We start from the raw sequence: 53,985 nt of genomic DNA, 5'->3' as shown, positions 1-53,985 counted from the left end.
CCTTCGGGTCCCGCTTCACGCCGACGAAGTACAGTCCGAACCGGACGATCTCCAGCGCGCCGATCTTCCGCATCCCCGGCTGCGACAGCAGGTACCCGCGGTTGCGGTAGGTGTAGTAGCGCTTGACCTCGTTTTCCGGTTCCTGCGCGTGGAACTTGCCGCCCAGCATCGGCTTGAACTCGTCCGAGCCGTCCGGGTGCAGGTACTTCGTCTTCAGCGACGTGCCGAACGGCAGCCCCGAACGGGCCAGCCGGCGGTGCAGCTCGACCTCGTCGCCGCGGAAGAACAGGCGCAGGTCCGGCACGCCGACGACGTCCAAAGTGGACGCGCGGAACAGCGCGCCGTTCATCAGGGACGCGATGCCGGGCAGGAAGTCGACGCCCAGCTCGGCCTGCGACCGCTTCCACGTCAGGCCGCGGCGCAGCGGGAACGCGAGCTTGTCCGGGGCGTCGATGTTGGACACCACCGGCGAAATCTCCGCCAGGTCCCGCTTTTCCGCTTCCTCCAGCAGGATCGCGAGCACGTTCTCGTCGGCCGGGCGTCCGTCGTCGTCGGCCAGCCAGACCCAGTCCGCGCCCAGCGACAGCGCGTGCAGCATGCCCAGCGCGAACCCGCCGGCGCCGCCGAGGTTGCGGTGCGACGGCAGGTACGTGCTCGGCAGCGGGTAGTTCTCGACGACTTCGCGGGCCGAGTCGTCCGGCCCGTTGTCGACCACCACGAGGTGGTCGACCGGCCGCGTCTGGGCCGCGATGACCTTCAGCGAGTCCGCCAGCAGCTCGCGCCGGTGCCGCGTGACGACCACGCCGACGACCGCGCCGTCGGGCAGCTGCCGCGTCTCGCTGACCATCATTCGCCGCCGTTCGTCGTCGCCACCGGCTCGATGCCGAAGCGCTCCAAGGTTTCCTGGCTCATGTTCTCGAAGGGGTCGCGCCCCTTGTACGAAGTGAGGACGTCCCGCAGCGAACCCTGTTGCTTGAGGTGGCCTTCGTCCATCCAGATGGCTGAATCGCAGAGCTCGAACAGGAACTCGTCGGAGTGGCTGGCGAAGACCAGGATCCCGGACCGCTTCACGAGGTCCTTGAGGCGGTCGCGGGCCTTGTTCAGGAACGCCGCGTCGACCGCGCCGATGCCCTCGTCGAGGATCAGGATCTCGGGGTCGATCGACGTGACCACGCCCAGCGCCAGCCGCACGCGCATACCCGTCGAGTACGTCCGCAGCGGCATCTGGAGGTAGTCGCCGAGCTCGGTGAACTCCGCGATGTCGTCGACGCGCTTCTCCATCTCCTTGGCCGTCATCCCGAGGAAGAGGCCGCGGATGATGATGTTCTCCTCGCCGGAGATCTCGGGGTCCATGCCGACGCCGAGGTCGAAGACCGGGGCGATCTTGCCCTCGATCCGCGACGAGCCGCGCGTCGGCTCGTAGATCCCGGCGAGCAGCCGCAGCAGCGTGGACTTGCCCGCGCCGTTGTGGCCGACCAGGCCGACCCGGTCGCCCTCGCGCAGCGAAAGCGTCACGTCGTGCAGCGCTTCGATGATCGGCACCTTGGTGTCGGTGCCGATCTTGCCGCCGACCTTGCCGAGGACCTTCTTCTTCATCGAGCGGGTCTTGGCGTCGAAGATCGGGAAGTCGACGTAGGCGTTCTGAACGTCAATGGAGACCATGTGTCACACCCAGTAGGAGACGCGGGCACGGTAGTTGCGCATGGCGACGAGCGCGAGCGCCCAGCCGACGATGGTGATGCCGCCGACGACGATCCAGTTGCCGGGCGTGAAGGACTGCCCGATCAGCGGCGCCCGGACCACCTGCATGAAGTGGTACAGCGGGTTGAGCTGGATGATCGGCAGTGCCCAGGAGGCGTTCGCGCGGGCACCGCCCGCGAGCAGCTGGTCCACCGGCCAGACGATCGGCGTGGCGTAGAACAGCAGCTGGATCAGCGAGTTGATGACCTGCGGGATGTCGCGGAACCGGGTCGAGATGATGCCCAGCAGCAGCGTCACCCAGCCCGCGTTCAGCGCGAGCAGCAGGAAGCCCGGGATGGCCAGCAGCACGGTCCAGCTGAGGCCGGGGTGGCAGTACAGGCCGGCCGCGCAGAGGCCGTCCTTCGACCCCAGCGAGTACCGGTTGTCCAGCGACGTGAAGAAGATCGCCAGCACCGCGACGTACACGATCATGTTGTGCGCCAGCAGCAGCGACTGCCGCCACACCGTGCGCAGCATGTACACGCTCAGCGGCGCGGGGAGCTGCTTGATCAGCCCCTCGTTCGCGATGAACGTCTCCATGCCCTCGGCGAGGCAGCCGCTGATGAAGCCCCAGAGGATGAAGCCGGTGGACAGGTAGGGCAGGAACACCTGGATCGGGGTGTTGAACAGCTGCGAGTACAGCAGCCCGAGCCCGAGCGCGATGACGGCCTGGCTGATCGTGATCCAGAAGGGCCCGATCACCGAGCGGCGGTAGCGCTGCTTGATGTCCTGCCAGCCGAGGTGTCCCCACAGCTCGCGAGCCTTGAACCCGGCTTTGATGTCGGCGAAGGCGCGCGCGAACGTCTTGCTGTCCGACGTCGGCGGTGCCGGCGTCGCTACGGGGGAGTTCGCGGCCTGAACCGTGCTGGTGGCATGCACGTGGACGAGGGTACCGATGGGATGAGCGGCGGCCGGGCCACCCCGCCGCTGTGGTAGAGCCGAGTGGCCGATACGCGGTAGCGGGTGACCTTTGTGCTGGTACTTTCTCGGCTTATGACTGCTGCTCTCGGCGCGGCGAGCCTGATGGTCAACCTGCTCGCGGCGTACGCCGACCGGCCCGACCCGCGCTCGGTGGCCGTCGTCGGCAACCAGCCGCTCCCGCCCGACCCCCAGCGCGCGAAGGCGATCGACGCCTGTGACCTGGTCATCCGGGTCAACGGTTTCGTCGTCGACAAGCCGGGGGAGGAGATCGTCGGCTCCCGGACGCACGTCGTGGTGTTCAACCGGGCGATCCGGGCCACCCCGCACGTCTTCCAGGACTACCGCAAGCGGCTTTACCTGCTGGTCGAGCCGGGCCGGATGCACTGGGAGCCGGAGGACCTGCCGGGCTGGTGGCCCGCCGACCTGGGCGCGGTCCCGGTGTCGAACCGCGACGTCGTGCTGCCCCTGTCGGACGCGCTGGGCCTGCCGACCCGTGACGAGCCGACGTGGTCGACCACCGGCACGCTGGCGGCGTGGATCGCGCGGACGTCGTTCCCGACCGCGCAGCTCGTGCTCACCGGGTTCTCGTTCATCGACAACCCGGACCAGACCTCGTGGGAGCACGCCGCCGGCGACTCCTGCATCGTCGGCCCGGAGCACCAGATCGCCGCCGAAGGGCGGCTGCTGGACTCCTGGACGAAGACCGGCGACACCACCCTCCTGCGCTGAACGCGCGTCCCCACCTCCACGTAAGGACCCACCCATGGCTGTGCAGAAACTGGGCAGAGGCTTCGTCGACCGGATCGCCCGGCTGATCGACTTCCGCGTCGACGAACGCACCCGCGGGCTCGCCGACCGCGTCAACAACCTCGAGCACGCGACCGCCGACCACCGGCGCCGGCTCGACAACGCCGAGCGCAACCTCGAGGAGGCCCGCGGCGACCTGCGCTGGGCCCGTGCCGAGCTCGACCGCCTGATCCCGCACGTGGCCGCCCAGGAAGGCCGCCTGGAGACGCTGCGCGAGTCGATGTCGCTGGTGCCGAAGGCCGACGCCCCGCAGATCGCCGAGGCCCGCACGCTGATCGAGGAGATCCAGCGGCAGCACGCGCAGATCCGGGTCCGGCTGGCGGGCATCTCCCGCTACGAGGACCGGCTGCGCCGCCTCGAGGACCGGGTCGAAGAGCCCGTCGCCCAGTAGCTTGCGCGCCCGGGAAGCCACCGAAGCGGACGCCGAGCTGCTGCTGGGCTGGCGCAACGACCCGCGGACGCGCCGGTCGTCGCGCTCGACGGCCGTGGTGGCCCTCGACGAGCACCTCGCGTGGCTGCGCGGGGTGCTGGCCGACCCGCAGCGGCTGCTGCTCGTCGTCGAAGACGACGAGGCGCCGGTCGGCACCGTCCGGTTCGACCGGCGCGACGGCGACGGCTGGGAGGTGAGCATCACGCTGGCCCCCGAGAGCCGGGGCCGCGGCCGGTCCGGCGCGGTGCTCGCCGAGGGGGAGCGGGCCGCGCGCGAGCGCCTCGGCGTCCGGACCGTGTTCGCCGCCGTGCACCAGGACAACGCGGCTTCGGGGAAGCTGTTCGAGAAGGCGGGTTACGCCGAAGCCGCGCCTGCCGTCGAGGGCTTCCGGCAGCTGCGCAAGACTCTGAGCTGACCCGCAGTCCACCCCGGGGAGGCACCATGCACGACATCCGGTTCGGCGCGCACACGATCGGCCCCGGCCACGCGCCCTTCGTCATCGCCGAGATGTCCGGCAACCACAACGGCGACCTGGACCGCGCGCTGTCGATCGTCGACGCCATCGCGGAGACCGGCGCGCAGGCGGTCAAGCTGCAGACCTACCGCCCCGACACGATCACCATCGACGTCGACACCCCGGCGTTCCGGATCGGCGAGACCCACGAGCTGTGGGGCGGGGAAAACCTGTACAAACTGTACGAAAAGGCCCACACGCCCTGGGAGTGGCACGCGCCGTTGTTCGAGCGGGCCCGCGCGCGTGGCCTGGAGATCTTCTCCAGCCCCTTCGACCCCACCGCGGTCGAGCTGCTGGAGTCCCTGGACGCGCCGGCGTACAAGATCGCGTCGTCGGAGATCGTGGACCTGCCGCTGATCGAGCTGTGCGCGCGCACGGGCAAGCCGCTGGTCATCTCCACCGGCATGGCGAACGTCGCCGAGATCGACGCCGCGGTCCGCACCGCGCGCGAAGCGGGCAACGACCAGCTGATCGTGCTCGGCTGCACGGCGAGCTACCCCGCGTCGCCGACCGAGAGCAACCTGCGCGGCCTGCCGCTGCTCGCGGGCCTGACGCAGACGCTGGTGGGGCTGTCGGACCACACGCCCGGCATCGGGGCGCCGGTCGCGGCCGTCGCGCTGGGCGCGGTGGCGATCGAGAAGCACGTCACGCTCGCTCGTGCCGACGGCGGCGTCGACTCGGAGTTCTCGCTGGAGCCCGCCGAGCTGGCCGCGCTGGTGACCGAGACGCACCGGGCGTGGGAGGCGCTGGGGCAGCCGGTGCTGGGCCCGCGCGAGAGCGAGAAGGAGGGCCTGCGGCTGCGCCGGTCCCTCTACGTCGTCGAGGACGTCCGCGCCGGCGACGAGGTCACCGCGGCGAACGTCCGGTCGATCCGGCCCGCGGGCGGCCTGGCCCCGGCCGAGATCACCAAGGTCGTGGGGCGCACCTTCCGCGTCGACGCCGCGAAGGGCACGCCCCTGACCTGGGACCTGCTCTAGAAGAACGCGCGCACGGCGTCGACGACGCGGTCGACGTCGGCGTCCGTCAGCGCCGGGAAGAGCGGCAGCGACAGCTCCTGCTCGTAGTACGCCTCGGCGTTCGGGCAGAGGCCGCGCCGGTAGCCGAGGTCCTCGAAGACGGGGTGCCAGTACGCCGGGATGTAGTTGACCTGGACGCCGATGCCGGCGCCGCGCAGGTGCTCGAACAGCGCCTTGCGGCGGCCTTCGAGGACCCGCAGCGGGTAGAGGTGCCACACCGGGTCGGCGCCCGGGCGGCTCGGCGGCGTCGCCACGCCGTCGACGTCGCTCAGCGCGGCGGTGTACCGGGCGTGGATCTCGGCGCGGCGCTTCTTGAACTCCGTTAGCCGCTTGAGCTGGCTGGACCCGAGCGCGCAGAGGACGTCCGGCAGGCGGTAGTTCAGCCCGAACTCGTGGACTTCCTGGTGCCAGCCGCCTTCGTCCGGGTAGCGCTGCTCGGCGCGGTCGCGGACCAGGCCGTGGTTGCGGAACTTCCGCGCCCGGTCCAGCAACGCCGCGTCGGGCGTCACGACGGCGCCGCCCTCGGCCGTGGTGAGGTTCTTGGTCGGGAAGAACGAGAACGTCGTCAGGTCGGCGATCGAGCCCACCGGACGGCCCTGCCAGGACCCGCCGACCGAGTGCGCGGCGTCCTCCAGGAGCAGCGCGCCGGTGGTGTGGGCGATTTCGCCCAGCGCGTCCAGTTCGGCCGGGTGGCCGGCGTAGTCGACGGCGGCGACGACCTTCGTGCGTTCGGTCACCGCGGCCTTCGCGGCCTCGACGTCGAGGTTGCCGGTGTCCGGTTCGACGTCGGCGAAGACCACCTTCGCGCCGTGCAGGGCGGCGGTCGCGGCGGTGGCGACGAACGTCATCGGGCTCGTGACGACCTCGTCGCCCGGCTTGATCCCGGCGGCCGCGTAGGCGACGTGCAGGGCGGCGGTGCCCGACGTCACGGCCACCGCGGGCGTGCCGCCGGTGTGCGCCGCGAGGTCGTTCTCGAACTGCTGGACCGCGGGCCCGGTGGTCAGCCAGTCGCCGCGCAGGACGTCGACGACGGCCTGGATGTCCTCTTCGGAGATGGACTGGCGGCCGTACGGGAGGAACTCAGCCATGCTGCTCGACCAGCTCGCGCAGCTCCTCCGGGTTCAGCCAGAGGTCGTTGGTGTCCGAGCGGTAGGCGAAGCCCTCCGGCATCGGCGTCCCGCCGTCGGGCTCCTGGTAGCCCCAGCCCGCGAGGTGCGGCTGGACGACGTAGCGGTCCTCGAGCTTGACCGTCCGGCGCGCGTCGTCGGGGGCGATCATCTCCTCGTGCAGCTTCTCGCCGGGGCGGATGCCGACCTCGTGCATCTCGCTGCCCGGCGCGATGGCCTGGGCCAGGTCGACCAGCCGCATGCTCGGGATCCGCGGCACGTACAGCTCGCCGCCGTGCATCTGGTCGAACGAGTCGACGACGAACCGCACGGCCTGCGGGAGCGTGATCCAGAAGCGGGTCATCTCCTTGTGCGTGATCGGCAGCGATTCGCCCTTTTCGGCCAGCTTCCGGAAGAACGGGATGACGCTGCCCCGCGAGCCCATGACGTTGCCGTAGCGGACCACGGAGAAGCGCGTCACGTGCGCGGCCGCGTAGTGGTTGCCGCTGATGAACATCCGGTCGGCGCACAGCTTGGTGGCGCCGTAGAGGTTGATCGGGCTGGACGCCTTGTCCGTGGACAGCGCGACGACCTTCTTGACGCCGGTGTCGATCGCGGCCTCGATCACGTTCTGCGAGCCCATGACATTGGTCTGGACGAACTCGAACGGGTTGTACTCGCCGGTGTCGACCTGCTTGAGCGCGGCGGCGTGCACGACGTAGTCGACGCCGTGCATGGCGCGCTCGAGCCGGCGCCGGTCGCGGATGTCGCCGATGAACCAGCGCAGCCGCGGGTCGTCGCCGAACAGCTGACGCGTCTCGTACTGCTTCAGCTCGTCGCGGGAGAGCACGACCAGCCGGCTCGGGTTCAGTTCGGCGAGCGCGTGCGCGATGAACGCCTTGCCGAAGGAACCGGTCCCGCCGGTGAGCAGGATGCTGGAGCCATCCAGCTCGGACATCGTTGACCTCCGCGTTTGGGGTGGGTTGCCGTCGGCCATCATGTCACCCATGCGTGGAGCGCCCGGTGTCAACGCCGTCATCCAGGCCCGGTCGAGCTCGACCAGGCTGCCCGGCAAGGTGCTGCGCCCGCTGGCCGGCCGCAGCGTGCTGGGCTGGGTGGTCCGGGCCGCCGCGGCCGCTCCCGGCGTCGACCAGGTGGTGGTCGCGACCTCTTCGGACGCCTCCGACGACGACGTCGCCCGGGAAGCCGCTCGCTGCGGTGCTCTTGTCGTGCGCGGGCCGCTGGACGACGTGCTCGAACGGTTCGGGCTGGCGCTGCGCGAGCACCCCGCCGACGCCGTGATCAGGCTCACCGCGGACTGCCCGCTGCTGGACCCGGCGCTGATCGGCCAGCTCGCGGCGCTGTGGCGCGCCCAGCCGACGCTCGACTACGTGAGCACGACCCTCGTCCGGACGCTGCCGCGCGGCTTCGACGCCGAGCTGGTGCGGGCCGACGTGCTCCTCGAGCAGGTCGCTTCCGCGACCGGCGCCGATCGGGAGCACGTGACTTCGGGCATCTACGCGCGGCCCACGCGCTACGCGTGCAGCGGTGTCGTGGTGAGCCCGGCCGCCGACGACCTGCGCGTGACGCTCGACACCGCGGAGGACTGGGAGCTGCTGTCCGCGCTGGTGGCCGAGCTGGGCGACCGCGTCGGCGACTGGCGGGCCGTGGTCGCGCTGTTGCGCGCGCGGCCGGACCTGGTGGCGCTGAACGCGCACGTCGAGCAGAAGAAGGTCGGCCGGTGAGGCTGCTGCTGCGCGCGGACGCTTCGGCGTCGATCGGCGCCGGCCACATCGCGCGGATGGTCGCCTACGCCGAGCGGGCGGTGGCGCGGGGCTTTTCGGTTTCCTTCGCGGGCCGAGTCGACAACGCGGAATGGCTCGCTTCGCGCTTCGACGAGCTGGGCGTCACGCGGGTGCCGTTCGACGCGGCGGGCTTCGACGCGGTCGTCGTCGACCACTACGGCCTCGGCGACGTGCGGTCCGAGATCAACGCGGCCGGCGCGGTGCTGGTGTCGATCGAGGACGACGTCTTCGGCCGCCGTCCCGCGGACATCGTCGTGGACTCCGCCTTCGCGCCTTCGCCGCGGCCCGACGACGGCTCGGACGTGCTGCTGCGCGGGATCGAGTACGCGCCGCTGCGGGACGTCGTCCGGCAGACCCGGCGGGCGCCTGCCGGACCGCCGCTGCACGTCACGGTGGTCCTCGGCGGCGGAGCCGAATGGACGTCGACGGTCGGGTTGCTGCTTCGCGCGCTTCGCGACACCGAGCAGCCGTTCGTGGTGGACGCGTTGGTGCGCGGAGAGCCTGACGTGCCTTCGCTGCTTCCCGGGCAGGCGATCCGGGTGGCCCCGCCGAGCCCCGCGCTGCTGGACATCCTGGCGACGACGGACGTCGCCGTGAGCGCGTCCGGGGTGACGTTCGTGGAGCTGTGCTGCCTCGGTATCCCGACGGCGGCGGTCCGGCTGGTCGACAACCAGGAGCCGGGCTACCGGGCGGCGCTCGAGCTGGGCCTGGCGGCCGGGCTCGGCCCCGCGGAGACGTTGGCTTCGCGGCTCCCGTCCGTGACGGCGGTGCTCCGCTCGCTGCTGACCGACGCCGCGCTGCGCGGGTCGCTGTCGGCGACGGCGTCGTCCACAGTGGACGGCCTCGGCGTCGACCGGGTCCTGGATTCCCTGGCATCGAGGACCGGAACTGTCCGCGATGCTTCGTACCGTTGAGGTATGACGATCACCCCGTTCCGCATCGACGTCCCCCAGGCCGCCCTCGACGACCTCCGCACGCGCCTGGCGAACACGCGCTGGCCCGACCAGCCCTCCGGCGCGGGCTGGCGGCTCGGGGCGCCGGTGGACTACGTGCGCGAGCTGGCGGAGTACTGGCGGACGGGCTTCGACTGGCGGGCGCAGGAGGCGCGGCTCAACGCGTTCCCGCAGTTCACGACGACGATCGACGGCACGAACGTGCACTTCCTGCACGTGGTGTCCCCGGAGCCGGCGGCGACGCCGGTGCTGCTCACCCACGGGTGGCCGGGCTCGATCGTGGAGTTCCTCGACGTGATCGGCCCGCTGACGGACCCGCGCGCGTACGGCGGCGACCCGGCTTCGGCGTTGACCGTGGTGGTCCCGTCGATCCCGGGCTACGGCTTCTCGGGCCCGACCCCGACCCCGGACTGGGGCCCGGACCGGGTGGCGCGGGCGTTCGCCTCGCTGATGACGTCGTTGGGTTACGAGCGCTTCGGCGCCCACGGCGGCGACTGGGGCGCGATCATCTCGCGTGAGCTGGCGGTCCAGTTCCCCGAGCGGGTGCTCGGCATCCACGTGACGATGCTGGCGTCGGCAGTGGTCCGCACGCCCGCCGATCTCGACGGGCTTTCGGACCAGGCGCTGGGCAAGCGGTCGCTGGAGAAGGGGCAGGCGTTCTCGGCGTCGGGCACGGGCTACGCGATGATCCAGGCGACGAAGCCGCAGACCCTGGCGTACGGCCTGCACGACTCCCCGGCGGGTCAGCTGGCGTGGATCGCGGAGAAGTTCCGCTCGTTCTCGAACACGACGGTGGACCTGATCGACCGCGACGACCTGCTGGCGGACGTGTCGATCTACTGGTTCACGGAGACGGCGAACTCTTCGGCCCGGCTGTACGCGGCCCTGACGGGCGGCTGGGGAGCGCCGCCGCCGGTCAACACGGTCCCGACGGCGGTGGCGGTGTTCCCGGACGACATCGGGCTCCCGATCCGGGAACTGGCGGAGCGCACGGACAAGATCGTCCGCTGGACGGAGTTCCCCCGCGGCGGCCACTTCGCGGGCCTGGAGGAACCGGACGCGCTGATCGGCGACGTCCGGGCGTTCTTCAGCTCACTGCGCTGAGGGCGCGGCACTCAGGGCGAGTTGTCCACAGGGGTTGTCCACAGGCCTCTCGGTCTGTGGACAACCTCTCCGCACCCGTCAGAGGTACTGACCCGTCCCGGAAATCCCCGGCCCGTGCCCCTCGTGCCCCGGCCCGGCCCCGGGCCCGCCCGCCGACGGCCCGGCAGGCAGCCCCCGCCGCATCTGCTCCAGCTGGACCCGGGCCGCCATCTGCTGGGCGAACAGCGCCGTCTGGATCCCGCTGAACAGCCCCTCCAGCCAGCCCACCAGCTGAGCCTGCGCGATCCGCAGCTCCGCGTCCGACGGCGTCGAATCGTCGGTGAACGGCCGCACCAGGCGCTCCAGCTCGTCCTGCAGCTCCGGGGCCAGCGACGCCGCCAGTTCCTTGACCGACGTCTCGTGGATCTCGCGCACGCGGTTGCGGGACGCGTCGTCCAGCGGGGCCGCGCGGACCTCCTCGAGGAGCTGCTTGATCATCGTGCCGATCCGCATCACCTTCGCCGGCTCTTCGACGAGGTCGCCGACCGACTCGGGGTGCTCGTCCGCGCCCACCGCGGTGCCGTCCGGACCCACGACCACCACGTGGGGTGAAGATTCCTGGCCAGCGTCACCGGCTGTGAAGTTCGGCTCGGTCATGTGCTCCATCCTGGCTTGCCTTCGACACGCTCCGCGACACCCACGGGGTGTCCGTCTCCGAGCGTAGCCGCTCCAGGGGTTCCCGGTGGCTCTCCACCCAACCCCGGGCGCGCGGCGAAACCGCACGTCCGTACGGTGTCCACATGGCGTTCGACGTCGCTCGTATCCGTGGGCTCTTTCCCGCGCTGGGTGACGGCTGGATTCACTTCGACGGCGCCGCCGGAATGCTGGTACCGGAACAGGTCGCTTCGGCCGTTTCCACGGCGATGCGCGCCCCGGTGTCGGGGCCGGGCGGAGCGTTTCCGGCCTCACAACGCGCGGAGAGCATCGTGACCGCGGCCCGCCGGGCCGTGGCCGACCTGGTCGGGGCCGACCCGGCCGCCGTCGTGCTCGGGCCGAGCGCGCCGGTGATGCTGCGCCGGCTCTGCGACTCGCTCGCCGAGCGCTGGACGATCGGCGACGAGGTCGTCGTGTCGAGGCTCGACGAACAAGCCAACCTCGCGCCGTGGCAGCGGGCCGCGAAGCGCGTCGGCGCCGTCGTGCGCTGGGGCGAGATCGACATCGAAACGTGCGAACTCCCCGCGTGGCAGTACGAGCAGCTCGTCTCGGCGCGCACCAAGGCCGTCGCGGTCACGCTCGCGTCCGGGTCCGTCGGCACCCGGCCGGACGTGCCGACGATCATCGAGTTCGCCAAGCGGGTCGGCGCGCTGGTCGTCGTCGACGCCACCTACGCCGCGCCGTTCCTGCCGCTGGACATCAACGCGCTCGGCGCCGACGTCATGGTCGTGTCCGCGCAGGCGTGGGGCGGGCCGTCGGTCGGCGCGCTCGTCTTCCGCGACCCCGAGCTGATCGAGCGGATCCCGTCCGTCTCGCTCGACCCGATGGCGCGCGGCGCCGCCCGCCTCGAGCTCGGCCCGCACGCGTACCCGCTGCTGGCCGGGCTGATCGCGTCGATCGACTACCTCGCGGGCCTCGACGACGCCGCGTCCGGCTCGCGCCGCGAGCGCCTGGTCACCTCGCTCGGCTCGGCGAAGTCGTACCACGCCGGGCTGCTCGCCCAGCTGTCGACGGAACTGCTGTCGCTGCGGCACATCATGGTCATCGGCAACGCCATGCGCCGCATCCCCGCGCTCGCCTTCGCCGTCGCCGGCAAGAAGGCGCCCGAGGTCGCCGAGTACCTGGCTTCGCAGGGGTTGTGCGCCTTCGCCGACGACGGCACGGCCGGCGTCTTCGCGTCACTGGGCGTCGGGGAAGTGGGCGGCGCCGTGCGGATCGGGCTCGCCCACTACTCCAACGTCTTCGAAATCAACCAGCTCGTGCGCGTCCTCGAAGAACTCCGCTAGGACTTCGCCGCCAGCAAGACCTTCCCGAACACGCTGCCCTCTTCCAGGGCGCGGTGCGCGGACGCGGCTTCGGCCATCGGCACGACCTGGCCGACGATCGGCTTCACCAGGCCCTCCGCCACCAGCGGCCACAGGCGTTCCCGGACGTCGGCGACGATGGCCGCCTTCTGCTCCAGCGGCCGGAACCGCAGGCCCGCCGCGAACACCGACGCCCGCTTGCCGAGCAGCGCGCCGACGTTCAGCTCGCCCTTGACCCCGCCCTGCATGCCGATGATCACCAGGCGGCCGTCCTGCTGCAACGCGTCGACGTTGCGGCCGAGGTAGGACGCGCCCATGTTGTCGAGGATGACGTTCGCGCCGCCGGTCTCCTTCTTGAGGACCTCGACGAAGTCGGCTTCCTTGTAGTTGATCGTGATGTCGGCGCCGAGCTGGCGGCAGCTCTCGAGCCGCTCGGCCGACCCCGCGGTGACGGCGACGGTCGCGCCCAGCGCCTTGCCGACCTGGATGGCGTGCGTGCCGATGCCGCCGGCGCCGCCGTGCACCAGCAGCACCTCGCCTTCGGTGAGCTTCGCGTGCATCACGACGTTCGCCCACACCGTGCAGGCCACCTCGGGCAGCCCGGCCGCGGCGATCAGGTCGACCTCGCCCGGCACCGGCAGCAGCTGCCCGGCCGGGATGACGGCCTTCTCCGCGTAGCCGCCGCCCGCGAGCAGCGCGCAGACCTCGTCGCCGACGTTCCAGCCTTCGACGCCTTCGCCGAGTTCCGCGATGGTTCCCGAGCATTCGAGGCCGAGCGTTTCGCTCGCGCCCGGCGGCGGCGGGTAGTGGCCTTGGCGCTGCAGGAGGTCCGCCCGGTTCACCGCGCTCGCCGCGACGTCCACCAGCACTTCGCCGGGGCCGGGACGCGGGTCCGCGACCTCCGTCCACTCGAGAACGTCCGGGTCACCTGGTTCACGGATGGTGATCGCGTACATGTGTCGACTGTATCCCGGGGCCCGAAGTTCCCGCCGAATGACGCATTGACGTACTTCTCATTCGGAACAAAGGTGAGCAACCATGTCACTCTTCCGAAAGAGATTCGTCCCGCCGATGGCCCTGGCCGCCGGCGCGACGCTGGTGCTCGGCCTCACCCCGGCCGCCGCCACCACCACGGTCCCCGATGGTCCCGCGCTCGCGAAGCAGCTCGTCAAGAAGGTCGACGTCAACGGGGTCAACCGGCACCTGATCGCCCTGCAGCGCATCGCCGACACCAACGGCGGTACCCGCGCGGCGAGCACCCCGGGCCACCAGAAGTCCGCCGAGTACATCGCGACCAAGCTCGAGGCGGCCGGCTTCCAGGTGACCCGCCAGGAGTTCCCGTTCACCTACTCGGAAACCCTGGCCGAGAAGCTGACCGCGGGCGGCCAGGACGTCCCGGTCATCGCCATGGAGTACACCGTCTCGACGCCCGTCGGCGGCATCACCGCGCCGCTCGCCGTGGTCGCGGTCGACGACACCAGCGGCTGCGAGGCCACCGACTACACCGCGGACGTCGCGGGCAAGATCGCGCTGATCAAGCGCGGCGGCTGCTCGTTCGCGCAGAAGCAGCAGACCGCCGCCGCGGCGGGCGCGGTCGGCGCCATCGTCTACAACAACACCGACGGCGCGCTGAACGGGACGCTCGGGGGCCCGGAGAACGCGAAGATCCCGACCGGCGGCGTGACGGCCGCCGCGGGCGCGCAACTGGCGACGCTCGGCGGCCAGAACGTGACGCTGGAGCTGCGGGCCTTCCAGGAGGCGCGGACCAGCTACAACGTCATCGCCGAGACCAAGACCGGCCGCAAGGACAACGTCGTGATGCTGGGGTCGCACCTCGACAGCGTCCCGGCGGGCCCGGGCATCAACGACAACGGCACCGGCTCGGCCGCCCTGCTCGAGACGGCGCTGCAGCTGGGGAGCAGCCCGAAGGTCAACAACGCCGTCCGCTTCGGCTTCTGGAGCGCGGAGGAGTTCGGCCTGATCGGCTCGACCTACTACGTCGACCAGCTGAGCTTCGACGAGCAGCTGAACATCGCGCTGTACCTGAACTTCGACATGATCGGCTCGCCGAACGCCGGCTACTTCGCCTACGACGGCGACAACTCCGACGGCGTCGGCGCGGGCGCCGGCCCGTACGGCTCGGCGCAGATCGAGAAGACCTTCGTCGACTTCATGCAGGCCGCGCGGGGCGTGTCCGTCGAGGGCACCGACTTCACCGGCCGCTCGGACTACGGCGAGTTCATCGCCGTCGGCATCCCGGCGGGCGGCCTGGACACCGGCGCCGAGGTCCTGAAGACCCCGGCGCAGGCGGCGAAGTGGGGCGGCACGGCCGGCATCGCGTTCGACCCGTGCTACCACCAGGCCTGCGACAACCTCGGCAACGTCGACCGCGTCGCGCTGGACCGCAACGCGGACGGTGTCGCCTGGGCCCTCGGCGTCTACGCGACGAGCACCGAGAGCATCAACGGCGTCAAGCCGGGCGCGGCCGCGGCGAAGTCGCTGACGGCGCAGAAGCGTTCGACGCAGCGTTCCCTCACGGCGCACGCCGCGGGCGACCCGCACGCGCTGACCGCGTAACGCACGAAGAAGGGGCCGTCCCGAGCCGGGGCGGCCCCTTCTTCGTGTCCTCAGCCCAGGTTGTTCGTGCCGAAGGTGTCGCAGCGGGCCGGTTCGCCGGTCTGGAAGCCGGTGGTGAACCACTTCTTGCGCTGCGCGGACGTGCCGTGGGTGAACTTCGAGCGGTCGACCTGGCCGCCGCCGAGCTTCTCCTGGATGTAGTCGTCGCCGATGCGGGACGCGGTGTCCAGCGCGGACGCGATGTCGTCCTGGGTGACGTCGGTGATCAGCGGCTTGCCGCTCTCGGTCGGTGTCGTCGAGGCGTGGTTGGCCCAGACGCCGGCGTAGCAGTCGGCCTGCAGTTCGAGCCGCACCGAACCGGACGTCGGGCCGGTGCCGGTGCCCTTCTTCGACGTCCCGAGCAGGTTCTGCACGTGGTGGCCGTACTCGTGGGCCAGCACGTACGCCTCGGTGAACAGGCCGCCCTGCGCGCCGAAGCGCGTCTTCAGCTCGTCGAAGAACGACAGGTCGATGTAGACGTCGGAGTCCGCCGGGCAGTAGAACGGGCCGGTGTCGGAGGTGGCGCTGCCGCAGCCGGTGCGCACGCCGCCGTTGAAGAACTTGGTCGGCGCCTTCTGGTAGGTCGAGCCGGACCGCGCGAACTGCTGCGTCCAGTAGTCTTGGACGGAATTCACGATCGCCACGATGGCGCAGTCGTGGTTCTTGTTGGCGTCCGCGCCGGTCTTGCACTCGCTGGACAGCTTCGTGTTGTCGACCTGCTGGCCGGACCCGACGCTGCCGAGCCCGCCGCTCAAGCCGCTCCCGCTGCCGCCGCCGAGGCTGACCCCGCCGAGCTGGGAGAGCACGAAGTAGATGATCAGGCCCACCACGCCGAGCCCGCCACCGCCCAGTGCCACGCGGCCGCCGATCCCGCCGCCGCCACCACCGCCGCTACCGCGCAGGTCCTGGACCTCAGAGGCGTCCAGGCCGGCGTCGTCGTCGAACCTCACCCGCAGATATTAACGAGCCTGGGCGCGGCCGTCGCGCTGACGGCCGCACCCAGGCGTTGTACCGAGGTTCTGTTTCGTCGAGCGGTTGGCCGCATCCGGGCCGGCGTTCAGGCGCTGCCGTCACGGCTTCCGAGGCCGTGACCGGAAACAGGCCCGATCGACGCCGAATGCGTGAACGCACCGTAGAAGCCCGCGCTCGTGCTGCTCACAATCGCGCCCGACCCGGTGAGAATCCGTTCCGGTCGCGGGGACGCAGCAAGCGGTCAACCGCGAGGATCACCCGTCACGCAACCACCTGACCTCTCCTGGCGGGGCGCCCGGCCGGCACGTCGCCGTCGTCGCGCCGGATACCTGGCCAACCGTCCGCCGACAAGCAGAATGCGCCTTTTCGGGCCGAGTCTCAACCTTTTCGTAACCCCACCTTCGGGCGATGTTGCGGTGGTGTCTTCTCCGGCGGACGGATCGGACTCGGACGGCGCGCATCCTTGATCAGCGTTCTACGCTGCCTTATGACCGAGGAGCGACCTGTGCGGTGGTTGGACGAGGCCGAGATGGCGGCGTGGCGCTCCTACGTAGTCGCCACGCTGCGGCTGCGGCAGCGGCTGCACCGCGAGCTGACCGAGCGGCACGAGGTGTCGCTGACCGACTACGAAGTGCTCGTCTGCCTCGAACTCCAGCCGGAACACCGGATGCGGATGTCGGAACTGGCGTTGCTGATGGGGTCGACGAAGAGCAGGCTGTCCCACCAGGTCGGCCGGCTCGAGGAGACCGGCCTGGTCCGGCGGGCGCGCGACCCGGAGGACAAGCGCGGCGTCATCACGGAGCTGACCGAAGACGGCATGGCCGTGCTGAAGACGGCCGCGCCGACCCACGTGGAAGGCGTCCGCGAGCACCTGATCGACCTGCTGAGCCCGCACGAGCAGGCGACGATCGCGGGGGCCTTCGAGCGGGTGCTGGAGCACCTCACGGAAACCGAAAGCTGAACCCGGGCGCGGCCGGCGCCCGGGTGCTCAGTGCGGTAGCGGTGGGATTCGAACCCACGGAGAGGTTGCCCCCTCGCATGTTTTCAAGACATGTTCCTTCGGCCGCTCGGACACGCTACCCCTGCCCACGAGGGTAGCCGACGGAGTCCGCCGCCTCGCCGGGGCAACCGCGGCGGCCGCCACGGCGTGCTCATCGCATGACATCGCCGGAGGTGACGGGGGACGCGCCGGGCCTGCTGCGGGGCGCGGTCGCGGCCGTCTCGCTGGCCGTGATGCTCGGTTCCCTGCTCGCGGCCATGATCATCGGCGGCACGCTCAAGGAACGGTCCGGCTCGCTGGTCGCCACCGCGAGCGTGGAGCGGGTCGTCGACCGGGCCACGGCGGTCGCGCGCGTCGACGAACCGGGCGGTCCCCGCTACCGGGACGTGCACGTCAGCCGGAACTACCCGCGTGGCACCCGGCTCGAGGTCCGCTACTGGCCGCACGACGAGGAACCCGCGGCCGAGACCCGGGGCGAGCTGCGCATCCCCGGCCTGTGGATCTTCGGCGTCTGCGCGGCGGGGTTCGTGGCGGGCAACGTCGGGCTGCGGCTGGCGATCCGGCGGCCTAAGCCCAGCTCAGCGTGAGCGCCGCGCCCTGGGCCCGGCCCGCTTCGGCGGCCGGGGTCCGCGTCGACGGGTCCAGGGGGTTCTCGCCGATCGCCGCGACCGAGGCCTCGTCCGGGGTGATCAGCGCGACCGCCGCGCCGGCCGCGCGCAGCTCGTCCAGCACCGCGGGCAGCGGCTTCTCCATCGGCAGCGGCGAATCCAGGCCCAGCGGCGACACGACCGTGACGCGGGTGAAGCCCGTCGCGTAGTCGGCGTTCTCGCCGGAGCGGACGCCGCCGTCGACGTAGCGGCGGCCGTCGATCGTCACCGCCGGCCAGACGCCCGGGACCGCGCAGCTCGCCGCCACCGCGTCGACCAGGGGGACACCGGACGCGCGGTCGAAGCGGCGGGGTTCGCCGGTCTCCGCGTCCACCGCCACGATCACCAGGCGCTGCTCCGGCCACTCGTGCACCGGCAGCCGCGCTTCTATCACCGCGCGCCGGTCGGCCTCGGGGACCGTTTCGGCCGCCAGGGCCAGCCGGCCGACCGCGCGCCGGATTTCGGCGGGGTCCGTGGTGCCGGTGACCGCGCCGCCGAAGTCCGCGGCGAACTTCTCGAAGTCGATGTCGGCCGGGATCTCCGGCGCCTGGCGCGCCGGATCGGCCTGGCGCGCGAACAGCTCGGCCAGCGGCAGCCCGCTGGTCACCTGCGCGGCCACCGCCGACCCCGCCGACGTCCCGACGATCAGATCGGCTCCGGTGAGGTCCTGCCCGTGCTCGGCGAGCCCGGTCAGCAACCCCGTCGTCCACGCGATCCCGGCGACCCCGCCGCCGCCCAGCACCAACGCCTGTCCACCCATGCCGCCACCCTAGCGGCGCGGGATCACGGCTGTCGCAAGGCTTTCGCGGCGATCCGCGCCCGGACTTCGGGACGCCGCAACGGCGGCACGGTCGCCGGCGGCTGGCGGCGTTCGGGCAGCTGCTCCAGCAGCCGCGCGGTGATCGCGGTGATCTCGGCGACCGCGGCTTCGAAGGGCTCGCGCGTGGCGTCGGAAAGCGACTGCACGCCGGTGACCTTGCGGACGTACTGGCGGGCCGCGGCCTCGATCTCCTCGCCCGTCGCGGCCGGCTGGAGCCCCCGGAGGGTGGTGATGTTTCGGCACATGCCGCCCAGGGTACGACTCTTCGGACGCCTCGATCACACGGTCGGGTAGGCCCGGCCCCAGCGCGTTGACGCCCGAACCGCGGCTTGGGCAAGGTCGGAGCAGTGCCCCTCAGACCGTTCCGCTCCGCCCGCCCCCACCCCCCGGCCCTCGACGCCGAGCCGCCGGAAACCCCGATCCCGGAACAGGCCTGGCCCCGCGTGCGCGCCGACGAGCTGGTCACCCTCGTGGCGCACGTCTTCGCCGCCCACGGCTTCCCCGAACCCCGCGCGCGCATCGCGGCGGAGGCGCTCTGCCACGGCGACCTGACCGGCTCGCCGGACACCGGGGTCGCCGACCTGACCCGCGTCCACCTGCCGCTGCTGGAAACCGGCGACGTCGTGCCGCACGCCCAGCCGCTGATGATCGCCGACCGCGGGGCCGCCGCGCTGATCGACTACCGCCGCGCGTCCGGGCTGTGGGCCGTCGGCGACGCGATGGACCGCGCGGTCACCCGCGCCGGCCGGTTCGGCGTCGGGCTGGTTTCGCTGCGCGGGATCGGGCCGTTCGGCCGGGCCGGGCACCACGCCGCACGCGCGCTGCCGCACGCGATGATCGGGCTGGTCCTCGCGGCGGGCGGCGAGCCGGGCAAGCCGATGAACCCGCTCGGCATGGCCGCGCCCGGCGGCGCGTACCCCGAGTTCGTCTTCGACATGGAGAAGCCGGGTTCCGAAGCCGCCGGGCTGACGCTCCTGGTCGAGGTGCTCGCCGGCGTGCTCTCCGGCGTCGCCGACCACGAGCACGACACCGGCGTGCTGGTGCTGGCCATCGCCCCGACGACGCTGCGCAGCGCCGACGGCTTCTACCGCGCCGCGAGCGCGTTGTTCGGCAGCATGCTCGGCTGGGAGGGCGGCGCGCCGATCCGCTACCCGGGCTGGCGCGAGGCCCAGCACCTGGAGCAGTGCCGCGCGCTCGGCGTCCCGCTGGCCGGTCCGGTGCGCCGGGAGCTGGACGCGCTCGCCGTTTCGCTCGGCCTGCCGCCGCTGACCAGCGTCGGCTGACCCCCCGGCCTCGAGCGCCCCAAGGTGGCCTTGGTTGCTCCATCCATGCCCCCGCCACCGCCCTCAAAGGAGGCGCTTCGCGCCGCCGTGCTGATTCAACGCACCGAAGACCACATTGGGGCGCTCGGGACCGGGGCTCAGCGCACCAGGACGACCTTGCCGCGGTCCGGGCCCACGGCCACGACGTCGCCGTCGGTCAGCTGGCGGCCGCGGCGGGTCTCCACCTCGCCGTTGACCTTGACCTCCTCCGCGTCGATCAGGTCCTTGGCGTGGGAGCCGTCCTCGGCGAGGCCGGCCAGCTTGAGGAACTGGCCGAGCCGGATCGGCTCGCCGGTGATGGGTACGTCGACGGGATCGCTCATACGGGCATCATGCCCGGGCGGTCGTCTGCCGGTAGAGGGCCTGGACGTCCGTGTCGAAGTAGCTCGAGTACGACGTGTCCGGGTCGTCGCCGCCGTACTCGAAACCGCCGATGACGCCGATGACCGTGCCGAGCCGGGTCTTCGGGTCCTGGCCGGTGACCCACGGGCCGCCGCTGGTGCCGGTCGGGAAGCCGGTGCAGTCCACCTTCAGCTGGTAGGTGTCCTGCTGGCTGGTCGTGTTCTGGCAGACCGCGGGGACCTCGGAGTCGTCCGGGTAGCCGGTGAGCGTGATGGGCTGCTCGAACCCGGTGCCGGTGGCGAGGGTGTTCGCGCCGACCAGGCTTTCCAGGCTCTTCGTCGCGCCCGCCTGGTGCGCGGTCGCGAAGCCGACGTCGAGGTCCGGGTCCGACGACGCGCTCCAGCCCGGCGCGACGAGTTCGTCGGACACCGTCCAGAAGCCGAACGGCGCGACGCCGTCGTGGTAGCCGGGCGCGAAGGTGACGCCGGTGAAGTAGTCGCCGCCCTCGCCGTCGTGGATGCAGTGGGCGGCGGTCAGCAGGACGTCGCCCTGGGCGCTGTGCACGACGCTGGCCGTGCAGTAGTGCTTGTTCTCGACGAACAGCGCGCCGATCGCCGGGCTCGACACCGCGGGCAGGTCGGGCGTCGAAACCGGCGCGGCCTCGACGGTGCCGGACGTCGTGGCGTCCGCGGACCGCGGCTGGTGGTCCACGAAGATCACGAAGGCCGCGCCGAGCAGCAGGATCGCGGCGACGCTGAGCAGGACGGCCGTCCGCCGCACACGCATCGCCTCCTCGTCCGTTCGTCCCGGCGCTCCGACCAGATCACCATAAGGCGTCGCACCGACACAATCGGCACACCCACAGCAAGCTCACAGCCGCTAGGATCCGGAACTCATGAAGCGGTTCGCGGACAAGGTCGTGGTGATCACCGGGGCCGGCTCGGGGATCGGCCGCGCGCTGGCGCTCGAGTTCTCCCGGCGCGGCGCGCGCGTCGCCCTTTCCGACGTCAACGCCGACAACGCGGCGGAGACGGCGAAGCTGGCCGGCGACAACGCCCGCGCGTACACCCTCGACGTCGCCGACCGGGCCGCCGTGCTCGCCCACGCCGAAGAGGTCGTCCGCGACTTCGGCGGTGCGAACGTCATCGTGAACAACGCGGGGGTGGCGCTCGGCGCGACCGTCGAGGAAATGTCCTTCGAGGACTACGACTGGCTCATGGGTGTCAACCTCGGCGGCGTCGTGAACGGCACGAAGGCGTTCCTGCCGCACCTGATCGCGTCCGGCGAAGGGCACGTGGTCAACATTTCCAGCGTGTTCGGGTTCGTCGGCGTGCCGACGCAGAGCGCGTACAACGCGGCGAAGTTCGCCGTCCGCGGGTTCACCGAAGCGCTGCGCGAGGAGATGCTGATCGCGCGGCACCCGGTCGCGGTGAGCTGCGTGCACCCCGGCGGGATCAAGACCAACATCGTGCGCAACGCGCGCAGCGACGCCGGTGACCAGGAGAAGGCCGCGCGGGGCTTCGAGCGGATCGCCCACACCACCCCGGAGAAGGCGGCGGAGACCATCCTCCGCGGGGTGGAACGGAAGTCCGCGCGGATCCTCATCGGGCCGGACGCCTACGTCATCGACGCGATCCCGCGCGTCCTGGGCTCGGCCTACCAGCGTCCGCTGGCGGTGCTGGCGCGGCTCGGGCTGAAGCAGATGGAGAGCTGACCTTCACTCATTGGGGTTGCGTTTCGGACAGCATCGTCAGAAATGGTCCAGAATGCGTGGGGTCCGCGAGCCACCCGCACCGGAGGTCCCGATGCTTCGCACCGCACCGCGCAGTGCGACCCGTCCGTCCAGCGACCGCACCGCGGTCGAACTGCTGGATCGCACCGGCATCGTCGCGGCGAGCCTGCCCCGGCGCCGCCGCACCGACGACGACGTCGAAGCGAGCGAGCCGATCTTCACCCGGCCGCCGGTGTGCGACCAGGACCTGCGGCCGAAGTCCGTGGTGATCCGGCGTCGCGCCCGCACGTGGCTGGGCAGCGGCGCCGCGGTGCTGCTCGTCGCGGCCGGCTGGCTGGGCGGCGGGCTGTTCACCGGCGGGCTGTTCCCGCCGTCCCCGGCCGACGAGGTGGCCCAGGTCGACGCGCGCCCGGCCGTCGCGGCGGCGCCCGTACCCCAGCCGCCCGCCCCGCAGGCGCCGGCGGTCACGCCGCCGCCGAAGACGGTGTTCGTGCCGGTGCCCGCGAAGCCCGCGCCGCGGCAGGTCCAGGCGCAGGCGAAACCGCAGCCCAAGAAGCAGCCGTCGCAGGAAGACGAAGCGCGGGTCGACCTGCCGTCGTCCACCACGCCGACGTCGGCCACGAACCCCGTCCAGGCCTGGGTCGACGTCGCGGAAAGCATGATGCACCGCTACGGCCGCTGACTCAGGCGCCGCTCCAGCGGTACTCGTGCTCGGGGCGTCCGGTGGCGCCGTAGCGCAGCCGCATCTGGACCGTTCCCGACTCGGCGAGCGCGGTCAGGTACCGCTGCGCCGTCGCCCGCGCCATGCCCAGCTCACCGGCGACTTCGGCCGCGGACAGCGGACGGCCCGCGCGCCGCAGCTGCTCGGAAACCAGCCGGGACGTCGCCGTCGACTGGCCCTTCGGCGCGGACGTCCGGTCCTGGTCGTGCAGCACCCGGTACGCGCGGTCGACGTCGTCCTGCGCGAGCGCCCGGTCCTCGGCGAGCAGGCCGCGGAAGCGCGCGTACGACGTCAGCCGTTCCGCGAGCTGCCGGGTGGTGAACGGCTTGATCAGGTAGTTCAGCGCGCCCGCCCGGATCGCCGCGGCCACCGACGCGCTGTCGGTCGCGGCGGACAGCACGATCGTGTCCGTCTGCAGCTCGGGGAGCACCACCAGACCGGACTCGTCGGGCAGGTAGACGTCGAGCAGGACCAGGTCCGGCGAGAGCTCGCGGACGCGGGCGCGCGCCTCGGCCGCGGTGTGCGCCGTGCCGACCACGACGAAGCCGTCGACCTCCTCGACGAACCCGGCGTGCACGCCGGCGACCCGGAAGTCGTCGTCGACGATGAGCGTGCGGATCATCGGTCCTCCGTCAGCGTTCCGGGCAGCTTGGCGACGAACAGGGCACCCGTCTCGCCGGCGCCGGCGTCGGCCAGCCAGACGTCGCCGCCGTGGGCGCGCGCGGCCTGGCGGGCCAGCGCCAGGCCGAGACCGTGGCCGGGCGACAGCTTCGTCGAGACGCCTTCGTCGAACAACGTGCGCCGCAGGTCTTCCGGCACACCGGGGCCACTGTCCACAACGGACACGTGCAGGGTGCCGCCCTCGGCCAGCAGGCTGATTTCGACCGTCGCGGGCCGCCGCGGGCCCATCCGGGCGGCGTGCAGGGCGTTGTCGACGAGGTTGCCGATCACGGTGTTCGCGGCGATCGGGTCGGTCACCGTCGTGGGCACCCAGGTGTCGTCGGCGAGCTTGAGCGTGAGGCCCTTTTCCTGCGCCTGCTCGGTTTTCGCGACGAGCAGCGCCTGCAGGTACGGGTCGGCGACGGCGTCGCCCAGCTCGCTCGGCCGCGCCGACGGCGAATCCGTCAGCGTCTGCAGGTACTCGGCGGCTTCGGTGTGGTGGCCGAGCTGGAGCAGCCCGTACAGCGTGTGCAGCCGGTTCGCGAACTCGTGCCGCTGCGCGCGCAGGCCGTCGGACAGCGCGCGGATGCCGTCGAGCTCGCGGGTCAGCGCGTCGAGGTCGGTGCGGTCGCGGAAGGTCAGCACCGTGCCGATCGGCCGGTCGTCCAGCCGGACGGCGCGGGAGTTGATCACCAGCACGCGGTTTCCCGCCACGGCGAGGAGGTTGTCGACCGGCCGTCCCTCGGCGACGGCCTTGTGCAGGCGCGGGCTGAGTTCGAGTTCCGCCAGCGCCGCGCCGAGCGGGAGTTCGGTGCCGAGCAGGCGTTCGGCCTCGTCGTTGCGCACCGAGACGCGGTTGGCCTCGTCGACCGCGAGGACGCCCTCGCCGATCCCGTGCAGCACGGCTTCGCGTTCGTAGAGCAGCTCGGTCAGCTCGTGCGGTTCGAGACCGTGCGTGACGCGTCGCAGCCGCCGGTTCAGCAGCGCCGACGCGCCCGCGCCGAGCAGCAACGCGCCACCCGCGAACAGCAGCGTGATGATCAGGAGCTGGTTGAACGCGCCGGTCGGGTCGGCCACGTCGAAGCCGACGCTGACCTCGCCGACGACCCGCTGGTGGCCCGGCGCCCAGATCGGCGTCTTGCTGCGGACGGACAGGCCGAGCGTGCCGCTCTGCACCGCGCTGACCTCGTCCCCGCCGGCGAGTGCCACATCCGGGGGCGTGCTGACCGGCTTCCCGATTTCGCTCGGCGTCGGGTGCGCGAGCCGGATGCCCTTGTCGTCGGTGATCACGACGAACAGCGCGTCGTTGGCCTCCGTGACGGCGAGGACGCGTTCCTCGAGGGCTCCGCCGGGGATCTTGGCGGCCGCGTTCGCGACGACGACCGGGTCCGCGGCGACGGACTTCGCGATGGCCAGCGCCCGGCGGCCGTACTGGTCGGTGAGGGTCTGGCTGAGCAGCACGCTGACCAGCGCGACGCCGATCCCGACGACGAGGAGGACCACGCCGATCTGCAGCAGCAGCACCTGCCTGCTGAACCGCATGCGCGGGAAGAGCGCCCACTTTGGCATGGCTCGGAACCATACCCCCTGGTCAGCGCGGTGCGCTAAATGAGCAAAACATGCATAACGCGCACTTGCCGCGGAGAACGTCGACAAGCTTCACCTCGACGCAACGGCTGCTTAACGTCCCTTCCCAACGTGAGCCCCACCACGTGACGAAGGAGTCACCTCCCCATGGTTCCCCCACTGATCGAACTCACCGGAGCCACCAAACGGTTCCCGAGCGGGTCCGGTTCCGTGCACACGGCCGTCCGCGATCTGACCATGACCGTGCAGCCCGGCGAGTTCGTCGCCGTCGTCGGCCCCACGGGGTGCGGCAAGTCGACGACGCTCTCGCTGGTGTCCGGCCTGCAGCCGCCGTCCGCCGGCCGGGTGCGGGTGAACGGCGAGGACGTGAAGTCCATTCCGGACGGTGTCGGCTACATGTTCCAGACCGACGCCGTGATGCCGTGGCGCTCGGTGCTCGACAACGTCGCGTCCGGCCCGCGCTTCCGCGGCGTGCCCAAGGCCGAGGCCCGCGCGCAGGCCGTCGACTGGATCGCCCGCGTCGGGCTCGCCGGCTTCGAGAAGTACTACCCGCACCAGCTTTCCGGCGGTATGCGCAAGCGCGTCGCGCTGGCCCAGACCCTCGTGACCAAGCCGAAGATCATGCTGATGGACGAGCCGTTCTCGGCGCTGGACGTCCAGACGCGGGCGCTGATGCAGGACGAGCTGCTGCGGCTGTGGTCCGGTTCGGGCGCGGCGGTCATCTTCGTGACGCACGACCTCGACGAGGCGATCGCGCTGGCGGACAAGGTCGTCGTGCTGACGACGTCGCCGGCCACCGTGAAGGACGTCTTCGAGATTCCTCTCGAGCGGCCGCGGAAGGTCGAGGACCTCCGGCTGACCGAGGAGTTCCGCAAGCTCTACGCCGACATCTGGGAATCACTGCGCAGCGAGGTCGACAAGGCCCGCGAGAAGGGAGCGAGCAATGTCGCTTGAGACCCCCGCCGCTCCGGCCGCTTCCCTGCCGGTGCTGGAAACCGAGCAGGACATCCTGACGAAGGCCAGGCGCGCCACGTCCCGCCGCAAGCGCAACACCTGGCTGCTGCGGCTGGCACTGGTGGTCGTCTGGCTCGGCAGCTGGGAAGTGACCGCGACCTACTGGATCGACCCGTTCTTCTACTCCAAGCCGTCCCGCATCTGGGAGCGGCTGACCGAGTGGGTCACCAGCGGCACCGACTTCGGCTCGCTCTGGTACCAGCTCTGGGTCACCGTCGAAGAGGCGCTGGTCGGCTTCGCCATCGGCGCGGTCGCCGGTGTGATCTTCGGCGTGATCCTGGGCCGCAGCCAGTACCTGGCCGACGTGCTCGCGCCGTTCATCAAGGCCGCCAACGCGGTCCCGCGCATCGTGCTCGCCTCGCTGTTCGTCATCTGGTTCGGCCTCGGGCTGGCGTCGAAGGTCGCCACCGTCGTCGTGCTCGTGTTCTTCGTGGTGTTCTTCAACGCCTTCACCGGCGCCCGCGAGGTGGACCGCAACCTGATCGACAACGCGCGCATCCTCGGCGCCGGCCGGATGCAGGTGATCAAGGCGATCGTGCTGCCGAGCGCGACGTCCTGGATCCTCTCGTCGCTGCACACCGCGTTCGGCTTCGCGCTGATCGGCGCGGTCGTCGGCGAGTACGCCGGGTCCAAGGCGGGCATCGGCTTCCTCATCTCGAACGCGCAGGGCACGTTCGACTCGGCGGGCATCTACGCCGCCATGATCATCATCACCGTCGTCGCACTGGTCGCCGAGTGGGGCATCGGAAACCTCGAGAACCGGCTGCTGCGGTGGCGGCCCTCGATGTCCACCTCCAGCCAGACCGTCATCTGAGTCGTTGAAAGGACCGAATCGATGAGGATTCGCCGGATCGCCGTCGCGGTCACCGCGCTGACCGCGGTGGCCGGCCTGACCACCGCCTGCCAGGACTCCCGCGTCGCCGCGACGGGCGAGGGGGGCAAGCCGAAGGTCACGATCATGGTCGGTGGCCTGGAGAAGGTCATCTACCTGCCCGCCATGCTGACCCAGCAGCTCGGCAACTTCGCCGCGCAGGGCATCGACGTCGAGCTGCAGAGCGAGCAGTCGGGCGCCAACGCCGAGACCGCGCTCGTCGCCGGGCAGGTGCAGGGCGTGGTCGGGTTCTACGACCACACGATCGACCTGCAGGCCAAGGACCAGTGCATCAAGAGCGTGGTCCAGCTGGCCAACATCCCGGGTGAGGCCGAGGTGATCGGCACCAAGCACGTCGAGCAGATCAAGAGCTCGGCCGACTTCAAGGGCAAGAAGCTGGGCGTGACGTCGCTCGGGTCGTCGACCGACTTCCTGACGAAGGCGCTGGCGGCCAAGGCGGGCGTCGGGGCCGACCAGTACACGCCGGTGAAGGTCGGCGCCGGGCAGACGTTCATCGCGAGCCTGGACAACGGCGGCATCGACGGCGGCATGACGACCGACCCGACGATCGCGCAGCTGACCAACACGGGCAAGGCGAAGGTGCTCTACGACCTGCGCACGCCCGAGGGCACGAAGGCCGCGCTGGGCGGGCTGTACCCGGCGTCGTCGCTGTACATGAGCTGCGACTTCGTGGACCGCAACAAGGACGCCGTGCAGAAGCTGGCCAACGCGTTCGTGGCCACGCTGAAGTGGATCGGCCAGCACACCCCGGAGGAGATCGCGGCGAAGATGCCGCCGTCCTACAGCGGCGGTGACAAGGCGCTGTACGTCAAGTCCATCAAGGACAGCATCGGGATGTTCAACGGCGACGGCAAGATGGACGCCGACGGTGCGAAGAACGTCCTCGAAGTCCTTTCCAGCTTCTCGAAGAACGTGCAGCCGAAGAAGGATTCGATCGACCTGTCGAAGACGTACACGACCGAATTCGTCGACGCAGCCGCGAAGGGCTGACAGCCCCGCTCACCGCACCGGGCGGTAGGTGAGCGATATCGACCCGTAAAGGCCTCTTTCCCCCGCGGAGGCCTTTACGGGTCTTTTCGGGCAATGTGAAGACCATTCGAAAGTAGCTACCTTCTTTTTCGCGCGACTCCAACACTTGGGGAACGGTTTTCCCGGTCCCCCTCGGTGAACGGAGTCCCCGCATGTCCGAATTCCTCGCGTCGCGCGCTGTCCGCGTCCTCACGGCGGTCGCCGCGGCCGCCGCCGGCTTGGCCGTTTCCGGCACCGCGCACGCGGCTGTCGAGTACGGCGCACACTCTTTTGATGAACACCGTCACGGCCACCAGTTCTCCGGCGGCAACTGGGGTGGCTATGTCAGCTTCGGCAGCTTCACCACGGCGACGGCGAGCTGGACCGAACCGTCGGTGACCTGCAACTCCACCAACGACCTTTTCGCGCCGTGGGTCGGCATCGACGGCGACGGATCGTCCACAGTGGAACAAACCGGCGTCGAGACGGACTGCTCCAGCGGGCGCCCGGTGTATTCGGCCTGGTACGAGATGTACCCGGCCGCGCCGGTGTACTACAACGTGTCGGTGAGCGCGGGCGACCACATCACCGCCACCGTGACCCGCACGGCCACGAACACCTACCGGCTGGACCTGGCCGACACGACCAAGGGCTGGTCCAAGTCCACCACGAAGTCGCTGACGTCGAAGCACGCGTCGGCGGAGGCGATCATCGAGTCGCCGACGGACTCCTACCCGAGCATTTCGGGCGGGGTCAAGTTCACCGGCGTCAAGTTCAACGGCACGAACCTGGCCTCGACCAGCCCGTCCGCGCTGAACGCCGACGACCGCGGCACGTACACCTGGATCCCGGGCGCGATCGGCTCGGACGGCCAGAGCTTCACCATCTCGCGGCACTGACCTACTTCAGGTTGTTGATCGCCCAGGCGACCACCATCACCGCGAGGATCAGCGAAATGACGGCTTGCAGCATCATCGTCAGCTTCGCCCAGATCCGCAGCGGCATGACGTCCGTCGGGCTGAAGGCGGCCGCGTTGGTGAACGAGAAGTACAAGTAGTCCAAGTAGGACGGTTCCCAGTCCTGGTGCGCCAGGCCCGGGTCGGCCATCTGCGGGAACTGCAGGTCGGGGAACTCGGCCCGCCCCGCCGCCCGCCGGCCCGGGCCGCCGCGGTCGAACTCCCAGTACCAGAGGGAGAAGGCGACGATGTTCGTCCAGTAGACGATGCCGCCGGTGACCAGCACGGCCCCCGCGTGGTCGCCGATCGTGCCGGCCGCGATGCGGTAGACCAGCGTCACCGCGGACCCGGCGTTCACCGCGGTCACGGCGGCGACCAGCAGCAGCGCGATCACCCGCTCGACCGCGCTGAACTGCGACATCCGCCCCGGGTTGACCAGCAGCAGCGCCACGACGAGCAGCCCGGACACGGTGGGCAGCAGCCACCACGGGTGCAGCGCCATGTCGTCGGGCAGGACGACCTGCAGCACGAGCGTGGCCACGACGACGCCCATCGCGGGCCAGCGCGTCTCACCGGAGGTCCGCCGGCGCCACGCGGGAAGTGCCTCTTCAGTCACCGGCCCACGCTAGGCCAACCCCCGCACTTTCACGTGAAAGTGCGGGCCCCAGGTCGGCACTTTCACGTGAAAGTGCCGCTCCCAGGTCGTCGCTTTCACGTGAAAGCTACGCCCCCGGGACGTCACGTTCCCTACGAAAGTGCGGTGTCGGGTCAGCCGGCGGGGGCGGTGGCGAAGTCGCCGGGGAGCTTGCGGGCCACGTCCGTGCGGGAGCGGGCGCCGAGCTTGCGCAGCACCTTCGCCACGTGCTGTTCGACCGTGCGAGGCGAGAGGAACAGGCCGTCGGCGATCTCGCGGTTGGTCCGGCCTTCCGCCAGCATCCGCGCGACTTCGCGCTCTCGCGGGGACAGTTCGCTCCCGTACCCCCGCCGCCCACGCTGCGAAGGCGCCCAAGCGCCGTGCTCGCGCAGCTGGTGACGGCAGCGTCCGGCATCCCGCGTCGCACCCAGCTGCTCGTACGCCTCCGCCGCCGCGGTCAGCTCCTCGACGGCGTCGCGGTTGCCCGCCGCCAGCCGGCACATCGCGGCTCGCTCCCGCATCGCCGTCGCCGGGTAGGGCATCGGCAGCGCCGTGTAGCTGGACGCGGCTTCGTCGAACAGCGCCGCCGCGGCCAGGTGCTTGCCCCGCGCCTCTAATAGCACCGCGCGCCCGGCCACCAGCGCGGCCGCGGCCACCGGGGCGTCGCGGCCCTCGATGCCGCGGGCGAACGCCTCCACGACGCTGTCCGCCTCCGGCCAGCGCCCGGCCCGCGCGTACGCCTGCGCCGCCGCCGGGACCAGTGCCGCGGCCCAGATCCAGACGCCCTTGCGCCCGGCCGCCGCCACCGCCGTGTCGGCCACCGCGCAGGCGCCGTCGACGTCGTCGGTCGCCAGCAGGACCGAGATCAGCACGCCGGCGGCCGAGAGCACCACCGGGATCGGCCCGCGGTCCGGCGCGTGCACGCTCGCCGCGGTCAGGTGCCGTTGCGCCGCGGCGAACTCCCCGCGCACGGCCGCGAGCCCGCCGAGCACCAGCGACGACTCCATGACGATCGGGCCCAGTTCCGGGTAGCTGTCCCGCAGCTGCTCGGCGGCTTCGGCGAGGCCGGTCCAGCGCCCGCGCACCCAGTCCAGCCGGACGCGGGTGCCCTGGATCAGCCCGATCGCGTACAGCGCGCCGGCGTCGGTCGCGCGCCGGACGCCCTCGGTGACCAGCCGGTCCGCGCGTTCGAGGTGCCCGGCCCACGACTGGCCGTCGGCGAGGTTGCACCACAGCCGGGCCAGCTGGACGCGCTCGGCGACCGTGCCGACCGTGTCCGACAGCGCTTCGAACTCCGCCCACGCCGAGCCGTCGCCGACGTGTGACGCGGCCGCGATGCGGTCGGCGGTCAGCGCCAGCCGCAGCTCGGGGTCGTCGAGCCGCTCGTACACCTCGCCCGCGCGGGCGCGCCAGGATTCGTGCCACGACAACGGCGTCAGCCCGTCGATCGGCTGGGCGAGCAGCGTGATGCCGCGCGCGGCGAGGTCGGGCCGGTCGGTCAGCTCGCCGACCGCGCGCTCGACTTCGAGGCGGCCGCGGCCGAGCCCGCCGATGGTCCGGACCAGCAGCATGCCGAGGCTCAGCCGGATCGAGCCGCGCACCGACGGCGGCAGCGCCACCTCTTCCAGCACGCGCTCGAGCGTGCCGATCACGTCGGGGCGGAAGCCCCGCAGCGCGACCTGGCTCAGCTTGCCCGCCACGCGCCCGGCGTCCGCCTGGGCCGGCCCGGGTTCGGCGAGCACCGACTGCAGCAGGTCGATCGCCCGGGACGTCTCGCCGCGGGCGATCGCCTCGTCGGCGGCCGCTTCGGCGTAGTGCCGCCACTGGTCGACGCGGCCCGCCGCGCGGGAGTGCCGGGCCAGCAGCGTGAGCGGCGGGGACGGCTGCGCGGCGAGCACGCGGATCGCCTGCGCGTGCAGCAAAGCGCGTTCGGGGCCGCTCACCGTGTCGTAGACCGCCTTGCGCGCCAGCGGGTGCCGGAAGCCGTACTTGCCGTCCCCGACTTCGCCGAGCACCCCGCCCGACAACGCGGCCAGCAGCGCGGTGCGGAGGACTTCGTCGGTGAGCCCGGCCAGCTCGCCGAGCACGCCGGCTTCGGCGCCGACGCCCAGTACCGCGGCCGCACCGGCCAGCCGCACCGCCGGGTCGGGCAGCGCGGAAAGCCGTTCGGTGACGGCTTCCCGCAGCAGCACCGGCACTTCGAGGTTTTCCAGCAACCGATCGGAAAGCACTTCGCCGACCGGGAGGCGTTCGGCCGCTTCCTTGAGCGCCCGCAGCGTTTCCTCGACCACGAACGGGATCCCGGCGGTGCACTCGTGCAGCTTCGCCGCGAACTCGTCGGTGACCCGGGGCAGTTCGAGGATTTCGACCGCGAGCGCGCGCACGGCGGCGACGTCGAGCGCGCCCAGCGCCACGCGCGCGGAGTGGACGGCCGGGTCGGTCCGGAAGGGCGCGCCGAGCGGTCCGGGCCGCACGTCGGTGGCCGACCGGTAGGTGGCGACCACGGCCAGCTCGGGCGGCATCGCGCCGGCGAGGAACCGCATGAGGTCGCGGGTGTCCTCGTCGGCCCACTGGAGGTCGTCGATCAGCACGAGCGCGGGCCCGCAGGCGCACAGGAGCTCCCGCACCGCGCGGAACACGCGGTGGCGCTCGGCGACCGGGTCGGCCAGCGGCTCGGGCCGCGGGGGAAGCGCTTCCGCGAGCTCCGGCAGCAACGGCCGCAGCACGCCGGCGACCGGGCTGAGCGGGCCCAGCGGCGCGTCGCCGCACGCGCGAAGCGCTTCCAGGACGGGCCCGTAGGGAAACGGTTCCCGCAGCGGCTGGCAGGCGCCGGTGAGCACGCGGCAGCCCTCGAACTCCTTGCGCCGCGCGATCTCCGCGAGCAGCCGGGTCCGGCCCATGCCGGGTTCACCCTCGATCAGCACCGCCGCGGGCCGGTGCCGCAGCACGTCCACGATGGCGTCGAGCTCGGCGTCGCGGCCGGTCAGGCGCGCTGGTCCAGACCTGATCGAGACGGAGGTGGGGCGGGGAGCGGTCAGCCACATATGACCTCCTCGGCGCTCCGGCACTGTGCGCGGGAGCCTAAGCAGCGCTGATCCGCTCGTAAACCATTAACCGAATAGGTGGTCGGTACCACCGTCACACGTCCGCCTACCCGCTGTCACCGGTTTGCCGCGGGATCGGGGGCTTCCGGTGCACAGTGCGTGCGAAACCTCGGCCGTTCCCGCGTTCCGGGGGCGCATAGCTTGATCAGGTAGGTAGTCCCGCTACCGAAAGTAGTTCACGGAAACCCTACTTAAGGACCTGTCCGACCGGGTGACGTGCCGGGGTCGAGGTCGCTTGGAGCAGGGGATTCGTCCGGGGTGAATGCGTATACCCATTCGCCGGGCGCCCGGATTGCACCGTAACGCCCACTGCGGGGACGCTCAGCCGGGTGAGTACCACTGCGTGGCCGGTGCGGAGCCGCGCGTAACCAACTAGGGAGAAGCATGAAGATCGCGAGACTTCTCGGTGCCGCTGCCACCGCGGTGATGGCGACGGGCGCGCTGGCCGCGACCGCCGTCCCCGCGTCGGGCCAGGACCTGCTGAACCCGGACATCGTGCCCGCGATGCAGCGCGACCTCGGCCTGACCCACGACCAGGTGCTGACGCGGCTGAAGAACGAGGACGTCGCGACCAAGGTCACCGAGGCCGTCAGCGCGGCGCTCGGCGACGCGTTCGGGGGCGCGACCTACAACGCGGCCACCGGCAAGGCGCACATCCAGACGACGAACGCCGCGTCGGTCGCCAAGATCCGCGAAGCCGGCGCCGAAGCGGAAGTCGTGAAGTTCAGCGCCCGCCAGCTCGACTCCACAGTGGACACCCTGAACGCGCGCGACGCCTCGGCGCCGTACGCGATCACCGGCTGGGGCGTCGACGCCACCACCAACCGCGTGACGCTGTCGGTCCTGCAGGGCCAGCGAGCCGCGGCCGAAACCTTCCTGACGCAGTCCGGTGTGGACAAGTCGTCGGTGACGATCCTCGACGCGGCCGCGAAACCGACGCTGCACGCCAACATCCGCGGCGGTGACGCCTACTACATCGGTGGCTCGTCGCGCTGCTCGGTCGGCTTCGCGACCACGACCGGTTTCGTCACCGCGGGCCACTGCGGCGCGCTCACCGGCGGCGGCTCGCTGACCGGGTCGAACGGCGCCTCGCTCGGCAGCTGGATCACCTACCGCTTCCCGGGCGTCGACTACGCGGCGGTGCGGACCAACAGCAGCTGGACCCCGGTCGCGCAGATGAACAACGGGACCGCGGTGCGCGGGCAGTCGAACGCGGCGACCGGCTCGTCGGTCTGCAAGGCCGGCTCGACCACGGGCTGGACCTGCGGCACCATCGGCGCCAAGAACCAGAGCGTCCGCTACGCCGAGGGCACGGTCAACGGCATGACCGCGACCAACGTCCGCTCGGCCGCGGGTGACTCGGGCGGCGGCTTCATCGCCGGCAACTACGCGCAGGGCGTCCTGTCCGGCGGCAACACGTCCGTGACGTACTTCTACCCGATCGCCGGCGCGCTGTCCGGCACCGGCACCACCCTCAAGACCAGCTGATCCCTGCCGAAAACGGCGAAAGGGCGGGGTTTCGAGTGCCTCCAGCGCACTCGAAACCCCGCCCTTCGTTCCTCGCCGCGGGATTGGGAGGTTCAGGGGTCAGACGTTGCTGATCTCCTCGATCAGCCCGTCGACGTCGAAGTGCGCGCTCTCTTCGCCGAGCGGCACCAGCTCGTAGGACGCCTCGAGGAACGTCCGGATGTCTTCGCGCTCCAGCTCGAACGACGCATAGCCGTCCGGTGACTCGATTTCCAGGGTGAGGAAGTCTTCGTCCTCGGACAGGTCCGGGCGGATCCGGACGTCGCCGAGGCCGGTGGGCTCGTCGAGCCCGGACACGAGGAGGTCACGCGCGAAGGTCCACTCGATCCACCGGCCGCGCTCGGTCCGGAAGGCCACGGTCACCGCGAACGGCTCGTGCACGTGGTAGGACAGGCGGGACAGGACGGGCGTGGTGCTCTCGTTCAGCAGCACGAACTGGCTCTGGTGTACGGCGTCGGTGTGCACGGCCCCTCCTGGAGTCTCGCGGTCGGTTCGCGCGGCGCGAACTGTTCGGCAAGGAGATGACCAGGGCCTGCGGTCATGACGGAGAAAGCTTCACGTTCACTTGATCGGTTGCATCCGTCCATTGTGGTGTAACGCCGGGCACATACCCCTTGCGCTCAGGCGGGCACGGGTGGTGACGGCTCGCGCAGCGCGGCGGGCAGCCGGTTCCGCAGCGCGAGCAGCGCCGGGACGGCGGCCGCGCAGGTCAGCGCCAGCACCGACCAGGTCAGGGCGTTGCCCGCGGTGAGCAGCAGGGACAGCAGGCCGGGCGCGAGCGCCACCGGCAGTCCCCAGGAGAGCTGGAAGATCGAGCTGGCCCGCCCTTCGGCCCCGGGCGGCGCGGCTTCGGCGGCCGCCGCGGTGGCGGTCGGGCCGAACATCGCCTCCGCGACCGAGAACCCGACGCTGGCGGCGAGGATCAGCCCGGTGGCGACGCCCAGCGGAACGGCCTCCAGCGGGATCAACAGCGCGAAGCAGGCGGCGAACAGCACCGCGGCCCCGATCAGCCCCGCCGTCCGGCTGCGGCGGGCCAGCACCGCGACGACCGGCCGCTGGGTCGTGACGACGACCACGGTCCCGAGCGTGATGGCGGTCCCGGCGATCCACTGTGGACCGTGCAGCAGATCCCGCACGACGATCGGCAGCACGGCGAACTTGCTCGCGCTGGCGAACGTGAAAGCCAAGTGGGTGACGCAGAACCCGGTGAACGGCCGGTCCCCGAGCACGGCCCGCCAGCTCCCGGCCGGCGAGTCCGCGCGCGCCTCGGCACGGGGGAGCAGCCGGATCAGCACCGCCGCCACGGCGAAGCTCGCCGCGTTGACGTACGCGAGCAGGTGGAAGGCCCACGGGCTGGTGAAGGTCGGCAGCACGGCCATCGCGGCGGCCCCGACCCCGGCCCCGGCGAACCGCCCGGCGGTCTGCGTCGCGAGCACCCGATCGGTGTCCCGCCCCCCGGCGAGCCGCGCGGCCATCGGCGCGTTGCACGTCCAGAACAACCGGTCCCCGAACCCGGCCACGGCCGACACCACGACCACCTGCCAGCCGCTGTGCACGAAGGGGTAGGCGCAGAAGGCCCCGAGCCGCACGAGGTTCCCGGCCACGAGCAGCGCCCGCGGCCCGAACCGGTCCATGGCCACCCCGGCGGCCGGCCCGGTGACGAGCGCGAGCACCGCCCCGGTGCTCAGCGACGTCCCGGCGTCGACCAGGCCGAGCCCTTGGCCGTGCACGAGGAAGAGGAGCGCGAACGGCACCCAGAGCCCGCTGCCGAGCGCGTCGATCAGGGTGGCGGCGAGGAAGAGCCGGCGGTCCCGAACCATGCTGCGGAGTCCTTCCCCCAGGTGGACAGCAGGCCAGGATATCGGCGGAGTGGTGGCTTTCCCACCGGATTTCGCGTCGTAACACCGGGCGGCGCCGGGCCGACTCGCTCGGGCGTTGGCTGGTCCTGCTCGCGATGGGCGCCGCGGGCTGCGCGGGGCCGACCGGCGGAACGGCCGCGCCCGCGGCCGCCCCGGCGAAGGCCGGACCGGACCTCCTCACGCTCCTGCCCGACGCGTCCGCGTACCCGCCGCACCCGACCCGCAACGACGTCCTCGCGCACCGGGTGTTCACCCCTCCAGGAGATCGCCGAAAGCTCCTCCTGGAACGGATGCTCAGCCGTACGTCGGCACGCGGTTCGCGCTCGACGTCGCGGCGGTCCAGGCGCAGGCCGGCCAGTGCGGCCGGGTCGGTGACGGCAGCCCCTCCGACGCCCGGTTCACGCTCCCGGGGAACCCGAAGGCCGACCCCGCTCAGGTGCTCGCGATCAAGATGACCACCGGCGGCGACGTCGTGAAGCTGACCTACGTCGCGCAGGTCGGTGGTTACGTCGTCACCGCCTTCGCGCTCTGCACCGAGCAGGCGGTCTGCGAAGCCGCGCTCAAGCCCGTCCTCGCCGACGGCGTCGCGAAGGCCCGCGCCGCCTAGGGGCCCAGTGGCAGGTCCAGTCCCACCTTCACCCGGTCCATCGCCACGCTCGTCGTGAAGTGCCGGACGTTCGGGTTCTCGAAGAACATCCGCCGGGTGAACGCCTCGAAGCCCGCCATGTCCGGGCACGTCACGATCAGCACGAAGTCGGCGTTGCCGGTGACGTAGTAGCACTGCTGGACGCAGTCGTCGGTGAGCACCTGGCGGCGGAACGCGTCGAGGACCGCGAGGTTCTCGCGCTCCATCTCGACCATCACCACGAACGTCATGTTCAGCCCGAGCGCCTCCGGCGAGAGGATCGCCACCTCGCGCTCGATGACGCCCGCCTCGCGCAGCCGCTTGATCCGCCGCTGGACCGCCGCGGCCGAGAGGCCGACCTTCGCGCCGATCGTCTCGGCGATGGTGCGGGCGTCCGCCTGGAGGCAGGCGAGGATGGCGGTGTCCAGCTGGTCGAGGTCGGGTGTCTGCACTCAAGCAGGCTAACCGGCACCCCCGACAATCCGCCTCGGCTCAACCCCGCGCTCACTCCTCCGTGACGCCGCTCACTACTCCGAACGAGGCGAAGATGAAACAACTTTCTGAGTGACCTGGAACACAACTCACGGGTCTACCAGGGGGTAGCGCATACAAGTGGAAGACCAGCCGGTCGCCCGCCAACCCGCCGGCGTGGGGAGGCTTTCCCGTGCCCGCACCTGCCGCCGTGCTGACCGGCCTCGGCTCGTGGTTGCCGACGAAAGTCCTGGACAACCACGAGATCGCCGCCCGGCTCGACACCTCGGACGAGTGGATCCGGACCCGCACCGGGATCCGCGAGCGCCGCGTTTCCGGGCCGGACGAGTCCACTGTGGACCTCGCGGTCGGGGCGGGGCGCGAAGCGCTGGGCGGCGGGAGCGCCGACGTCGTCGTGCTCGCCACCTCCACGCCCGACCAGCCGTGCCCGGCCAGCGCGCCGCAGGTCGCCGCCCGGCTCGGGCTCGGCACGGCCGCCGCGTTCGACGTCAACGCCGTCTGCAGCGGGTTCGTCTACGCGCTGGCCACCGCGGCCGGGTTCATCGCCGGCGGGCTCGCCGAGCGCGTGCTCGTGATCGGCGCCGACACCTTCACCACGCTCATCGACCCCAACGACCGCACCACCGTGCCGATCTTCGGCGACGGCGCCGGCGCGGTCCTGCTGCGGGCGGGCGAGGCCGGCGAGCCCGGCGCGTTCGGGCCGTTCGACCTGCACAGCGAGGGCGAGCTCGCCGATCTGCTGTGGGTCGAAGCCGGCGGCGCCCGGAAGCGGCTGTCCGACACCCCGGCCGACCGGTTCCTCGCCATGCAGGGCACCGCGGTCTTCCGGCACGCCTGCGCGCGGATGGCGGAGTCCTCGCGCACCGTCCTGGAGCGCGCGGGCTGGATGGTCGGCGACGTCGACCGCTTCGTCGGGCACCAGGCGAACATCCGGATCCTCCAGGCGACGGCGAAGCAGCTGGGCATGCCGGCGGACGCCGTCGTCGCCAACATCGACCGGGTCGGCAACACCAGCGCCGCGTCCATCCCGCTCGCGCTGGCCGACGCCCGCGCCGACGGCACCCTCGCGCCCGGCCACCGCGTGCTGCTCAGCGCGTTCGGCGCGGGCCTGACCTGGGGTTCGACCGTGCTGCACTGGCCGGATCTGGGTCAGCTGTCCTGAATCGCGGTCCACGTGGGCGTCGCTTCCTGACGGCCGCGCAGCTCCAGCTCGCCGTGCTTCGCCCAGTGCGCCGCTTCGCTCGGTAATGCCGCCGAGACGACGGCGTCGCTCACCAGGATCCGCGACGGCACCGCCTTGGCCAGCTCGGTGAGCCGCGCGGCCTCGTTGACCGCGTCGCCGATCACGGTGTACTCGAGGCGGCTGCTGCTGCCCAGCTGCCCGGCGAACACCGGGCCGCTCGAGACGCCGATGCCGAGGTCGAGCTCGCCGGCCTCGCGGACGGCGTCCCGGATCGCGCGGGCCGCGGCGAGCGCGGCGGTCGGCGCGTCCGCCAGCCGGGTCGGGGCGCCGAAGATGCACAGCGCGGCGTCGCCCTGGAACTTGTTGACCAGCCCGCCGCGCGCGCCGACCGCGGAGACGACGGCGGCGAACAGCCGGTTCAGCTTCCCGACCAGCTCCTCCGGCGGCGTCCGGTAGGCCAGCGCGGTCGAGTCGACGACGTCGACGAACAGCGCCGTCACCTCGCGGACGTCCCCGGACAGCGACGCGCCGTACTCCAGCGCGTGCCGGGCGACGTCGGCGCCGACGTGCCTGCCGAAGAGGTCCCGCATCCGCGCCTGCTCGCGCAGGCCGGCGGCGAGCTGGTTCACCGACGTCTGGAGCAGGCCGATCTCGCTGGAGTCGTCGACGTCGACGGCGACGCTCGTGTCGCCGCGCGCGATCTCGTCGAGCGCCACGCGCAGCCGGTGCAGCGGCGCCGCGACGGCCCTGGCCAGCAGCGCGGTGCCGATCGCGCCGACGGCGAGGCCGAGCACCGACAGCAGGACCAGGCTCGCGGTGGGGTTGCCCGAGCCGAGGTCGGGCGGGGTGGCGACGAGCAGCACGCCTACGAACGGGACGCCGCTGGCCAGCGCCCAGGTGACGACCAGCCGGGTCAGCACGGTGACCGGCAGCGAGCCGCGCGGCGGCAGGACGCCCAGCGCGATCGTCATCACCGGCCGCGCCACCCACTCGGCCGCGAGGTAGGTGAGGCCGACCGTGGTCAGCCCGCCGAGGCCGATCACGGTCGCCATGCCGACGGCGTCGTCGGCCGAGCCGAGCGCCCCGGCCAGCGAGGTGAGGATGACGGTGCCGATCAGCCAGAGCGTGCCGCTGACCACGGCCATGTCCACCGGCAGCCGCAGCGCGCGCTTGGCTTCGCTCTCCGACGGCGGGCGGCCGAGCACGAACCAGATCGCGGTGCGGCGCTGCAGCCACGCCGTCCACGCGGTGCCGGCCAGCAGCGACGCCGCGACGATCAGGGCGGCGGTCATCCCGAGCACCCAGCCGTGCTCGCCGACGTCGCTGGGCAGGCCCTGCAGCACCAGCAGCAGGGCGACCACCCCGGAGCCGGCCACACTGGAGCCGACGCCCAGACCGGCGAAGCCCAGGCTGGTGCGCAACACCACCCGGAAGTTCCTCACGGCGATCTTGCGCACGGCGTCGATCGTACGGCCGAAAATGCGTGGCCACCGCCGGTGCCCGCTGGTTACCGTGCCGATCATGGACCCACTCGGCCAGGACGAGATCCGGGCCTCGTTCGTCAACTGCACCCGCGGCGAAGCCAAGGGCGTGACACTGCCCGCCCGGCCCGAGGAAATCCCGTGGGACAAGCGGGAGTTCCTCGGCTGGCGCGACCCCAAGGCGCCGGGGCGCGCCTACCTCGTGCTGCCCCACGGCGGCGAAGTCGTCGGGCTCGCCCTGCGCGCGGCGCCCGCGCCGAAGTCCCGGCTGCGCAGCAACATCTGCGGCTTCTGCACCACGACGCACGGGCTGTCCGACATCACGCTGTTCTCCGGAAAGCGCGCCGGGAAGGCCGGCCGCGACGGCAACACGCTGGGCATCTACGCCTGCGGGAACCTCGGGTGCTGCCAGTACGTGCGCGGCGAGCTGAAGTCCGACGTGCCGCAGCCGTTCGAGACGCTCACGGTGGACGAACGCGTCGCGCGGCTCGAGGAGAAGCTGCACAAGTTCGTGGCGCGGGTGCTGGAGTCCCGTTAGAACCGGTACCGCACGAGCCGCGCCATCCGCGCCAGCGGCGGGAAGTACTTCAGCGTCCGCAGCTGGAACCGCGTGAACGGCCGGAGCCGGGCCATGACGTCCGGGGTGGACCAGTGCGCCGCGTCCAAAGAGGACACCAGCGTGAGGCCGTAGCGCTCCAGCTCGTGCGGGTCGTCGACGCCCCAGCGCAGGGTCGCTTTCGCCCGCCGGACGGGCGTGTTGAGCTTCTGCGCCTTGATGCCGAGCTTGCTGAAGAGGTCGCAGACGAGTTCGCCGGACGGGAACTTCGCGACCAGCCTGCGGATCAGCTCGGTGCCGTCCTCGGGGGTCAGGTACATGGTCAGGCCCTCGGCGACGATCAGCGCGGGCCGGTCCGACGGCACCTGGCCGAGCCAGCCGAAGTCGGTGACCGAAGTGCCGATGTTCGTGTGGTTCGGCGCCGGCGCGTAGAGCTTTTCGCGCAGCTCGACGACCTCGGGGTAGTCGACGTCGTACCAGTGCGCGGTTTCCGGCGGGGCGAGGCGCTGGAACCGGGTGTCCATGCCGCAGCCGAGGTGCAGCACGACCGCGTCCGGGTGCTCGGCGAGGTATTCGGCGGCCCAGCCGTCGATCGGCTTCGCACGCAGGACGATGCTCACGGCGCTGTCGCGGGTGATGCCGAGCTTCGCGAAGTCGTAGTCGATCTGCTGGACGGCCTCGTCGGCGGCCCGGTCGCCGAGCACCGGGTCGGCCTCGCGGCTGTCGAGCGCGCGGCCGTAGAGGGTGGCCAGCATGGTGGCCTTTTCCTCGGTGAAGCGCACCTTCTCCATCAGGGCTCCTCGGCGGCGAAGTCGTGGGCGTAGGTCTTGGCGTCGAGCAGGTGCTTGAGGGTCAGCTCGCGGGCCGCGGCGGGATCGGACCGGCGGACGGCGTCGAGGATGGCGCGGTGGTCGTCGACGGCCTTGCGGATCTGGCCGGGCAGCCGCAGCGCCGCCCGCCGCTCCTCGCCGACCAGTGCGAGGACCGAGCGCAGCAGCCCGGCGACGTCGTCGTTGCCCGCGTTCTGCGCGATCACCCGGTGGAACTCGGCGTCGGTGGCGATCACGCGCAGCATGTCCCCGGCTTGGGCGGCCCGCGCCATCTCGGCGACGTTGTCCTCGAGCCGGCTCACGGTCTTCGCGGTGGCGTGCCTCGCCAGCCGCTCGGCGAGCGTCGGCTCGACGGTCGCGCGCAGGTCGAAGAGCTTTTCGACGAGCTGGTCGTGCTCGGTGAACCAGGTGCGCAGGGGTTGTTCCTGCTGTTCGCGCACGTAGGTCCCGGAGCCGGCGCGGATCTGGACGTAGCCGATGGAGTCGAGGACGCGCAGCGCTTGCCGCAGTGACCCGCGGCTGATGCCGAGCTCTTCGCACAGCACGCGCTCGGCGGGCAGCCGCGACCCCGGCGGCAGGTCGCCGGAGTCGATCCGCGACCGCAGCCGGTCCACGGTCGCGCTCCAGACCTGCTCGGTGTCCACGCCGCCCATCCTGTCAGCTCCGGGAATTGTCGGGGGTGGCTGTCATGATCGCGGACGTGGAGATCTTGGGGGCGTGGGCGCGCGGCTGGGCGGTGTCGCGGGCGGTGGCGGCGCCGGTCGAGGAGCCGGACGGGCACCGTCTCGACGTCGGGTTGCCCGGCCACCGGGTGCGTTACCTGCTGCGCTCGCCGTCGACGGTGGCGTCGCGGGCGCGCACGGTGGCCGCGCCCGGCACGTGGCTGAAGACGTGCGGCCCGCGCGCGGCGGTGCTGGCGGGCCTGACGGCGGAGTGGGAGGCAGGGGAGACGGAGTACTTGATGACGTTCGAGGGGCCGGTGCCCGCGGTGGCGGTGCCGCCCGGGTACGCGGTGGCGGTGACGGGTTCGGGCCCGGCGTGGGACGTGGCGGTGTCCTTCGACGGCGCTCCGGCGGCGCGGGGCCGGGTCGCGGTGGCCGGCGGGGTGGCGGTGTTCGACAAGATCGAGACGGAGCCGGAGCACCGGCGCCGAGGTTTGGGCCGGGCGGTCATGCACCAGCTGAGCGCCGCGGCCGGGATCGGGTCGAGCGCGTTGCTGGCCACGGAAGCCGGGCGCGGGCTGTACGCCTCGCTCGGCTGGCAGGTGGTGTCGGAGCTGGTACCCGCGCACGTCCCGGAAGGAGCGGCATGACGGCGAAGTTCAAGGACCTCGCGCTGGACGCGAACGACCACCAGGCGCTGGCGGACTGGTGGTGCGCGGCGCTGGGCTACGTCCGCCGCGACTCGCTGACCGGGGATTCGCGCCCGGAAGACTGGCCGGTCCCGATCGTCGACCCGGCCGGCGAGGGCCCGCTGATCTGGCTCAACCCGGTCCCGGAGGCGAAGTCGGTGAAGAACCGCATGCACCTGGACGTCTTCGGCGAGACGTCGGAGCTGCTCGCGCTGGGCGCGACGTTGATCCGTGAGCGAGGAGGTGATGTGGACTGGGACCAGCTGGCCGACCCGGAGGGCAACGAGTTCTGCGTCTTCGCGCCGCGCTGAGTGTCTGGCCTGCCACATCTGACCCCGTGTGCGTCGCGGCTCCGCGCCGCGATGCTTAGGCTCCGCACGTGAATGCTTCATGACGTGGTGGCACGCGGCGATCATCGTGGTCGCCGGGATCTGGGCGGGCACCATCAACGCCGTCGTCGGGTCGGGGACGCTCGTGACCTTCCCCGTGCTCGTCGCGCTCGGCTATCCGCCGGTGACGGCGACGACGTCGAACGCCATCGGGCTCGCGCCCGGGACGCTCAGCGGGGCCTGGGGGTACCGGCACGAGCTCACGGGCTACTGGCGGCAGACCGCGAAGTTCGCCGCCGCGTCGTTCCTCGGGGCCATCGGGGGCACGATCCTGCTGCTCTCGCTGCCGAAGGACGCCTTCGAAGCCGTCGTGCCCGTGCTCGTCGGCCTGGCCGTGATCCTCGTGATCGTGCAGCCGAAGGTGTCCAAGTGGGTGGCGAAGCGCCGCGAAGGCAACGGCGAAGAGCACAAGGCCGGTCCGCTGCTGATGTTCTTCATCTTCCTCATCGGCGTCTACGGCGGGTACTTCACCGCCGCGCAGGGCGTGATGCTGATGGCGGTCATGGGGATGCTGCTGTCCGAGCCGCTGCAGAAGCTCAACGGCGTCAAGAACGTGCTCGCCGCCGTCGTAAACGTCGTCGCCGGGGTGATCTACGCGTTCGTCGCGCCGATCAGCTGGCCCGTCGTGCTGTGGCTGGCGGTGGGGTCGACCGCCGGCGGCTTCCTCGGCGCGAAGATCGGCCGGAAGCTGCCGCCGGCGGTGCTGCGCGGCGTGATCGTCGTGATCGGGGTCGCCGCCGTCGTCCAGCTGGTCGTCAAGCAGTTCGCGAACTGAACTCGCGGGCCGCGGCCAGGAACAGGTCGTTCTCCTCGCGGGTCCCGATGGTCACGCGCACGCCGTCGCCGGCGAACGGGCGCACCACGAGCTTGCGGTCCAGCGCGTGCTCGGCGAACGGGACCGCCTGGTCACCGAGGGGCAGCCAGACGAAGTTCGCCTGCGTCTCGGGCACCCGGTAGCCGGCTTCGAGCAGCGCGTCCCGGACCCGGCCGCGTTCGGCGACGATCTCCTGGCAGCGCGCCAGCAGCTCGTCGGCCGCGTCCAGCGACGCCAGCGCCGCGACCTGGGCCAGCATGTTCACCGAGAAGGCGACGTACACCTGGCGAAGGGCGTCCGCGATCGGCTCCGGCGCGACCGCGTACCCCACGCGCAGGCCCGCGAGGCCGTACGCCTTCGAGAACGTGCGCAGCACCATCACGTTCGAGCGCGTCCGCGTGTACTCGACGCCGTCGGGCACCTCGGGGTCGGTGACGAACTCCTTGTACGCCTCGTCGAGCACGATCAGCACGTGCTCCGGCACGGCGTCGATGAACCGCTCGAGCTCGGCGCGGCGGATCGCCGTGCCGGTCGGGTTGTTCGGGTTGCAGACGAAGACGACCCGCGTCTGGTCCGTGATCGCCGCGAGCATCGCGTCCAGGTCGAGCTCCTGGCCTTCGGTGATCGGCACCTTCACCGAGACGGCGTTCGCGACCTGCGTGACGATCGGGTACGCCTCGAACGAGCGCCACCCGAAGATGACCTCTTCGCCCGGCGCGCAGACGGCCTGGATCGTCTGCTGGCACAGCGAGACCGAGCCGCAGCCGATCGCGACGCGCTCCACCGGGACGTCCAGGTCGCGGGCCAGCCGCTCGCGCAGCGCCTGCGACCCGGTGTCCGGGTAGCGGTTGATCCCGGCCGCGGCCTCGGCGATCGCCTGGGCGACGCTCGGCAGCGCGCCGCCGGGCACCTCGTTGCTCGCCAGCTTGATCGCGCCTTCGATCGTCCGGCCGGGGACGTATTTCGGCAACGATTCGAGATCGGCACGCGGGGACACGGACGGCATCTTCGGCGCTCCTGGAATTCGACGGGACGACCCGGTCACCGTATCTTTTCCGCCCGCCGCCCCGCGAGTCCCTTCAGACGGTCGGCGGCGTGCTCTCCTGCCACACTGGGTTCCTCCCGTTCACCTCGAAGTGATTGAGTGACGCAATGACGTCGACCAGCACCGTGGACTACCAGCGCACCGACGGTCCCACCCTCCGCCTGACCTTCTCGGAGCCCGAGGGGTCGCTACGCGGCGGCCTGGTGGTGCTGCACGAAGCGGACGGCGTCACCGACGGCGTGAAGCTGCTGCTCGCCAGCCTGGCCACGGAGGGGTGGCTGACCGTCACCCCGCACCTGGAGAACGACCGCCTCACCCAGCAGGACCTGCTCGACGCGACCGACCTGACCCTCGCCTGGCTCGTCGAACGCGGCGTCCAGGGCGACCTGCTCGGCGTGATGGGCTTCGACCTCGGCGGCACCGCGGCCCTCGTCGTCGCCTCGCACCGGAAGCTGGGCGCGGCCGTCAGCGTCGGCGGCCAGCAGGCGGCGGAGCTGCCCGCGCTGGTCGAGATCGCCGGGAAGCTCACCAGCCCGTGGCTCGGCATGTACGGCGACGCCGGCGACGAGGCGGGCGGTGCCGAGGTCGAGCGCCTGCGCGACGCCGCCGCGTCGGCGAAGGTCGCCACGAACGTCGTCCACTACCCGGGCGCGAACCACCGCTTCGACGCCGACCCCGGCGCGGCCGCGGAGGCGTGGCAGCGAACCCTGAACTGGTTCGACGCGCACCTGCGGTGAGCGGGATTACCCTCGTGACGTGACGCACACCGCAGACGCTCCCGAGGTCCTGTGGCGCCCCGAGCCGCGCCACGTCGCCGACACCAAGATCGAAGCCTTCCGCCAGTGGCTGCGTGCCGAGCGCGGCGTCGAGGTGGACGACTACCGCTCGCTGCACGAGTTCTCCGTCGAGCGCGGCCCGGACTTCTGGGCGGCGGTGGCGGACTTCCTCGGCGTGCGCTGGCACGACCGGCCCGGTGAGGTGCTCTCGGGCGGGATGCCGGACGCCGTCTGGTTCGAGGGCGGCACGCTCAACTACGCCGAGCACGCGCTCACGCCCGGCGTCGCGGGCGCCGCGAAGGGCGACGACGAGACGGCGGTGATCTTCCACCGCGAAGACGGCCTCGCCACCCAGCTGACGTACGGCGAGCTGCGTGCGCAGGTCGCGGCGGCCCGCGCGGCGTTCCTCGAGCTGGGCGTCGGCAAGGGCGACCGGGTCGTCGCGCTGGCCCCGAACTGCCCGCAGACGCTGGTCGCGTTCCTGGCCGCGGCGAGCATCGGCGCGATCTGGTCGTCGTGCTCGCCCGACTTCGGCGTCCGCGCGGTCGCGGACCGGTTCGTGCAGATCGAGCCGAAGCTGTTCTTCGCCGTCAACGCCTACGCGTACAACGGCCGCCAGTTCGACATCCGCACGACCGTGGCCGATTTGCAGGCGAAGCTGCCGTCGCTGGCCGCGACCGTGCTCGTCGAGTACGTCGGCGAGGGCCGGATGGACGGCACGCTCGACTGGGCTCAGCTGCTCGCGAAGCACCGGGGCGCGCCGCTGCTGTTCGAGCCGGTCGAGTTCGCGCACCCGCTGTGGGTGCTCTACTCCTCGGGCACCACGGGCCTGCCGAAGGGCATCGTGCACGGCCACGGCGGCATCGTCCTCGAGCACCTCAAGGCCCTTGCGCTGCAGACCGACCTCGGGCCGGGCGACCGGTTCTTCTGGTTCAGCACCACCGGCTGGATGATGTGGAACTTCCTCGTCTCGGGCCTGCTGGTGGGCACCACGATCGTGCTCTACGACGGCAGCCCGGGCCACCCGGACCTGAACGCGCTCTGGCACCTGGCCGAGCAGCACCGCGTCACCTACTTCGGCACGTCGGCGCCGTTCATCCAGAGCTGCCTCAAGGCGGGCATCAAGCCGGCCGAGCGCTACGACCTGACGGCGTTGCGCGCGGTGGGCTCCACCGGCGCGCCGCTGAGCGTCGAGGGCTTCCGGTGGATCGTGAACGAGGTCGGGCGGAACGTCCAGATCTGCTCGGTCTCCGGCGGCACCGACCTGTGCGCGGCGTTCGTCGCGGCCGCCCCCGACGTCCCGGTCTGGCTGGGGGAGCTGTCGTGCCCGGCGCTGGGCGCCGCGGTGCACGCGTTCGACGAGGCGGGCAACGCCGTCGTCGAGGAGGTCGGCGAGCTCGTCATCACCAAGCCGATGCCGTCGATGCCGGTGTTCTTCTGGAACGACCCGGACGGCTCGCGCCTGCGTGAGGCGTACTTCGAGGTGTACCCGGGCCTGTGGCGCCACGGCGACTGGATCCGGCTCACGAACCGCGGCTCGGCGGTCATCTACGGCCGCAGCGACTCGACCCTCAACCGCGGCGGCGTCCGGATGGGCACGGCGGAGTTCTACCGGGTCGTCGAGGGCTACGACGAGATCGCGGACTCGCTGGTCGTGGACACCTCGGCGGCCGGGAACGAGGACGGGCAGCTGATCTGCTTCGTCGTGCTCGCCGGCGGTGCCGAGCTCGAAGCGGTCGAGCCGCGGCTGCGGAAGGAGCTCCGCAGCGCTCTGTCACCGCGGCATGTACCCGATCGGTTCGTGGTGGTTTCCGAGATTCCTCGTACCTTGAACGGTAAGAAGTGTGAGGTACCGGTGAAGAAGATCCTCGCCGGTGTGGCTCCCGACCGGGCCGTCAGCCGCGACGCGCTGGCCAACCCGGCGGCGCTGACGCCGTTCGTGGAGCTCGCCGGGGGCTAGATGGGGGAAGCATGATCGTCCGCAACGGGTTGTACGGGTGGTGACGGGTACTCGCGCGCAGACCACCTGGCGGGTGGCGGGGGCCACCACCGTGGGGGTGATCACCTGGGTGACCCGGCTGGCCGGACTGATGACGCTCGTGTCGGTCCTGGTGCCCGCCGGTCGCCGCAACCTGCGCGGGCGCCTGTCGGAGTGGCTGGAGCTGCCGCAGGAGGCGACGGTCGCGGCGGCGACCGTGGCGTTGGTCACGGGCGTGCTGCTGGTGCTGCTGGCCGCGGGGCTGCGGCGGCGCAAGCGCCGGGCCTGGCAGCTGGCGGTCGGCGCGACGGTGCTGCTCACGGTGTCGCACCTCGGGCTGCGGCACGTCTTCGGCGCCGGGCTGGTGTCGGTCGTGCTGCTGGTGGGCCTGATCGCGAGCCGCCGCTACTTCGTCGCGAAGCCGGACCCGGTGGTCGGCCGCTGGCGCGCGGTGCGCGTGTTCCTGCAGCTGGCGCTGGCCGGGTTCGTGATCAACGTCATCCTGCTGTCGGTCGCCTCGCGCGCGGTGCTGGAGCCGATGAGCTTCGCCGACCGGGTGGCGGAGTCCGCGCTCGCGCTGGTCGGCGCCAGCGGGCCCGCGGTGTTCCACCAGATGTGGCTGGAGGACATGACGGCCGCCGTCGGCCTGCTGTTCGGCCTCGCCGCGGTCCTGGTCTCGGCGTACTTCCTGCTGCGGTCGGCCGAGCCGGCGCCGCGGCTGAGCGACGAGGAGGTCGCCCGCCTCCGCAAGCTGCTGGACGAGCACGGCGAGCGGGACTCCCTCGGCTACTTCGCGCTGCGGCGCGACAAGTTCGCGGTGTTCTCCCGCACGGGCAAGGCCGCGGTCACCTACCGCGTGATCGCGGGCGTGGCGCTCTGCTCGGCGGACCCGCTGGGCGACCACGAGGCCTGGCCGGGCGCGATCGAGGAGTACCTGGAGATCTGCCGCCGCAACGGCTGGGTCCCGGCGGCGATGGGCGTGTCTGAGCTGGGCGCGACGGTCTGGGCCCGCTTCGGCCTGGAAGTCCTGGAGATCGGCGACGAAGCGGTCGTCGACGTCGACGGCTTCACCCTGGACGGCCGGATCATGCGCGGCGTCCGCCAAGCGGCGGCCCGCACGAAGCGCGCGGGCTACAAGGTGCTGGTCCGCCGCGCCGAAGACCTGCGCTTCGGCGAACTGGACGAGCTGACGGCCCTGGCCGCCAACTGGCGCGGCACGGACACCGAGCGCGGCTTCTCGATGGCGCTCGGTCGCATGGGCGACCCGAGCTCGGTCCTGGTGACGGCCGAGCAGGGCGGCCGCGTCCGCGGCGTCCTCCAGTTCGTCCCGTGGGGCGCGACGGGCCTGTCGCTGGACGTCATGCGCCGCGACCGCACGGCCGACAACGGCGTCAACGAGCTGATGATTTCCGAGCTCCTGCTGGCCGCCGGCCGCCACGGCATTTCCCAGGTCTCCCTGAACTTCGCGGCGTTCCGCGCCCTGATGGAACAGGGCCAGCGCATCGGCGCGGGCCCGGTCGCGAAGACGGCGGCGAAGGTCCTGCACTTCTTCTCGCGCTGGATCCAGATCGAAACGCTCTACCGCTTCAACGCGAAGTTCCAGCCCCGCTGGGTCCCGCGCTACCTGGTCTACCCGGGCGTCCGCGAACTGCCCCGCGTCGGCATCGCGACGTTCGAGGCGGAAGGCCTCGGCGGGCGCTCGCCACGCCTGCTCAGGCTGCTGCGACGGGCCTGAGGGGGGTCGCTTTCAGGGGTGATCCGGGGGTGTGTAACCTATCTGAGCAGTGGTCGTTGGGCCCAGGAGGCTTCGCCTAGTCTGGTCTATGGCGCCGCACTGCTAATGCGGTTGGGGGTAACCCCCCCTCCCGGGTTCAAATCCCGGAGCCTCCGCTGGTACCCGGTTCGCTGGGTGCTAGGTTAGAAGAGAACAACTGAACACGCGCCCGTAGCTCAGCTGGATAGAGCATCTGACTACGGATCAGAAGGTCAGGGGTTCGAATCCCTTCGGGCGCACGTCTGGTTGAGACAGCAAGAAGACCCCCTCGCGAGAGGGGGTCTTCTTCTTTTTCCACCAACTTGCTTGACCTTCACACTGTGACAACCTCTTCACTGCGGGGAGGAGGTGGTCACCGTGGACCCGACACAGCTGAGTGCCGCGAACTCGTCGGCGCGGTTGCAGGCCGCGCTGGCGGTGGGGACGCGCGCCGACCCCGGGGACGTCGGGGCGCTCGTTGCGCGGTGCGCCGTCGAGCCGGACTTCTTCGTGCGCGACATGCTCACCTGGGCGCTGACCCGGCTCCCCGCGGCCGTCGTCGTGCCGAAGCTGCTCGGGGAGCTGCGGTCCGAGCGGCCGCAGGCGCGGAGCCAGGCGCTGCACACGCTGTCCAAGATCGGCGACCGCGCGGTGTGGCCGTCGATCACGCGGGCGTTGCTGCACGACGCCGACGAGGAGGTCGCGCGCAGTGCGTGGCGGGCTGCCGTCGTCCTCGTGCCCGAGGACGAGCGGGGTGCGCTCGCCGTGGACCTGGCCGCGCAGCTCGGCCGCGGGGACCGGGCCGTGCGGCTGAGCCTCAGCCGGGCGCTCGTCGCGCTCGGGGACGTCGCCGAGGACGCGCTGCGGACCGGACTGGCGAGCCTCGATCCCGCGGTGCGGGCGCACGCCCGTGCCACGCGGAAGCTGCTGCGCGACCCGGACGCCGGGTTCGACCTGGGTGTCGACGAGGCGAAGCGGGTCGTCGCGCTCGGGCCGGAACGCGCCGGGGGAACGGCGTGCTGATCGGTGAGGTGGCCCGCCGGTCCGGGGTGAGTTCGCGGATGCTGCGGCACTACGACTCCCTCGGGCTGGTGCGGCCGACCGGGCGCACGGTCGGCGGCTACCGCGAATACTCCGAAGCGGACATCCGCCGGATCTTCCACGTGGAAGGCCTGCGCTCGCTGGGGTTGTCGCTGCGGCAGGTCGGCCGCGCGCTCGCGGATCCCGCCTTCACGCCGTCCACTTTGGTCGGTGACCTGATCCGGCGGACCGAAGAACGGCTGAAGCGGGAACGCGAGCTCCTCGACCGCCTGCGGGCGATCGACGCTTCGGCGTCCTTCGGCTGGGAGGGCGTGCTGCGCGTCATCGAACTCCTGCACGGCCTGGATTCGCCCAGCCCGGCGAGCCGGCAGCAGGCCGTCCTGGCGCCGGCCGACGACGTGCCGCTGCCCGCCGAGCTGCTGGCCAAGGCCGTCCTCGCCGAACGCGACCCGTTCGTCGCCGGCGCCCTGCGGTGGGCGCTGGCGCGGGCGGGCGGCGACGGACTGGCGGGCGTGGCGGCCGGGATCCGCTCGGCCGACGCCGACGTCCGGCGCCGCGCGGTGCTGGCGATCGCTTCGCTGCCCGGCGACGAAGCGACCGAAGTGCTCACCGCCGCGCTCGACGACCCGGACCCGGACGTGCGCACGCGCGCGGCGCTGGCCGCGGGGAACCGGGGCGTGACGGCCGCCGTGCCGGTGCTCGTCGGCATGGTGGTCGAGGGCACGAACGACGTCGAGGCGTCGGAGGTGCTCGGAACGCTGTCGCTCGACCCCGGGTGCGGCGAACGGATCCTGGCCGCGCTCGCCGCCGAGCTCACCGCGGACACCGCCGTGCGGATCCGCCTGGCGCAGGCACTGGCCGAGCTGCCGGGGCCCGGCCCCCGGGACCTCCTGCGCCGGCTGGCCGCCGACGACGACCCGACGGTCGCCCTCATCGCCACCGCCCTCGCCGACGCGCGGCCCGCTGACTGAGCCGCGTCAGCGCGGTGGCCACGCCGTGTCAGCGGTCCCGGCGATCGTCGTTCTCACACCGAGAGAACACGATCGCTCAGGAGACACCGCCATGACCACGTTCCCCACCCCCGCCCCGATCGCCGCCGTCGTGACCGTCCCCGCGGCGCGCGTCCGGTTCGTCGCCACCGACCGCGCCGACACCACGGTCGAGATCCGGCCCGCGGACGCGGCCAAGCCCCGCGACGCGAAGGCCGCGGAGCAGACCACCGTCGACCACGGCGACGGCGTCCTGCGGATCACGGCCCAGGCGAAGAACCAGTACTTCGGCCTGTCCGGCGTCATCGACGTGACGGTCGGCCTGCCCACCGGCTCCCGCGTCGAGCTGAAGTCGGCCGACGCCGAATTCCTGGCCGTCGGGCGCTTGGGTGCGGTGGTCGTCGAGACGGAAAGCGGCTCGATCGACCTCGACGAAGCCGCGACCGCCCACGTCACCACCCGCGCCGGCGACATCTCGATCGGCCGCCTGACCGGCGACGCGGAACTCCGCACGAGCAAGGGCGACCTCCGGGTCGTCGAAGCCGGCCCCGGCACGGTGCGGCTGCACACCGAGGCGGGCGACATCGAGATCGGGGCCGGGGTGTCGGCCGCGCTGGACGCGGGCACGTCCCACGGCCGGATCCGCAACTCGCTTAAGAACAGCGGGGGTGCGGAGCTGACGATCCACGCGACGACCGCGGTCGGCGACATCACCGCGCGCGGCCTTTGAGGGGCGGGGTCTCCGGCTGCTTTCCGTAACTGGACTAGACCAGTGAGGTGCCTCCTTCCGGGCCGCTCACCCACCCTTCGGCACGGTGCGTAGTTGTTCTTCCATAATTGGTCTGGACCACGTACCGTTTTCGCGAAACGGCGCAAAACACCGGCCTGGTCCCCGCCGTCGGTGTTGGTGTCCGCCGTCCCGCACCTGGCTCAAGGGAGAGCAATGTCCAGAAAGAGATGGCACCTCCTCGGTCTGTTCACCGCGGTCGGCGCGATCGCGGTCGGTCTCGTCACCGTGCCGGCGAGCGCCGCCGGTGGTGTCGGGGCCAGCTTCAGCAAGGGCTCCGACTGGGGCACCGGGTACGAAGGCAAGTACACGATCAACAACGGCTCCGGCGCGACGCTGCCGAGCTGGACGGTCGAGTTCGACCTCCCGTCCGGTGCCAAGATCTCCTCGCTGTGGGACGGCAGCTACACCGCGTCCGGGCAGCACGTCACCGTCAAGAACAGCTGGAACGGCAACGTCGCCAACGGCGCCAGCGCCAGCTTCGGCTTCAACGTCAGCTACTCCGGCACCTACTCGGCGCCCGCCAACTGCAAGCTGAACGGCGGTTCGTGCGACGCCGGCGGTGGGACCCCGACCACCACGCCGACGACGCCGACCCAGCCGACCACCACCCCCACCACACCGACCACGCCCACCACGCCGCCGACGACCACCACGCCGCCGCAGCCGGGTGGGCTGAAGAACGTCGGCTACTTCGTGCAGTGGGGCGTCTACGGGCGCAACTACCACGTCAAGAACATCGAGACCTCGGGTTCGGCGAGCAAGCTGACCCACATCAACTACGCGTTCGGCAACGTCAAGAACGGGCAGTGCACCGCGAACGACGACCCGTACGCCGACTACCAGAAGACCTACGACGCCGCGGGCAGCGTGGACGGCGTCGCCGACACCTGGGACCAGCCGGTCGCGGGCAACTTCAACCAGCTGCGCAAGCTGAAGAAGCTGCACCCGGGCCTCAAGGTCATCTGGTCGTTCGGTGGCTGGACCTACTCCGGCGGCTTCGGCCAGGCTTCGCAGAACGCCGCCGCGTTCGCGCAGTCCTGCTACAACCTGCTCAAGGACCCGCGCTGGGCGGACATCTGGGACGGCATCGACATCGACTGGGAGTACCCCAACGCGTGCGGCCTTTCCTGTGACACCAGCGGTGCCGCGGCCTACAAGAACCTGATGGCCGCGCTGCGGGCGAAGTTCGGCTCGTCGTTCCTGATCACCTCGGCCATCACGGCGGACGGCAGCAACGGCGGCAAGCTCGACGTCGCGGACTACGGCGGCGCCGCGCAGTACGTCGACTGGTACAACGTCATGACCTACGACTACTTCGGCGCCTGGGCCGCGCAGGGCCCGACGGCTCCGCACTCGCCGCTGACGAACTTCACCGGCATCCCGACCCCTGGCTTCTACTCCGACGCGGCCATCCAGAAGCTGAAGAGCAAGGGCGTCCCGTCGAGCAAGCTGTTGCTGGGCATCGGGTTCTACGGCCGCGGCTGGACCGGCGTCACGCAGAGCACCCCGGGCGGCACCGCGACCGGCCCCGCGCCGGGCACGTACGAGCAGGGCATCGAGGACTACAAGGTCCTCAAGAACACCTGCCCGTCGACCGGCACCTTCGCGGGCACCGCGTACGCCAAGTGCGGCAGCAACTGGTGGAGCTACGACACCCCGGCGACCATCGGCGGGAAGATGTCCTACGCCAAGCAGCAGGGTCTCGGCGGCGCCTTCTTCTGGGAGCTGACCGGGGACACCACCGGCGGCGAGCTCATCACCGCGATGAAGAACGGCCTGTCGTGAGGCGCCGGTGGTTGCCCGCGCTCGGGCTGGCGGCCGCGGCCGCCACGATCGGCGCGATGTTCGTGATCGCGCCGGCGAACGCGGCGGGTGGCGTGTCCGCGACCTTCACCAAGGGCTCCGACTGGGGCACCGGGTACGAAGGCAAGTACACGATCAACAACGGCTCGGGCGCGACGCTGCCGAGCTGGACCGTCGAGTTCGACCTGCCCAGCGGCGCGAAGATCTCGTCGCTGTGGGACGGCAGCTACACCGCGTCCGGCCAGCACGTCACGGTGAAGAACTCGTGGAACGGCAACGTCGC

The 53,985-nt window shown here is 71.6% G+C and carries 56 protein-coding genes and 3 tRNA genes (2 of these 59 running past the window's edge); 35 read left to right on the top strand and 24 right to left on the bottom strand.

Features of this window, described 5'->3' with window-relative positions; translation table 11 throughout:
• The 3 genes in view from glfT1 to wzm are tightly spaced (at most 3 nt apart) and all read right to left on the bottom strand, a layout consistent with a single transcriptional unit that may run on beyond the window.
• Window positions 1–847, bottom strand: partial view of a galactofuranosyltransferase GlfT1 gene (glfT1, locus tag EIY87_RS02185; protein ID WP_191983921.1) — the 5' portion only. It extends 62 nt beyond the left edge of the window; 847 of the gene's 909 nt are visible here — the first part of the coding sequence; its start codon is at window positions 845–847; the stop codon falls past the left edge of the window.
• Complete coding sequence (wzt, locus tag EIY87_RS02180) at window positions 847–1,662, bottom strand: galactan export ABC transporter ATP-binding subunit Wzt/RfbE (RefSeq protein WP_125305943.1); 816 nt, start codon at window positions 1,660–1,662, stop codon at window positions 847–849. The genes glfT1 and wzt overlap by 1 nt, the downstream gene beginning before the upstream one ends.
• A 3-nt stretch (window positions 1,663–1,665) precedes the next feature.
• The gene (wzm, locus tag EIY87_RS02175) at window positions 1,666–2,619 is read right to left on the bottom strand and encodes a galactan export ABC transporter permease subunit Wzm/RfbD (RefSeq protein WP_125305942.1); all 954 of its coding nucleotides are present in this window, start codon (window positions 2,617–2,619) and stop codon (window positions 1,666–1,668) included.
• Between the two features lie 144 nt (window positions 2,620–2,763).
• Between wzm and EIY87_RS02170 the strand changes: the two genes are divergently transcribed.
• The 4 genes from EIY87_RS02170 to pseI are packed head-to-tail and all read left to right on the top strand — an operon-like array spanning window position 2,764 to window position 5,389.
• Window positions 2,764–3,390 carry a glycosyltransferase family 29 protein gene (locus tag EIY87_RS02170; RefSeq protein WP_125306012.1) on the top strand — a complete coding sequence of 209 codons (627 nt, stop codon included), beginning with the start codon at window positions 2,764–2,766 and terminating at the stop codon, window positions 3,388–3,390.
• 34 nt (window positions 3,391–3,424) lie between these two features.
• Window positions 3,425–3,859, top strand: coding sequence for a hypothetical protein (locus EIY87_RS02165; protein WP_125305941.1), 435 nt, complete (start codon window positions 3,425–3,427; stop codon window positions 3,857–3,859).
• Between the two features lies 1 nt (window position 3,860).
• Complete coding sequence (locus EIY87_RS02160; protein ID WP_125305940.1) at window positions 3,861–4,313, top strand: GNAT family N-acetyltransferase; 453 nt, start codon at window positions 3,861–3,863, stop codon at window positions 4,311–4,313.
• A 26-nt stretch (window positions 4,314–4,339) separates the two neighbouring features.
• Window positions 4,340–5,389, top strand: coding sequence for a pseudaminic acid synthase (gene pseI / locus EIY87_RS02155; RefSeq protein ID WP_125305939.1), 1,050 nt, complete (start codon window positions 4,340–4,342; stop codon window positions 5,387–5,389).
• Here the strand turns inward: pseI and pseC are convergent.
• Complete coding sequence (gene pseC, locus EIY87_RS02150) at window positions 5,386–6,516, bottom strand: UDP-4-amino-4,6-dideoxy-N-acetyl-beta-L-altrosamine transaminase (protein ID WP_125305938.1); 1,131 nt, start codon at window positions 6,514–6,516, stop codon at window positions 5,386–5,388. The two genes, pseI and pseC, sit on opposite strands and share 4 nt — an antisense overlap.
• Window positions 6,509–7,492, bottom strand: coding sequence for a UDP-N-acetylglucosamine 4,6-dehydratase (inverting) (gene pseB, locus EIY87_RS02145; RefSeq protein WP_125305937.1), 984 nt, complete (start codon window positions 7,490–7,492; stop codon window positions 6,509–6,511). Before pseB ends, pseC begins: the two co-directional genes overlap by 8 nt.
• Before the next feature lie 40 nt (window positions 7,493–7,532).
• Between pseB and EIY87_RS02140 the strand changes: the two genes are divergently transcribed.
• Genes EIY87_RS02140 through EIY87_RS02130 form a run of 3 tightly spaced genes read left to right on the top strand, consistent with a single transcriptional unit; the run spans window position 7,533 to window position 10,396 of the window.
• Window positions 7,533–8,279, top strand: a complete 747-nt coding sequence (locus tag EIY87_RS02140) for a cytidylyltransferase domain-containing protein (RefSeq protein WP_191983918.1) — start codon at window positions 7,533–7,535, stop codon at window positions 8,277–8,279.
• Entirely contained in the window at window positions 8,276–9,253 is a 978-nt protein-coding gene (locus EIY87_RS02135) for a spore coat protein (RefSeq protein WP_125305935.1), read from the top strand. Before EIY87_RS02140 ends, EIY87_RS02135 begins: the two co-directional genes overlap by 4 nt.
• 3 nt (window positions 9,254–9,256) lie before the next feature.
• Window positions 9,257–10,396, top strand: coding sequence for an epoxide hydrolase family protein (locus EIY87_RS02130; protein ID WP_125305934.1), 1,140 nt, complete (start codon window positions 9,257–9,259; stop codon window positions 10,394–10,396).
• Between the two features lie 78 nt (window positions 10,397–10,474).
• On the opposite strand, the gene EIY87_RS02125 is transcribed toward EIY87_RS02130, so the two are convergent.
• Entirely contained in the window at window positions 10,475–11,041 is a 567-nt protein-coding gene (locus tag EIY87_RS02125; protein ID WP_125305933.1) for a bacterial proteasome activator family protein, read from the bottom strand.
• A 134-nt stretch (window positions 11,042–11,175) separates the two neighbouring features.
• On the opposite strand from EIY87_RS02125, the gene EIY87_RS02120 reads away from it, so the two are divergent.
• Complete coding sequence (locus EIY87_RS02120) at window positions 11,176–12,375, top strand: cysteine desulfurase-like protein (protein WP_125305932.1); 1,200 nt, start codon at window positions 11,176–11,178, stop codon at window positions 12,373–12,375.
• Here EIY87_RS02120 and EIY87_RS02115 read toward each other — a convergent pair.
• Entirely contained in the window at window positions 12,372–13,349 is a 978-nt protein-coding gene (locus EIY87_RS02115; RefSeq protein ID WP_125305931.1) for an NAD(P)H-quinone oxidoreductase, read from the bottom strand. The two genes, EIY87_RS02120 and EIY87_RS02115, sit on opposite strands and share 4 nt — an antisense overlap.
• An 82-nt stretch (window positions 13,350–13,431) precedes the next feature.
• On the opposite strand from EIY87_RS02115, the gene EIY87_RS02110 reads away from it, so the two are divergent.
• Complete coding sequence (locus tag EIY87_RS02110; protein ID WP_191983917.1) at window positions 13,432–14,970, top strand: M28 family metallopeptidase; 1,539 nt, start codon at window positions 13,432–13,434, stop codon at window positions 14,968–14,970.
• Between the two features lie 50 nt (window positions 14,971–15,020).
• Here the strand turns inward: EIY87_RS02110 and ypfJ are convergent, their stop codons facing one another.
• Window positions 15,021–15,959 carry a KPN_02809 family neutral zinc metallopeptidase gene (gene ypfJ, locus EIY87_RS02105; protein WP_125305930.1) on the bottom strand — a complete coding sequence of 313 codons (939 nt, stop codon included), beginning with the start codon at window positions 15,957–15,959 and terminating at the stop codon, window positions 15,021–15,023.
• Between the two features lie 509 nt (window positions 15,960–16,468).
• Here ypfJ and EIY87_RS02100 point away from each other — a divergent pair.
• Complete coding sequence (locus tag EIY87_RS02100; protein WP_191983916.1) at window positions 16,469–16,942, top strand: MarR family winged helix-turn-helix transcriptional regulator; 474 nt, start codon at window positions 16,469–16,471, stop codon at window positions 16,940–16,942.
• Between the two features lie 33 nt (window positions 16,943–16,975).
• Here the strand turns inward: EIY87_RS02100 and EIY87_RS02095 are convergent.
• Window positions 16,976–17,062 (bottom strand) — tRNA-Ser (locus EIY87_RS02095).
• A 77-nt stretch (window positions 17,063–17,139) separates the two neighbouring features.
• Between EIY87_RS02095 and EIY87_RS02090 the strand changes: the two genes are divergently transcribed.
• Complete coding sequence (locus EIY87_RS02090) at window positions 17,140–17,568, top strand: hypothetical protein (protein WP_125305928.1); 429 nt, start codon at window positions 17,140–17,142, stop codon at window positions 17,566–17,568.
• On the opposite strand, the gene EIY87_RS02085 is transcribed toward EIY87_RS02090, so the two are convergent.
• Window positions 17,549–18,388: a patatin-like phospholipase family protein gene (locus EIY87_RS02085; RefSeq protein WP_191983915.1), complete on the bottom strand. Its 840-nt coding sequence runs from the start codon at window positions 18,386–18,388 to the stop codon at window positions 17,549–17,551. The two genes, EIY87_RS02090 and EIY87_RS02085, sit on opposite strands and share 20 nt — an antisense overlap.
• Window positions 18,389–18,411: 23 nt before the next feature.
• Window positions 18,412–18,693, bottom strand: coding sequence for a DUF2277 domain-containing protein (locus tag EIY87_RS02080; RefSeq protein WP_125305927.1), 282 nt, complete (start codon window positions 18,691–18,693; stop codon window positions 18,412–18,414).
• A 102-nt stretch (window positions 18,694–18,795) separates the two neighbouring features.
• On the opposite strand from EIY87_RS02080, the gene EIY87_RS02075 reads away from it, so the two are divergent.
• Window positions 18,796–19,731: an Ldh family oxidoreductase gene (locus EIY87_RS02075; protein ID WP_191983914.1), complete on the top strand. Its 936-nt coding sequence runs from the start codon at window positions 18,796–18,798 to the stop codon at window positions 19,729–19,731.
• Between the two features lie 137 nt (window positions 19,732–19,868).
• Here EIY87_RS02075 and EIY87_RS02070 read toward each other — a convergent pair whose 3' ends face one another.
• A complete protein-coding gene (locus tag EIY87_RS02070; RefSeq protein WP_125305925.1) occupies window positions 19,869–20,093 on the bottom strand; it encodes an RNA-binding S4 domain-containing protein in 225 nt (74 codons plus the stop codon).
• 7 nt (window positions 20,094–20,100) lie between these two features.
• Entirely contained in the window at window positions 20,101–20,898 is a 798-nt protein-coding gene (locus EIY87_RS02065; RefSeq protein ID WP_125305924.1) for a trypsin-like serine peptidase, read from the bottom strand.
• Between the two features lie 109 nt (window positions 20,899–21,007).
• On the opposite strand from EIY87_RS02065, the gene EIY87_RS02060 reads away from it, so the two are divergent.
• A complete protein-coding gene (locus EIY87_RS02060; protein ID WP_125305923.1) occupies window positions 21,008–21,826 on the top strand; it encodes an SDR family oxidoreductase in 819 nt (272 codons plus the stop codon).
• A gap of 91 nt (window positions 21,827–21,917) precedes the next feature.
• Window positions 21,918–22,526, top strand: a complete 609-nt coding sequence (locus EIY87_RS02055) for a hypothetical protein (protein WP_125305922.1) — start codon at window positions 21,918–21,920, stop codon at window positions 22,524–22,526.
• Between the two features lies 1 nt (window position 22,527).
• Here the strand turns inward: EIY87_RS02055 and EIY87_RS02050 are convergent, their stop codons facing one another.
• Together EIY87_RS02050 and EIY87_RS02045 are read right to left on the bottom strand one after the other, a co-directional pair.
• Complete coding sequence (locus EIY87_RS02050; protein WP_125305921.1) at window positions 22,528–23,187, bottom strand: response regulator; 660 nt, start codon at window positions 23,185–23,187, stop codon at window positions 22,528–22,530.
• Window positions 23,184–24,767 carry a sensor histidine kinase gene (locus tag EIY87_RS02045; protein WP_125306009.1) on the bottom strand — a complete coding sequence of 528 codons (1,584 nt, stop codon included), beginning with the start codon at window positions 24,765–24,767 and terminating at the stop codon, window positions 23,184–23,186. Before EIY87_RS02045 ends, EIY87_RS02050 begins: the two co-directional genes overlap by 4 nt.
• Before the next feature lie 192 nt (window positions 24,768–24,959).
• Between EIY87_RS02045 and EIY87_RS02040 the strand changes: the two genes are divergently transcribed.
• The 4 genes from EIY87_RS02040 (at window position 24,960) to EIY87_RS02025 (ending at window position 28,625) form a co-directional block, all read left to right on the top strand.
• Entirely contained in the window at window positions 24,960–25,766 is an 807-nt protein-coding gene (locus EIY87_RS02040) for an ABC transporter ATP-binding protein (RefSeq protein ID WP_125305920.1), read from the top strand.
• On the top strand, window positions 25,756–26,640 hold the full coding sequence (locus EIY87_RS02035) for an ABC transporter permease (protein WP_125305919.1): 885 nt from the start codon (window positions 25,756–25,758) through the stop codon (window positions 26,638–26,640). Before EIY87_RS02040 ends, EIY87_RS02035 begins: the two co-directional genes overlap by 11 nt.
• A 21-nt stretch (window positions 26,641–26,661) precedes the next feature.
• On the top strand, window positions 26,662–27,708 hold the full coding sequence (locus EIY87_RS02030; protein WP_125305918.1) for an ABC transporter substrate-binding protein: 1,047 nt from the start codon (window positions 26,662–26,664) through the stop codon (window positions 27,706–27,708).
• 191 nt (window positions 27,709–27,899) lie between these two features.
• The gene (locus tag EIY87_RS02025) at window positions 27,900–28,625 is read left to right on the top strand and encodes a G1 family glutamic endopeptidase (RefSeq protein WP_125305917.1); all 726 of its coding nucleotides are present in this window, start codon (window positions 27,900–27,902) and stop codon (window positions 28,623–28,625) included.
• A 1-nt stretch (window position 28,626) separates the two neighbouring features.
• On the opposite strand, the gene EIY87_RS02020 is transcribed toward EIY87_RS02025, so the two are convergent.
• Together EIY87_RS02020 and EIY87_RS02015 are read right to left on the bottom strand one after the other, a co-directional pair.
• Window positions 28,627–29,235 carry a DUF1345 domain-containing protein gene (locus EIY87_RS02020; RefSeq protein ID WP_125306008.1) on the bottom strand — a complete coding sequence of 203 codons (609 nt, stop codon included), beginning with the start codon at window positions 29,233–29,235 and terminating at the stop codon, window positions 28,627–28,629.
• Window positions 29,236–29,450: 215 nt separating this feature from the next.
• Window positions 29,451–32,360 carry an ATP-binding protein gene (locus EIY87_RS02015; protein WP_125305916.1) on the bottom strand — a complete coding sequence of 970 codons (2,910 nt, stop codon included), beginning with the start codon at window positions 32,358–32,360 and terminating at the stop codon, window positions 29,451–29,453.
• Between the two features lie 444 nt (window positions 32,361–32,804).
• On the opposite strand from EIY87_RS02015, the gene EIY87_RS02010 reads away from it, so the two are divergent.
• A complete protein-coding gene (locus EIY87_RS02010; protein WP_125305915.1) occupies window positions 32,805–33,908 on the top strand; it encodes a S1 family peptidase in 1,104 nt (367 codons plus the stop codon).
• 99 nt (window positions 33,909–34,007) lie between these two features.
• Here EIY87_RS02010 and EIY87_RS02005 read toward each other — a convergent pair whose 3' ends face one another.
• Window positions 34,008–34,412 carry an SsgA family sporulation/cell division regulator gene (locus EIY87_RS02005; RefSeq protein WP_086855729.1) on the bottom strand — a complete coding sequence of 135 codons (405 nt, stop codon included), beginning with the start codon at window positions 34,410–34,412 and terminating at the stop codon, window positions 34,008–34,010.
• A gap of 155 nt (window positions 34,413–34,567) precedes the next feature.
• Window positions 34,568–35,767 (bottom strand): MFS transporter, encoded by a 1,200-nt coding sequence (locus EIY87_RS02000; RefSeq protein ID WP_125305914.1) that lies wholly within the window; start codon window positions 35,765–35,767, stop codon window positions 34,568–34,570.
• 475 nt (window positions 35,768–36,242) lie between these two features.
• On the opposite strand from EIY87_RS02000, the gene EIY87_RS47540 reads away from it, so the two are divergent.
• A complete protein-coding gene (locus EIY87_RS47540) occupies window positions 36,243–36,413 on the top strand; it encodes a hypothetical protein (protein WP_158641275.1) in 171 nt (56 codons plus the stop codon).
• On the opposite strand, the gene EIY87_RS01995 is transcribed toward EIY87_RS47540, so the two are convergent.
• On the bottom strand, window positions 36,410–36,883 hold the full coding sequence (locus EIY87_RS01995; protein WP_125305913.1) for an Lrp/AsnC family transcriptional regulator: 474 nt from the start codon (window positions 36,881–36,883) through the stop codon (window positions 36,410–36,412). The two genes, EIY87_RS47540 and EIY87_RS01995, sit on opposite strands and share 4 nt — an antisense overlap.
• Before the next feature lie 212 nt (window positions 36,884–37,095).
• Between EIY87_RS01995 and EIY87_RS01990 the strand changes: the two genes are divergently transcribed.
• The gene (locus EIY87_RS01990) at window positions 37,096–38,085 is read left to right on the top strand and encodes a beta-ketoacyl-ACP synthase III (protein WP_125305912.1); all 990 of its coding nucleotides are present in this window, start codon (window positions 37,096–37,098) and stop codon (window positions 38,083–38,085) included.
• Here the strand turns inward: EIY87_RS01990 and EIY87_RS01985 are convergent.
• Window positions 38,073–39,563 carry an adenylate/guanylate cyclase domain-containing protein gene (locus EIY87_RS01985; protein WP_125305911.1) on the bottom strand — a complete coding sequence of 497 codons (1,491 nt, stop codon included), beginning with the start codon at window positions 39,561–39,563 and terminating at the stop codon, window positions 38,073–38,075. The genes EIY87_RS01990 and EIY87_RS01985 overlap by 13 nt on opposite strands.
• Window positions 39,564–39,627: 64 nt before the next feature.
• Between EIY87_RS01985 and EIY87_RS01980 the strand changes: the two genes are divergently transcribed.
• Window positions 39,628–40,125 (top strand): FBP domain-containing protein, encoded by a 498-nt coding sequence (locus EIY87_RS01980; RefSeq protein ID WP_125305910.1) that lies wholly within the window; start codon window positions 39,628–39,630, stop codon window positions 40,123–40,125.
• Here EIY87_RS01980 and EIY87_RS01975 read toward each other — a convergent pair.
• Together EIY87_RS01975 and EIY87_RS01970 are read right to left on the bottom strand one after the other, a co-directional pair.
• Window positions 40,122–40,934, bottom strand: coding sequence for a class I SAM-dependent methyltransferase (locus EIY87_RS01975; protein ID WP_125305909.1), 813 nt, complete (start codon window positions 40,932–40,934; stop codon window positions 40,122–40,124). The genes EIY87_RS01980 and EIY87_RS01975 overlap by 4 nt on opposite strands.
• Window positions 40,934–41,617, bottom strand: coding sequence for a FadR/GntR family transcriptional regulator (locus tag EIY87_RS01970; protein WP_125305908.1), 684 nt, complete (start codon window positions 41,615–41,617; stop codon window positions 40,934–40,936). Before EIY87_RS01970 ends, EIY87_RS01975 begins: the two co-directional genes overlap by 1 nt.
• Before the next feature lie 44 nt (window positions 41,618–41,661).
• Between EIY87_RS01970 and EIY87_RS01965 the strand changes: the two genes are divergently transcribed.
• From EIY87_RS01965 to EIY87_RS01955, 3 genes are all read left to right on the top strand, one after another.
• The gene (locus EIY87_RS01965; protein WP_125305907.1) at window positions 41,662–42,285 is read left to right on the top strand and encodes a GNAT family N-acetyltransferase; all 624 of its coding nucleotides are present in this window, start codon (window positions 41,662–41,664) and stop codon (window positions 42,283–42,285) included.
• On the top strand, window positions 42,282–42,635 hold the full coding sequence (locus tag EIY87_RS01960; RefSeq protein ID WP_125305906.1) for a VOC family protein: 354 nt from the start codon (window positions 42,282–42,284) through the stop codon (window positions 42,633–42,635). The genes EIY87_RS01965 and EIY87_RS01960 overlap by 4 nt, the downstream gene beginning before the upstream one ends.
• Before the next feature lie 79 nt (window positions 42,636–42,714).
• Window positions 42,715–43,488 (top strand): sulfite exporter TauE/SafE family protein, encoded by a 774-nt coding sequence (locus EIY87_RS01955; protein ID WP_125305905.1) that lies wholly within the window; start codon window positions 42,715–42,717, stop codon window positions 43,486–43,488.
• On the opposite strand, the gene hisC is transcribed toward EIY87_RS01955, so the two are convergent.
• Window positions 43,469–44,533 carry a histidinol-phosphate transaminase gene (hisC, locus tag EIY87_RS01950; RefSeq protein ID WP_125305904.1) on the bottom strand — a complete coding sequence of 355 codons (1,065 nt, stop codon included), beginning with the start codon at window positions 44,531–44,533 and terminating at the stop codon, window positions 43,469–43,471. The two genes, EIY87_RS01955 and hisC, sit on opposite strands and share 20 nt — an antisense overlap.
• 146 nt (window positions 44,534–44,679) lie before the next feature.
• On the opposite strand from hisC, the gene EIY87_RS01945 reads away from it, so the two are divergent.
• The 10 genes from EIY87_RS01945 to EIY87_RS01900 all read left to right on the top strand — a co-directional run.
• Window positions 44,680–45,309, top strand: a complete 630-nt coding sequence (locus tag EIY87_RS01945) for a dienelactone hydrolase family protein (protein ID WP_125305903.1) — start codon at window positions 44,680–44,682, stop codon at window positions 45,307–45,309.
• Between the two features lie 19 nt (window positions 45,310–45,328).
• Entirely contained in the window at window positions 45,329–47,308 is a 1,980-nt protein-coding gene (locus EIY87_RS01940) for an acetoacetate--CoA ligase (RefSeq protein ID WP_125305902.1), read from the top strand.
• A gap of 37 nt (window positions 47,309–47,345) precedes the next feature.
• Window positions 47,346–49,061 (top strand): phosphatidylglycerol lysyltransferase domain-containing protein, encoded by a 1,716-nt coding sequence (locus EIY87_RS01935; RefSeq protein ID WP_125305901.1) that lies wholly within the window; start codon window positions 47,346–47,348, stop codon window positions 49,059–49,061.
• 65 nt (window positions 49,062–49,126) lie between these two features.
• Window positions 49,127–49,216 (top strand) — tRNA-Ser (locus EIY87_RS01930).
• Window positions 49,217–49,265: 49 nt separating this feature from the next.
• Window positions 49,266–49,339 (top strand) — tRNA-Arg (locus EIY87_RS01925).
• Window positions 49,340–49,457: 118 nt separating this feature from the next.
• Window positions 49,458–50,102, top strand: a complete 645-nt coding sequence (locus tag EIY87_RS01920; RefSeq protein WP_225439639.1) for a HEAT repeat domain-containing protein — start codon at window positions 49,458–49,460, stop codon at window positions 50,100–50,102.
• Window positions 50,096–51,091, top strand: a complete 996-nt coding sequence (locus EIY87_RS01915) for a HEAT repeat domain-containing protein (protein WP_125305899.1) — start codon at window positions 50,096–50,098, stop codon at window positions 51,089–51,091. Before EIY87_RS01920 ends, EIY87_RS01915 begins: the two co-directional genes overlap by 7 nt.
• Before the next feature lie 91 nt (window positions 51,092–51,182).
• Window positions 51,183–51,839: a DUF4097 family beta strand repeat-containing protein gene (locus EIY87_RS01910; protein WP_125305898.1), complete on the top strand. Its 657-nt coding sequence runs from the start codon at window positions 51,183–51,185 to the stop codon at window positions 51,837–51,839.
• Between the two features lie 213 nt (window positions 51,840–52,052).
• Complete coding sequence (locus tag EIY87_RS01905; protein ID WP_125305897.1) at window positions 52,053–53,684, top strand: glycosyl hydrolase family 18 protein; 1,632 nt, start codon at window positions 52,053–52,055, stop codon at window positions 53,682–53,684.
• A protein-coding gene (locus EIY87_RS01900) for a cellulose binding domain-containing protein (protein ID WP_125305896.1) crosses the window boundary here: on the top strand, window positions 53,681–53,985 show its 5' portion. It continues 1,045 nt past the right edge of the window; only the first 305 of its 1,350 coding nucleotides appear in the window; the start codon lies at window positions 53,681–53,683; its stop codon lies beyond the right edge, outside the window. Before EIY87_RS01905 ends, EIY87_RS01900 begins: the two co-directional genes overlap by 4 nt.

Origin of the sequence: Amycolatopsis eburnea, assembly GCF_003937945.1 — a bacterium.
GTDB lineage: Bacteria > Actinomycetota > Actinomycetes > Mycobacteriales > Pseudonocardiaceae > Amycolatopsis > Amycolatopsis eburnea.
The sequence above is the reverse complement of the archived record's forward strand: the minus strand, read 5'-3'. Positions and strand labels throughout refer to the sequence as shown.

What these genes read in the sequence shown, in the direction of transcription:
- wzt (WP_125305943.1), bottom strand. Translation starts at nt 1,662, where the DNA reads ATGGTCTCCATTGACGTTCAGAACGCCTACGTCGACTTCCCGATCTTC.
- EIY87_RS02170 (WP_125306012.1), top strand. Translation starts at nt 2,764, where the DNA reads ATGGTCAACCTGCTCGCGGCGTACGCCGACCGGCCCGACCCGCGCTCG.
- EIY87_RS02165 (WP_125305941.1), top strand. Translation starts at nt 3,425, where the DNA reads ATGGCTGTGCAGAAACTGGGCAGAGGCTTCGTCGACCGGATCGCCCGG.
- pseI (WP_125305939.1), top strand. Translation starts at nt 4,340, where the DNA reads ATGCACGACATCCGGTTCGGCGCGCACACGATCGGCCCCGGCCACGCG.
- pseC (WP_125305938.1), bottom strand. Translation starts at nt 6,516, where the DNA reads ATGGCTGAGTTCCTCCCGTACGGCCGCCAGTCCATCTCCGAAGAGGAC.
- pseB (WP_125305937.1), bottom strand. Translation starts at nt 7,492, where the DNA reads ATGTCCGAGCTGGATGGCTCCAGCATCCTGCTCACCGGCGGGACCGGT.
- EIY87_RS02140 (WP_191983918.1), top strand. Translation starts at nt 7,533, where the DNA reads ATGTCACCCATGCGTGGAGCGCCCGGTGTCAACGCCGTCATCCAGGCC.
- EIY87_RS02130 (WP_125305934.1), top strand. Translation starts at nt 9,257, where the DNA reads ATGACGATCACCCCGTTCCGCATCGACGTCCCCCAGGCCGCCCTCGAC.
- EIY87_RS02125 (WP_125305933.1), bottom strand. Translation starts at nt 11,041, where the DNA reads ATGGAGCACATGACCGAGCCGAACTTCACAGCCGGTGACGCTGGCCAG.
- EIY87_RS02120 (WP_125305932.1), top strand. Translation starts at nt 11,176, where the DNA reads ATGGCGTTCGACGTCGCTCGTATCCGTGGGCTCTTTCCCGCGCTGGGT.
- EIY87_RS02115 (WP_125305931.1), bottom strand. Translation starts at nt 13,349, where the DNA reads ATGTACGCGATCACCATCCGTGAACCAGGTGACCCGGACGTTCTCGAG.
- EIY87_RS02110 (WP_191983917.1), top strand. Translation starts at nt 13,432, where the DNA reads ATGTCACTCTTCCGAAAGAGATTCGTCCCGCCGATGGCCCTGGCCGCC.
- EIY87_RS02100 (WP_191983916.1), top strand. Translation starts at nt 16,469, where the DNA reads ATGACCGAGGAGCGACCTGTGCGGTGGTTGGACGAGGCCGAGATGGCG.
- EIY87_RS02090 (WP_125305928.1), top strand. Translation starts at nt 17,140, where the DNA reads ATGACATCGCCGGAGGTGACGGGGGACGCGCCGGGCCTGCTGCGGGGC.
- EIY87_RS02085 (WP_191983915.1), bottom strand. Translation starts at nt 18,388, where the DNA reads ATGGGTGGACAGGCGTTGGTGCTGGGCGGCGGCGGGGTCGCCGGGATC.
- EIY87_RS02080 (WP_125305927.1), bottom strand. Translation starts at nt 18,693, where the DNA reads ATGTGCCGAAACATCACCACCCTCCGGGGGCTCCAGCCGGCCGCGACG.
- EIY87_RS02070 (WP_125305925.1), bottom strand. Translation starts at nt 20,093, where the DNA reads ATGAGCGATCCCGTCGACGTACCCATCACCGGCGAGCCGATCCGGCTC.
- EIY87_RS02065 (WP_125305924.1), bottom strand. Translation starts at nt 20,898, where the DNA reads ATGCGTGTGCGGCGGACGGCCGTCCTGCTCAGCGTCGCCGCGATCCTG.
- EIY87_RS02060 (WP_125305923.1), top strand. Translation starts at nt 21,008, where the DNA reads ATGAAGCGGTTCGCGGACAAGGTCGTGGTGATCACCGGGGCCGGCTCG.
- EIY87_RS02055 (WP_125305922.1), top strand. Translation starts at nt 21,918, where the DNA reads ATGCTTCGCACCGCACCGCGCAGTGCGACCCGTCCGTCCAGCGACCGC.
- EIY87_RS02050 (WP_125305921.1), bottom strand. Translation starts at nt 23,187, where the DNA reads ATGATCCGCACGCTCATCGTCGACGACGACTTCCGGGTCGCCGGCGTG.
- EIY87_RS02045 (WP_125306009.1), bottom strand. Translation starts at nt 24,767, where the DNA reads ATGCGGTTCAGCAGGCAGGTGCTGCTGCTGCAGATCGGCGTGGTCCTC.
- EIY87_RS02040 (WP_125305920.1), top strand. Translation starts at nt 24,960, where the DNA reads ATGGTTCCCCCACTGATCGAACTCACCGGAGCCACCAAACGGTTCCCG.
- EIY87_RS02035 (WP_125305919.1), top strand. Translation starts at nt 25,756, where the DNA reads ATGTCGCTTGAGACCCCCGCCGCTCCGGCCGCTTCCCTGCCGGTGCTG.
- EIY87_RS02030 (WP_125305918.1), top strand. Translation starts at nt 26,662, where the DNA reads ATGAGGATTCGCCGGATCGCCGTCGCGGTCACCGCGCTGACCGCGGTG.
- EIY87_RS02025 (WP_125305917.1), top strand. Translation starts at nt 27,900, where the DNA reads ATGTCCGAATTCCTCGCGTCGCGCGCTGTCCGCGTCCTCACGGCGGTC.
- EIY87_RS02020 (WP_125306008.1), bottom strand. Translation starts at nt 29,235, where the DNA reads ATGGGCGTCGTCGTGGCCACGCTCGTGCTGCAGGTCGTCCTGCCCGAC.
- EIY87_RS02015 (WP_125305916.1), bottom strand. Translation starts at nt 32,360, where the DNA reads ATGTGGCTGACCGCTCCCCGCCCCACCTCCGTCTCGATCAGGTCTGGA.
- EIY87_RS02010 (WP_125305915.1), top strand. Translation starts at nt 32,805, where the DNA reads ATGAAGATCGCGAGACTTCTCGGTGCCGCTGCCACCGCGGTGATGGCG.
- EIY87_RS02000 (WP_125305914.1), bottom strand. Translation starts at nt 35,767, where the DNA reads ATGGTTCGGGACCGCCGGCTCTTCCTCGCCGCCACCCTGATCGACGCG.
- EIY87_RS01980 (WP_125305910.1), top strand. Translation starts at nt 39,628, where the DNA reads ATGGACCCACTCGGCCAGGACGAGATCCGGGCCTCGTTCGTCAACTGC.
- EIY87_RS01975 (WP_125305909.1), bottom strand. Translation starts at nt 40,934, where the DNA reads ATGGAGAAGGTGCGCTTCACCGAGGAAAAGGCCACCATGCTGGCCACC.
- EIY87_RS01965 (WP_125305907.1), top strand. Translation starts at nt 41,662, where the DNA reads ATGATCGCGGACGTGGAGATCTTGGGGGCGTGGGCGCGCGGCTGGGCG.
- EIY87_RS01960 (WP_125305906.1), top strand. Translation starts at nt 42,282, where the DNA reads ATGACGGCGAAGTTCAAGGACCTCGCGCTGGACGCGAACGACCACCAG.
- EIY87_RS01955 (WP_125305905.1), top strand. Translation starts at nt 42,715, where the DNA reads ATGACGTGGTGGCACGCGGCGATCATCGTGGTCGCCGGGATCTGGGCG.
- hisC (WP_125305904.1), bottom strand. Translation starts at nt 44,533, where the DNA reads ATGCCGTCCGTGTCCCCGCGTGCCGATCTCGAATCGTTGCCGAAATAC.
- EIY87_RS01945 (WP_125305903.1), top strand. Translation starts at nt 44,680, where the DNA reads ATGACGTCGACCAGCACCGTGGACTACCAGCGCACCGACGGTCCCACC.
- EIY87_RS01910 (WP_125305898.1), top strand. Translation starts at nt 51,183, where the DNA reads ATGACCACGTTCCCCACCCCCGCCCCGATCGCCGCCGTCGTGACCGTC.
- EIY87_RS01905 (WP_125305897.1), top strand. Translation starts at nt 52,053, where the DNA reads ATGTCCAGAAAGAGATGGCACCTCCTCGGTCTGTTCACCGCGGTCGGC.